The organism is Paraburkholderia phenazinium, from assembly GCF_900141745.1.
Taxonomy (GTDB): domain Bacteria; phylum Pseudomonadota; class Gammaproteobacteria; order Burkholderiales; family Burkholderiaceae; genus Paraburkholderia; species Paraburkholderia phenazinium_B.
This window is the reverse complement of sequence record NZ_FSRM01000002.1, coordinates 3786664-3836529: the sequence shown is the minus strand read 5'-3', so window position 1 is coordinate 3836529 and position 49866 is coordinate 3786664. Positions and strand designations below refer to the sequence as shown.

Annotated in this window: 43 protein-coding genes (1 of these 43 only partly in view); 28 read left to right on the top strand and 15 right to left on the bottom strand. The window is 62.1% G+C overall.

Going from position 1 to position 49866, the window contains the following annotated elements; translation table 11 throughout:
* A partial coding sequence (locus BUS06_RS37075; protein ID WP_074269198.1) for a HAMP domain-containing protein occupies window positions 1-1281 on the bottom strand: 1281 nt, incomplete at its 3' end.
* A 309-nt stretch (window positions 1282-1590) separates the two neighbouring features.
* Here BUS06_RS37075 and BUS06_RS37070 point away from each other — a divergent pair.
* Window positions 1591-2397 carry a winged helix-turn-helix domain-containing protein gene (locus BUS06_RS37070; RefSeq protein ID WP_074269197.1) on the top strand — a complete coding sequence of 269 codons (807 nt, stop codon included), beginning with the start codon at window positions 1591-1593 and terminating at the stop codon, window positions 2395-2397.
* A 66-nt stretch (window positions 2398-2463) separates the two neighbouring features.
* On the opposite strand, the gene BUS06_RS37065 is transcribed toward BUS06_RS37070, so the two are convergent.
* Window positions 2464-3492 (bottom strand): LacI family DNA-binding transcriptional regulator, encoded by a 1029-nt coding sequence (locus BUS06_RS37065; RefSeq protein ID WP_074269196.1) that lies wholly within the window; start codon window positions 3490-3492, stop codon window positions 2464-2466.
* 275 nt (window positions 3493-3767) lie between these two features.
* Between BUS06_RS37065 and BUS06_RS37060 the strand changes: the two genes are divergently transcribed.
* From BUS06_RS37060 to BUS06_RS37035, 6 genes are all read left to right on the top strand, one after another.
* Window positions 3768-4901 (top strand): ABC transporter ATP-binding protein, encoded by a 1134-nt coding sequence (locus BUS06_RS37060; RefSeq protein ID WP_074269195.1) that lies wholly within the window; start codon window positions 3768-3770, stop codon window positions 4899-4901.
* A gap of 29 nt (window positions 4902-4930) precedes the next feature.
* The gene (locus BUS06_RS37055) at window positions 4931-6163 is read left to right on the top strand and encodes an ABC transporter substrate-binding protein (RefSeq protein ID WP_074269194.1); all 1233 of its coding nucleotides are present in this window, start codon (window positions 4931-4933) and stop codon (window positions 6161-6163) included.
* 93 nt (window positions 6164-6256) lie between these two features.
* Window positions 6257-7132, top strand: a complete 876-nt coding sequence (locus BUS06_RS37050; protein WP_074269193.1) for a carbohydrate ABC transporter permease — start codon at window positions 6257-6259, stop codon at window positions 7130-7132.
* A gap of 14 nt (window positions 7133-7146) precedes the next feature.
* Window positions 7147-7998, top strand: a complete 852-nt coding sequence (locus BUS06_RS37045; RefSeq protein WP_074269192.1) for a carbohydrate ABC transporter permease — start codon at window positions 7147-7149, stop codon at window positions 7996-7998.
* 65 nt (window positions 7999-8063) lie between these two features.
* Window positions 8064-10046 carry a beta-galactosidase gene (locus BUS06_RS37040; RefSeq protein WP_074269191.1) on the top strand — a complete coding sequence of 661 codons (1983 nt, stop codon included), beginning with the start codon at window positions 8064-8066 and terminating at the stop codon, window positions 10044-10046.
* Between the two features lie 301 nt (window positions 10047-10347).
* On the top strand, window positions 10348-12153 hold the full coding sequence (locus BUS06_RS37035) for a putative bifunctional diguanylate cyclase/phosphodiesterase (RefSeq protein WP_083611763.1): 1806 nt from the start codon (window positions 10348-10350) through the stop codon (window positions 12151-12153).
* Here the strand turns inward: BUS06_RS37035 and BUS06_RS37030 are convergent.
* Both BUS06_RS37030 and BUS06_RS37025 read right to left on the bottom strand, forming a co-directional pair.
* Window positions 12150-13934 (bottom strand): GGDEF domain-containing protein, encoded by a 1785-nt coding sequence (locus BUS06_RS37030; protein WP_254369065.1) that lies wholly within the window; start codon window positions 13932-13934, stop codon window positions 12150-12152. The two genes, BUS06_RS37035 and BUS06_RS37030, sit on opposite strands and share 4 nt — an antisense overlap.
* Window positions 13935-14081: 147 nt before the next feature.
* Window positions 14082-15374, bottom strand: a complete 1293-nt coding sequence (locus BUS06_RS37025) for an aspartate carbamoyltransferase (RefSeq protein WP_074269189.1) — start codon at window positions 15372-15374, stop codon at window positions 14082-14084.
* 334 nt (window positions 15375-15708) lie between these two features.
* On the opposite strand from BUS06_RS37025, the gene dapA reads away from it, so the two are divergent.
* The 4 genes from dapA to BUS06_RS37005 all read left to right on the top strand — a co-directional run bounded on the left by dapA (window position 15709) and on the right by BUS06_RS37005 (window position 18650).
* A complete protein-coding gene (gene dapA, locus BUS06_RS37020) occupies window positions 15709-16566 on the top strand; it encodes a 4-hydroxy-tetrahydrodipicolinate synthase (RefSeq protein ID WP_074269188.1) in 858 nt (285 codons plus the stop codon).
* A 230-nt stretch (window positions 16567-16796) separates the two neighbouring features.
* Complete coding sequence (locus BUS06_RS37015; RefSeq protein WP_074269187.1) at window positions 16797-17753, top strand: M23 family metallopeptidase; 957 nt, start codon at window positions 16797-16799, stop codon at window positions 17751-17753.
* Window positions 17746-18114 (top strand): hypothetical protein, encoded by a 369-nt coding sequence (locus BUS06_RS37010; protein ID WP_074269186.1) that lies wholly within the window; start codon window positions 17746-17748, stop codon window positions 18112-18114. Before BUS06_RS37015 ends, BUS06_RS37010 begins: the two co-directional genes overlap by 8 nt.
* Before the next feature lie 107 nt (window positions 18115-18221).
* Window positions 18222-18650, top strand: a complete 429-nt coding sequence (locus BUS06_RS37005) for a bactofilin family protein (protein ID WP_074269185.1) — start codon at window positions 18222-18224, stop codon at window positions 18648-18650.
* A gap of 80 nt (window positions 18651-18730) precedes the next feature.
* Here BUS06_RS37005 and BUS06_RS37000 read toward each other — a convergent pair whose 3' ends face one another.
* The 3 genes from BUS06_RS37000 to BUS06_RS36990 form a co-directional block, all read right to left on the bottom strand.
* The gene (locus tag BUS06_RS37000; protein WP_074269184.1) at window positions 18731-19498 is read right to left on the bottom strand and encodes a hypothetical protein; all 768 of its coding nucleotides are present in this window, start codon (window positions 19496-19498) and stop codon (window positions 18731-18733) included.
* Complete coding sequence (locus tag BUS06_RS36995) at window positions 19495-21567, bottom strand: putative bifunctional diguanylate cyclase/phosphodiesterase (RefSeq protein ID WP_074269183.1); 2073 nt, start codon at window positions 21565-21567, stop codon at window positions 19495-19497. The genes BUS06_RS37000 and BUS06_RS36995 overlap by 4 nt, the downstream gene beginning before the upstream one ends.
* A 128-nt stretch (window positions 21568-21695) precedes the next feature.
* The gene (locus BUS06_RS36990; RefSeq protein WP_074269182.1) at window positions 21696-22112 is read right to left on the bottom strand and encodes a rhodanese-like domain-containing protein; all 417 of its coding nucleotides are present in this window, start codon (window positions 22110-22112) and stop codon (window positions 21696-21698) included.
* Window positions 22113-22209: 97 nt separating this feature from the next.
* Between BUS06_RS36990 and ftrA the strand changes: the two genes are divergently transcribed.
* From ftrA to BUS06_RS36975, 3 genes are all read left to right on the top strand, one after another.
* Window positions 22210-23178 carry a transcriptional regulator FtrA gene (ftrA, locus tag BUS06_RS36985; RefSeq protein WP_074269181.1) on the top strand — a complete coding sequence of 323 codons (969 nt, stop codon included), beginning with the start codon at window positions 22210-22212 and terminating at the stop codon, window positions 23176-23178.
* 311 nt (window positions 23179-23489) lie between these two features.
* The gene (locus BUS06_RS36980; RefSeq protein WP_074269180.1) at window positions 23490-24401 is read left to right on the top strand and encodes a hypothetical protein; all 912 of its coding nucleotides are present in this window, start codon (window positions 23490-23492) and stop codon (window positions 24399-24401) included.
* A 33-nt stretch (window positions 24402-24434) separates the two neighbouring features.
* The gene (locus tag BUS06_RS36975; protein WP_074269179.1) at window positions 24435-25202 is read left to right on the top strand and encodes a bestrophin-like domain; all 768 of its coding nucleotides are present in this window, start codon (window positions 24435-24437) and stop codon (window positions 25200-25202) included.
* Window positions 25203-25249: 47 nt separating this feature from the next.
* Here BUS06_RS36975 and BUS06_RS36970 read toward each other — a convergent pair whose 3' ends face one another.
* The 3 genes from BUS06_RS36970 to BUS06_RS36960 all read right to left on the bottom strand — a co-directional run bounded on the left by BUS06_RS36970 (window position 25250) and on the right by BUS06_RS36960 (window position 29962).
* Window positions 25250-27439 carry a DUF6600 domain-containing protein gene (locus BUS06_RS36970; RefSeq protein WP_074269178.1) on the bottom strand — a complete coding sequence of 730 codons (2190 nt, stop codon included), beginning with the start codon at window positions 27437-27439 and terminating at the stop codon, window positions 25250-25252.
* A 438-nt stretch (window positions 27440-27877) separates the two neighbouring features.
* Entirely contained in the window at window positions 27878-28894 is a 1017-nt protein-coding gene (locus BUS06_RS36965; RefSeq protein ID WP_074269177.1) for a sterol desaturase family protein, read from the bottom strand.
* Between the two features lie 54 nt (window positions 28895-28948).
* Window positions 28949-29962, bottom strand: coding sequence for a YVTN family beta-propeller repeat protein (locus BUS06_RS36960; protein ID WP_083611761.1), 1014 nt, complete (start codon window positions 29960-29962; stop codon window positions 28949-28951).
* Between the two features lie 203 nt (window positions 29963-30165).
* Here BUS06_RS36960 and BUS06_RS36955 point away from each other — a divergent pair, with 203 nt between their 5' ends.
* Both BUS06_RS36955 and BUS06_RS36950 read left to right on the top strand, forming a co-directional pair.
* A complete protein-coding gene (locus BUS06_RS36955) occupies window positions 30166-31485 on the top strand; it encodes an Nramp family divalent metal transporter (RefSeq protein ID WP_074269175.1) in 1320 nt (439 codons plus the stop codon).
* Between the two features lie 64 nt (window positions 31486-31549).
* Complete coding sequence (locus BUS06_RS36950) at window positions 31550-32056, top strand: GNAT family N-acetyltransferase (protein WP_217272848.1); 507 nt, start codon at window positions 31550-31552, stop codon at window positions 32054-32056.
* 27 nt (window positions 32057-32083) lie between these two features.
* On the opposite strand, the gene BUS06_RS36945 is transcribed toward BUS06_RS36950, so the two are convergent.
* Both BUS06_RS36945 and BUS06_RS36940 read right to left on the bottom strand, forming a co-directional pair.
* The gene (locus BUS06_RS36945; RefSeq protein WP_143787716.1) at window positions 32084-33445 is read right to left on the bottom strand and encodes a D-amino acid dehydrogenase; all 1362 of its coding nucleotides are present in this window, start codon (window positions 33443-33445) and stop codon (window positions 32084-32086) included.
* Window positions 33446-33465: 20 nt separating this feature from the next.
* Complete coding sequence (locus BUS06_RS36940; protein WP_074269172.1) at window positions 33466-34365, bottom strand: LysR family transcriptional regulator; 900 nt, start codon at window positions 34363-34365, stop codon at window positions 33466-33468.
* Window positions 34366-34581: 216 nt separating this feature from the next.
* Between BUS06_RS36940 and BUS06_RS36935 the strand changes: the two genes are divergently transcribed.
* The 4 genes from BUS06_RS36935 to BUS06_RS36920 all read left to right on the top strand — a co-directional run bounded on the left by BUS06_RS36935 (window position 34582) and on the right by BUS06_RS36920 (window position 39735).
* Window positions 34582-35808 carry an MFS transporter gene (locus tag BUS06_RS36935; RefSeq protein ID WP_074269171.1) on the top strand — a complete coding sequence of 409 codons (1227 nt, stop codon included), beginning with the start codon at window positions 34582-34584 and terminating at the stop codon, window positions 35806-35808.
* A gap of 11 nt (window positions 35809-35819) precedes the next feature.
* On the top strand, window positions 35820-37286 hold the full coding sequence (locus BUS06_RS36930; protein WP_074269170.1) for a M81 family metallopeptidase: 1467 nt from the start codon (window positions 35820-35822) through the stop codon (window positions 37284-37286).
* Between the two features lie 10 nt (window positions 37287-37296).
* Entirely contained in the window at window positions 37297-38757 is a 1461-nt protein-coding gene (locus tag BUS06_RS36925) for an N-acyl-D-amino-acid deacylase family protein (RefSeq protein ID WP_074269169.1), read from the top strand.
* 228 nt (window positions 38758-38985) lie between these two features.
* The gene (locus tag BUS06_RS36920; RefSeq protein WP_074269168.1) at window positions 38986-39735 is read left to right on the top strand and encodes a glycosyltransferase family 2 protein; all 750 of its coding nucleotides are present in this window, start codon (window positions 38986-38988) and stop codon (window positions 39733-39735) included.
* Between the two features lie 44 nt (window positions 39736-39779).
* Here the strand turns inward: BUS06_RS36920 and BUS06_RS36915 are convergent, their stop codons facing one another.
* The 3 genes from BUS06_RS36915 to BUS06_RS36905 form a co-directional block, all read right to left on the bottom strand.
* Window positions 39780-40787 (bottom strand): lysylphosphatidylglycerol synthase transmembrane domain-containing protein, encoded by a 1008-nt coding sequence (locus BUS06_RS36915; protein ID WP_074269167.1) that lies wholly within the window; start codon window positions 40785-40787, stop codon window positions 39780-39782.
* Between the two features lie 70 nt (window positions 40788-40857).
* Complete coding sequence (locus BUS06_RS36910) at window positions 40858-42282, bottom strand: inorganic phosphate transporter (protein WP_074269166.1); 1425 nt, start codon at window positions 42280-42282, stop codon at window positions 40858-40860.
* Window positions 42283-42475: 193 nt separating this feature from the next.
* Window positions 42476-42991, bottom strand: coding sequence for an arsenate reductase ArsC (locus BUS06_RS36905; RefSeq protein ID WP_074269165.1), 516 nt, complete (start codon window positions 42989-42991; stop codon window positions 42476-42478).
* A 146-nt stretch (window positions 42992-43137) separates the two neighbouring features.
* Between BUS06_RS36905 and BUS06_RS36900 the strand changes: the two genes are divergently transcribed.
* From BUS06_RS36900 to BUS06_RS36865, 8 genes are all read left to right on the top strand, one after another.
* Window positions 43138-43338 carry a hypothetical protein gene (locus BUS06_RS36900; protein WP_254369064.1) on the top strand — a complete coding sequence of 67 codons (201 nt, stop codon included), beginning with the start codon at window positions 43138-43140 and terminating at the stop codon, window positions 43336-43338.
* Window positions 43339-43632: 294 nt separating this feature from the next.
* Window positions 43633-46017 (top strand): ATP-binding protein, encoded by a 2385-nt coding sequence (locus tag BUS06_RS36895; RefSeq protein ID WP_074269164.1) that lies wholly within the window; start codon window positions 43633-43635, stop codon window positions 46015-46017.
* Window positions 46018-46066: 49 nt separating this feature from the next.
* On the top strand, window positions 46067-46789 hold the full coding sequence (locus tag BUS06_RS36890; protein WP_074269163.1) for a methyl-accepting chemotaxis protein: 723 nt from the start codon (window positions 46067-46069) through the stop codon (window positions 46787-46789).
* A gap of 11 nt (window positions 46790-46800) precedes the next feature.
* Window positions 46801-47340 (top strand): hypothetical protein, encoded by a 540-nt coding sequence (locus tag BUS06_RS36885; protein WP_074269522.1) that lies wholly within the window; start codon window positions 46801-46803, stop codon window positions 47338-47340.
* A 43-nt stretch (window positions 47341-47383) separates the two neighbouring features.
* A complete protein-coding gene (locus BUS06_RS36880; protein ID WP_074269162.1) occupies window positions 47384-47749 on the top strand; it encodes a response regulator in 366 nt (121 codons plus the stop codon).
* A 279-nt stretch (window positions 47750-48028) separates the two neighbouring features.
* Window positions 48029-48571 (top strand): PaaI family thioesterase, encoded by a 543-nt coding sequence (locus BUS06_RS36875; RefSeq protein WP_083611760.1) that lies wholly within the window; start codon window positions 48029-48031, stop codon window positions 48569-48571.
* A 105-nt stretch (window positions 48572-48676) separates the two neighbouring features.
* Complete coding sequence (locus tag BUS06_RS36870) at window positions 48677-49603, top strand: ABC transporter ATP-binding protein (protein WP_074269161.1); 927 nt, start codon at window positions 48677-48679, stop codon at window positions 49601-49603.
* On the top strand, window positions 49600-49866 hold the start of the coding sequence (locus BUS06_RS36865; protein WP_074269160.1) for an ABC transporter permease. Its footprint extends 495 nt past the window's final position; only the first 267 of its 762 coding nucleotides appear in the window; it begins with the start codon at window positions 49600-49602; its stop codon lies off the right edge, out of view. The genes BUS06_RS36870 and BUS06_RS36865 overlap by 4 nt, the downstream gene beginning before the upstream one ends.

Below are 49866 nucleotides of genomic sequence, written 5' to 3'. Positions count from 1 at the left end.
TGTTTCGAGCGCAAGATTGCGCGTGCTGAGCCGCTCTTCGAACGCGTCGGTAGCGGCCTCGACGATGCCTGCCGCATCCACCGGCACCTTTTCGAACGACAACGCGCCGATGTCGGCGAGCGACAATTCATACAGGTCGTCGATCAACTGGCTCAGCATGGCCACCTCGGTCTGCAGCGACGACAACGACGCGCGGTCGGGATGGCGCACGCCGTCCTCGAGCGCTTCGAGTTCACCCCGCAGCACGGCAAGCGGCGTGCGCAATTCGTGCGAGATATCGGCGATGAAATTGCGGCGCGAGGTCTCCGCCGTTTGCAGCGATACGGCGAGCTGGTTGAAGTCCTTGGCCAGCTGGTTGAATTCGTCGCCGCTGCCTTCTGGAACGCGGGTCGCGTAGTCGCCGCTGGCGAGCCGGTGGGTCGCCTCGACGAGACGCCGGATCGGGGCGAGGAAAATCCTCGCCAGCACCATCGCCACGCCTGCGGCCAGCACCGCTGCCAACGCCACGATGATCCACGTTGCCCTTAGCTGCCGGACCTGGAACTGGCGGTCCGCTGCATAGAAGATGTTTTCGGGCGACTCGATCGAAAGCCAGCCGACCACCTGACCCGAAACCTTCAACGGTTCCAGCGGCGAGCCGGGAGGCGGCAACGGCCCGTTGCTGACAATGCGACGCTTGTTCACGTCGTACAGCGCGCGGGGAGGAAGCGGTCCGGGTCTGCGGGAGGCGGGCTGCGTCGAGCCGGCCGCTGCCGTGGCTTGCGAGGCCGCGGCGGGCCCTTCGGGCCGGTTCGCCACAGCGGCGTTCGGTGCAGGGCTGGCGAACTGAGGTCCCCCCGGCGCGTCCGGGCCGTTGCTGCGGCCTGGCTGGTCGGGCATATCCGGTGGCGGGCCGGGAGGCTCACCTGGCGGGCCCATGTCGTCGCCCGGACCACCCGGGCCGCCTGGGCCACCGGGACCGCCCGGACCTCCAGGGCCACCCGGGCCATCGGGATTTCCCGACCCCCACGGCATCGACCTTGACGTGCCGGCGCTCGAATTCTCGACAAACTTCATCCACGCCGAGCGGTCGTTTACCAGAAAGTCCCAGCTGCCGTGCTGTGCATAGGCGTCTTCGAGAGCCTTCTCCAGCTGGTTGGCGCTGCTGGTGTTGCGCTGACCGACGTAATCGAAAAAGCCGTTTTCAAAGCTCACGCGCATGGCCGCGCCCATCGCGACTGCAATCGCAATGCATGAGGTGGCGATAGCCAGAAACAGCTTGGACGTGATGCCTATTTTCATTTGGATTTCCTGCCGCCACGCCTTTGCGTGGCCGCCTGTCCCGGGTGAGCGCCGGGTTTTGCCGCAGCGCGTATACCCATTGGAAGCGGCGTATGTTGCCCGATTTTCGCATCCGCGGGCACCCGTCAAAGCTCATGTCGGGTGTTCTTCACAGTTTCTCCTTGGTTTCCCCATTTTGGGTGCGCATTTGGTCCCTACTATGGCGTCATGGTTGCTCCGGTAACCGTTCTGACCGCCAGGCCCAGCTGCGAGGCCGAAGCGGAGGTCACCGGATTATTCTTCACAGCAGTCTAGAGGTGTTCGAACGTCATGAACATGCGGCTTCTTGTTGTTGAGCCAGACCAGGCGGTACGCGATGAACTGCGTGCCCATTTTCACCGTGAACAGATCGAAATGTCGGTGCTATACAACGCGACCTTCCTGGTTCGCCGCGTCGAGCAGGAATTGCCGACCGCCATCGTGATGCGCGCCGAACTGCCTGTCTCCGAGGCCCATGCGGCGCTGCGGCGTTTGCGCGCCGCGGGTTACGACATGCCGGTCGTCATGATCAGCAAGTCGGCGGACGTGATCGACAAGATCATCGCATTCGAACTGGGTGCTGACGATTACCTGGTGGAGCCGTTCGATGTTCGTGAGCTGACGGTGCGTCTGCGTACGGTCGTGCGTCGCCGGGCATCGGTGGTGTATGCCGCGCCTGAGATCCGCGAGCGCTACTCGTTCGGCGACTGGCAGATCGACTTCGCAACGCGGCGCCTGATCAAGGACGACGAAGAGGTCGACCTGCGCTCGAGCGAATTCGCCTTGCTCAAGGTCTTCGCCGTGAATCCGCTGAAGATCATGTCGCGCCCGAGCCTGATTGCCCTGCTTGGCATGCGCGACACCGGGCAGACGGAGCGTGGCCTGGATGTACTGGTATTCCGCCTACGTTCGGTTATCGAGCCTGACGTTGGGAGTCCGCAATACATTCAGACCGTGCGCGGCCGCGGCTATATTTTTGTGCCCTGCGGCGATACGGGTAAGGGCAGCGAGGCCCGTGACGCACGTTCGAGCCGCATCAAGACTCCGCGCATACCGGCCAGCACGGAGCATGCGCAAATGCATGAAGCGTGGGCATAAAACGGCTTGGGGCGGGGCTGCGCGCAGTCTGCGCATCTCACGTGCCCCACGGGTTCTGTGGCGTGATCACGGTTGCGTGCCCTGCTTCGCCGGAGCCGTCGACGCACGCCTGATCAGCACAGGATCGGACGTGCGAATCATGTTTGGCACGCCGCGTACGCCCGAGCCGAGCCTGATCAGCAGCTCGACGCCTTGCTCGGCCATCTCGGCCGTCGGAATGGCAACAGTCGTGAGCGCCGGCCGGGACTGACTGGCCATTTCGATGTTGGTGATGCTGACGATCGACACATCCTCAGGCACGCGCAGGCCGAGCGCCGCCACCGCGTTGAGCGCGCCGAGCGCCATCAGGTCGTTCGAGATGAAAAGCGCCGTCAGGTCCGGGCGGGCGCTAAGCAGGTCGGTGGCGGAGTCGAAGCCGCCCTGGTACGTATCCGTCACGAAGCGCGCGTCAGCCTGCACGTGTTTGACTTTCTGCAAGCGCAGCGCGTCGCGGAAACCCTCATACCGACCGCCGTGGATGCCGTTTTTTGCGCTGCCGATCAGCGCGCCGATACGGCGATGCCCAAGTTCCAGCAGGTGTTCGGTGGCGATCGATCCGGCCTTGTGCGAATCGAAAGCGACACAAGGAACACCGGGCGGCTCATCGGGAAACTCCCAGATCGATATCACCACCGGCGTGCCGGTTGCCTGGATGGCCTGCAGTTCTTCGATGCGCAGATCGCCGTTGTTTGCCACGAGGATACCGTCCGACAACGAGCCCGCCACGTCGGCTAGAAATCCCGTGCCGCCATCCGGCTCATAGTCAGTATTGCAAACCAGTAGAAAGCGCCCGTGCCGGCGTGCTGCATTGTTGGCCTGTAAGGTGAATTCCGGATAAAACGGATTGGTGATGCAACCGAGCATGAGAGCAAGCGTCGGCGCGCGACGTTCGACCAGCGCTCGCGCGTTCAGATTGGGCCGGTAGCCTTTGGCTTCCACCGCGTCCAGCACGCGTTGCCGCGTTTCGGTTCCGACGCGTCCGCGGCCACGAAGCACATTCGAGACCGTGGTTGGCGTGACACCCGCCAGTTCGGCTACCTCCTTGATCGTCGCCATCAAGCCTTCCCGCCTCGACATTTTCCCCCCTTAAGCCTTGCCATCCACGCGCCTGTACAGGCGTAAATATCATCGCAGACGCCGATCTTACCAACCCGCACAGGAAGCCGTTAATTTTTCGTGCGCCGAAAAAGCACAGAAAAAAAACTTGCCAAGCGTATCCCGCGCTGCTAACTTTCATCTTCACATAGACGTTGCTCGACCTCCTGAACGGCCGCTGGCCGTATTTTTCGGTTGGTTTGGTTTAACGTTAAACCAAATGGGTTGGAGACACAATGGCAGCCATTTCCCTGCGGGGCGTTTCGAAGCAATTCGACGGCAACGCGCCGGTGCTTCGGGACGTCGATCTCGACATTGCACAAGACGAGTTTTGCGTGTTTCTGGGTCCCTCAGGCTGCGGCAAGTCGACCCTTCTGCGCATCATCGCGGGTCTTGAAGACCCAAGCGGCGGCGAGATTTCGATCGGCGGGCGGGTGGTCAATACGGTGCCGCCCGCGAAGCGCGGCGTCGCCATGGTGTTTCAGAGCTATGCGCTGTTCCCGCACATGACGGTGGCGGAGAACATGAGCTTTGGCCTCAAGCTCGCAAGGCTGCCGGCCGCACAGGTAGACAGCAAGGTCAAGGAGGCCGCGAGGATCCTGCAGCTCGAGTCGTTGCTCGATCGCAAGCCGGCCGCGCTGTCTGGCGGACAACGTCAGCGTGTCGCGATTGGACGCGCGATTGTCCGCGAGCCGGGCGTGTTCCTGTTCGACGAACCGCTGTCGAACCTCGATGCCACGCTGCGCGGGCAGACGAGAGTGGAAATTGCGCGCATTCATCGCCGCTTCAGCGCGGCAAGCACGGTCTACGTCACGCACGACCAGGTTGAGGCGATGACGTTGGCCGACAAGATCGTGCTCCTCAACGTCAGCCGCGACTCAGCCGGCACGGGCAGCATCGCGCAGATCGGCAAACCGATGGACCTGTATTTGCGGCCCAATAGCCGTTTTGTGGCCGGTTTCATCGGCTCGCCGCAGATGAATTTTCTTCCGGCCCGCGTTAGCCAGCTGGATGGCGCGAACGCCATCGTCGCTCTCAACAGTACCGGGGAAACCGTCCGCGTGGGCAATGTCACGCGCCGGCTGGAACCGGGGCAGGCCGTGACGCTCGGTGTGCGGCCCGAACACGTTTCGGCTTCCCAGACCGGGCCGGCCGGCATCGATAGCGGCCGTGCGGCGACGCTGACGCGCGCGGTGTCGCTGATCGAGCGGCTTGGCGAGCAGAGCTATCTGCATTGCAACGACCCTGACGGCTCGACGCTTCTCGTCAAGGTCCAGGGCAATACACCGGTCCGCCCGGGCGAGACGGTTCGCCTCGCCATCGACCCCATGTCATGCCATCTGTTCGACGAGCACGGCGTGGCCGTTTGAGCTGCATAACAAATACCCAGGAGACGAAAATGAAACATGGCTTCCGCCTGTCGCTACTCGGCGCGGCGCTGGTTTTTGCCGCACAGGTCCACGCGGGCACACTGACGGTCAATATTGCGTTCAAGGGCGCGAATCAACGCGCCTTCTGGGACACGGCGATTGCCGAGTTCCAGAAGGCCAATCCCGACGTCACCGTGAAGGCCGCGTATATCGAGGAGGAGGCCTACAAGGTCCAGCTTCCCGGCTGGCTGATTTCGGAGGCACCCGATATCGTCAAGTGGCATGAGGGTGAACGGATGCGTTACTACGCCAAACGTGGCTTGCTGGACGACATGTCGGGCGACTGGCAGAAGAATGGCTGGAACACGACTCTGGCCTCGCTGAAAGAACCTTCGTCGTACGAAGGCAAGCAGTACGCGTTGCCGACCGACTACTTCTCGTGGGGCGTGTTCTACCGCAAGGATCTGTTCGACAAGGTGGGCATCAAAGGCGAGCCCAAGACGTGGGACGAATTCCTCGACGACTGCAAGAAGCTCAAGGCAGCGGGGATTGCGCCGATCGTAGTGGGCGGCCGCGATGCATGGCCGCTCGCCGCGTGGTTCGATTACATCGATCTGCGTCTGAACGGCTACGCGTTCCACATGCAGCTAATGGACGGCAAGATTCCCTACACCGATGCGCGCGTCAAGAAAGTCTATGAAACGTGGAAGATGCTGATCGACAACAAGTACTTCGTCGACAATCCGCTCTCCTACACGCTCGACTCGTCCCAGCCACTGCTGATACAGGGCCAGGCTGCGATGATGCTGATGGGCAGCTTCATTGCCGGCGGGTTGCCCGATGCCATCAAACCCAAGGTCGGCTACTTCCAGTTCCCCGTGATGGATCCCAGGATCACGGTGGCGGAAGACGGTTCGGCAGATTGCCTGAACATTCCGTCCAAGGCGAAGAACAAGGTCGATGCGCGCCGCTTCCTTGCCTTTATGTCGACACCCGCCATGGACACCCGCTGGGCCAAGGCGTTCGGGTCGCTGCCGGCGAATAACCAGGCGAGCGTTGCCGACGATCCGTTCACGAAGACGGGCTTTGCCATTCTGTCCAACACCAAGGGCGGCATTGCGCAGTTCTACGATCGGGACATGACCAAGGAAATGGCCGACGAGGGGATGAAGGGCATGCAGCGCTTCGTCAGCGATCCGTCGACGCTCGATCAGGTGCTCGCACATCTCGAGGAAACGCGTCAGCGCATCTACAAGCAATGAGTTTGCGCAGCGCAGGCGGCCTGAACCTGCGCTGCGGCGAAACGCTTTCAACGAATGCAATGCGCGCCTGAGCGCGCTTTAGCGAGCCGAATCATGTCTGTATCCAACGTTGCGTCGCCGCTCGCGCGGCGACGTCGCCGTGCTGCGCTGTTGTTTCTGACACCAGCGTGCCTGATGTTCACGGCGTACGTCATCTATCCGATCCTGCGCAGCATCATGCTGAGCTTTTATAACTGGGACGGGGTGAGCCCAGCCACGTTCGCCGGATTCGCCAACTACCTCGAGCTGTTTCACTCGGATACCTTCTACACCGCACTCAAAAATAACGTGCTGTGGCTGGTGCTGACGTTGCTCGCACCGCCGGCCGGGCTCGCCTTCGCGCTGTATCTGAATCAGACGGTGCGTGGTATCCGGCTTGCAAAGTCGCTGTTTTTCGCGCCCTTTGTGATCCCCGGCGTGGTGGTGGGGCTGGTGTTCAGCTGGTTCTACGATCCTGCCTTCGGTTTGCTGAAGCTGATCGTGGGGCACGGCATTCCGGTGCTGGGCAACGAACATATGGCGACGTTCGGCATCATCGTCGCGGCGCTGTGGGTGCAGATTCCCTTTTGCATGATTCTCTTCCTCACTGGCCTCACGGGCATCAACCCGGAAGTGATCGAAGCAGGGCGCCTCGAGGGCGCCCGCGGCCTGAGCCTGCTCTGGCACGTGGTGCTGCCGCAATTGCGGCCCGCTACCTTCATGGCGGTCACGCTGACCGTCATCGGCGCGTTGCGCAGCTTCGACCTGATCTCCGTGATGACGGGTGGCGGACCGTTCGATAGCTCAACTGTGCTCGCGTATTTCATGTACGACCAGGCCATCAAGTATTTCCGCTACGGCTATTCGGCGGCGATCGCAGTCGTGCTGTTCCTGATCATGCTGGTTTTCATCGCCTATCAATTGCGCCGCCTGTTGCGTTCGGATCACTGATTCACGGAGCGTCTATGTATCCCTTGCCGATTTCTCACTGGAAGCCCGCCAGTCGCGCGTTTTACAGGTTTTCGCTGCCCGTTGCTCTGGCTGTGTGGCTGTTGCCTCTGCTCGCCGTACTGGTCACGTCCATTCGCTCTTCGGACGAACTGATGCAAGGCAATTATTGGGGCTGGCCGCATCAATTCGCAGCACTGACGAACTATCGAACGGTACTGGTCGACTCGCCGATGCTGCACTATGCGTGGAACAGCTGTCTCATCACGTTCCCGTCGGTCATCGGCGCGATCGTGCTGTCCGCCATGGCGGGTTTCGCGCTGGCGACCTATCCGTTCAAGGGCAATGCGGCTGTGCTTGCCACCTTCGTGGCCGGCAACTTCGTACCGATCCAGGTGTTGATGATTCCAGTTCGCGATCTGACCTTGAAGCTCGGTCTGTTCAATTCGGTTGGCGGCCTGATCCTGTTCCATCTCTCGTTCCAGACCGGTTTCTGTACGCTCTTCCTGCGCAACTTCATCAAGGAATTGCCCTACGAGCTCGTGGAGGCTGCGCGCGTGGAGGGGGCGAACGAATGGCAGCTGTTCTACCGCATCGTGCTGCCGCTGATTCGTCCCGCGCTGGCCGCGCTTGCCGTGCTCGTGTTTACCTTTGTCTGGAATGACTATTTCTGGGCGCTCTGTCTTACCGAGGGCGATCACGCGGCACCGTTGACGGTCGGTGTTGCCGCCTTGCAGGGGCAGTGGACCACCGCATGGAACCTGGTCTCTGCAGGTTCACTACTGGCCGCATTGCCCTCGGTGCTGATCTTCTTCGCAATGCAAAGACATTTTGTAGCAGGCCTGACATTCGGCGCAACGAAGGGCTGAGTCTTGCCGGTTTCGTGCCGGGGCTGCGACACCCGGTGTCCATTCTCTACATTCAGGAAAATTTTATGAAGGTCGGTGTCGACTATTACCCCGAGCATTGGGATTCGGGCGTTTGGGAGGACGATGCTCAGCGTATGCAAGCCGCGGGGATCACGTTGGTGCGGCTCGCGGAATTCGCATGGTCGCGTCTCGAACCGCAGGAAGGCCAGTTCAACTTCGGCTGGCTCGATGAAGCAATCGGGACGCTGGCGCGTCACGGGATTGAAGTGGTGATTGGTACGCCGACGGCAACGCCGCCAAACTGGCTCGTCGCAAAGTGCCCCGACATCTTGCCGTTGAACAGCCAACTGCAGCCCATCTACCCGGGCGTGCGCCTGCATCGCTGCTACAACAGCCCGTCGCTGCGCCGGTACACCGAGATCATCGTCGAAAAGCTGGCACGGCACTACGGCAAGAACCCGCACGTGATTGGCTGGCAGACCGACAACGAGATGATCGGCAACGACAGTCACAGCGACGCGGCGAACAGCGACTTCCGGCTCTGGGTGCAGCGCAAATACGGCGATCTCGACACGCTTAACCGTGAGTGGGGAACGGTGGTCTGGAGCGGCGAATATAGCGAGTGGTCGCAGATTACGACACCTCTGGGCGGCTCGCCGTACCTGAACCCGTCGTACCTGCTCGACTATCGACGCTTCTGCTCGGATTCCGTTGCCGACTTCAACTGCTTCCAAGCGGGCGTGATTCGCGCCCACTGCGGCGGGCAGTTCGTTACGCACAATCTGTGGGGTTATCCGGTCATCAACGACTACTACGATCTGTTCGACAGCATGGATTTCGCGTCGGTGGACTACTATCCGAGCACCGACCTCGCCAATGACAGCAAATCGCGCGTCTATCACGGCGCGCTGACACACGACCTCACGCGCGGCATCAAGCAGAAGAACTTCTGGGTGATGGAGCAGTTGAGCGGGACGCCAGGCTGCTGGCATCCGATGTCGCGCACACCGTATCCCGGCATGATCCGCGCGCACGCCTGGCAAAGCGTTTCGCGCGGCGCGGACGCCGTGGTCCAGTTTCGCTGGCGCACCGCGCGCGTCGGCGCCGAACAGTTCTGGCATGGATTGCATGACCACCACGGCGAGCCGGGGCGGCGGTTTGAAGAGTTCGTCCGCTTCAGCGAGGAAGTCCGGCATGTCGCGCCGTTGCTGGAAGGTACGAACGTCGTCAACGATGTCGCCATGCTGTTTTCGCACGAGCAACTGAATGCGTTGAAGATCCAGCCGCAGGCGGACGGATTCGATTATCTGGACAATTTCAAGCAGATTCACCAGGCCTTCGTGCGGTTGGGAATCGGCACGGATGTCATCAACTGGACTGCTGCGATCAGCCCGTATCGTCTGGTCGTCGCGCCATTTCTGTTCCTTGAAAATGACGCCGTGGTGGAGAAGTTGCGCGAATACGTCGCGCAGGGTGGAACCGTGCTGCTCACCACGCGTAGCGGCGTGAAGAACATGAACAATGTATGCCTCGCGGCGCGCCTGCCCGGGGGATTGAGCGAGATTGCCGGCACCATCGTCGATGAGTACGACCCGGTAGGAAACGATCAGCAAGGCATCCTGTTGCGCGGCAAATCGCAAGCATCCTGTTCGCAGTGGTGCGACATACTCTCGCCGACCACCGCCGAGACGATCGCAACCTATACGACGGAGTTCTTCGCGCAGCGCGCGGCCATTACACGAAATCACTTCGGGCAAGGCGTGGCGTATTACGTCGGCTGCATTCCCGACGACGACGGGTACCGGATCCTGATCGGCGATATTGTGGCGGAACTGGGACTTAACGCTGTCGACGATCTGCCCTCGGGGGTGGAGTTGTCGATTCGCTCGGGCGACGGTCGGCGGCTGTTGTTCGTGCTCAACCTGTCGAAGGAGGCGGCGCAGGTCGAGCTTGCCGTGCCGGTTGTTCGAAGCGCGTTGACGGATCAGCCTGTGTCCCAGCCACTTGTTCTGGAGCCGATGGGTGTAGAAGTCCTGCTTCTTAAGTAAGGCCTCCGATGGGCGTGGGCGGAGCACACCCACGCCCACGTTCATGTCTGCCGGTGGTCCCTGACGACACCAGCGCATGGATCCCAGGCGTTTCGACACGCGATTTTTTGCCCACCACCTGAGCATTATTTCCTGTCCAGGTTTGCTAAGGATTGCCTGACATAATAATCAGCAAAACTTGACGTCAGATCGTCTCCCCTACCTATTCAGGCGCGCCCGCGTTCCACCGTATACATAGTCATGGCAGGCCACACACGCTGCACGGGCAGCACGCCCGTGCCCTTAAGGGACCACACACACCATGGCGACGAACGCAGGCTCACGGATGGGCGCGCTTCTCGTCCAGCTTGCCGACTTCAGGACTCGCTGCGACGCCCGTGTGCAGAAGTGGCTCGGACGGCCGCGCAGACCTTCAGGCGCGCGCTGGCGGACCGGGCATGAGCACGAACAACTCTTCAGAACGCTGATCGAACACTCGCCCGATTTCATCGCCCGCTACAACCGGCGGCGTGAGGTCGTCTACGCGAACCCAGCGATGCAGCAGATTCCTGGTGGCGGTGGCTTTCGCCTGGCGCCGGCAGCGGAGGTCGGCACGCCGGCCGGACAACTCGACTACGAAGATTGCATTCGCGTGACGCTTCGGGCCGCGTCTGCCCGCGAAGCGGAGTTCCAGTATGACGGGCCCAACGGTGATGTCAGATGGGTGGCAGTCAGGTTCGTCCCCGAACCCGGAGAGCGAGGACAGCCGGAAACCGTGCTGGCAGTGGGACGCGATATCACCGATATCGTCCACTACCGGGAAAAGGTCCGGCAACTGGCATTCTTCGATCCGCTGACGGATCTGCCTAATCGCGCCTGGTTGAAAGATCGTCTGCCGGCGGCACTGGCGTACGCCGACGCCGGCAGACGTCAGATCGGTCTGCTGGTGCTGGACCTCGACAGCTTCAAGGAGGTCAACGACGTACTCGGACACGCATGTGGCGACCAGTTGCTGCGCGCGGTGTCGATGCGTCTCCTGCAAGGCAAGCGCGGCGACGACGCGGTCGTGCGGCTGGGCGGCGACGAGTTCGCGATCCTTGCGCCGGTGCACGATGACGATCTGGATCTGGCCATCATCGCGAGCCGGATCTTGATGGCCCTGGCGGAGCCGGTGGTGATCGACGGCAACGAGGTCTTCATGACGGGCAGCATCGGCATCAGCCGCTATCCGCGTGACGGCAGCGATGCCGCGACGCTGCTTCGCTACGCCGATTCCGCCATGTATGCCGCCAAGCGGATTGGCGGCAACCAGTTCTGTTTTCACGATCCTGCCACGACGCGAGCGGCCGTCGAGCGTATGGAGCTGGGCATGGCGCTGCACGGCGCGGCCCACGCGGGCGAGCTGGTGCTGCTGTACCAGCCTATCGTCGGTCTGGGCGACGCGGGCCTCGTCGGCGCGGAAGCGCTGCTGCGCTGGAATCATCCCGGGCGAGGCCTGTTGACCCCGGACATCTTTATCAAGGTAGCGGAAGATAACGGCACGATTGTCGAGATCGGCGACTGGGTGCTCGCCGCGGCCTGTGAAGCCGTGGTCCGCTGGAACGCCGGACGTGCCGTGCCGATGCGCATCTCCGTCAACGTCTCGGGGCGGCAGTTCGTCATGAACGACCTTGCTCGCAGTGTGCAGGCGGCGCTGGCGGCGAGCGGCTGTGCGCCGCAGTGGCTGACGCTGGAAATCACCGAAAGCCTGTTGCTGGAAAACGATCAGAACGTAGGTCGCACGCTCGACGAGCTGAACGAAATGGGCGTGGCGATCGCGATCGACGATTTCGGCACCGGCTACTCGGCCATCAGTTATCTCGGACACTTCCCGATCAGCACGCTCAAAATCGACCGCTCGTTTGTGCGCGACATCGACGCTCGCGGCAAGAATCTCGCGTTAGTCAAAGCGATGATTTCGATGGCGGAGTCGCTTGGGCTGGATGTCGTCGCTGAAGGCGTGGAAACTCAGCAGCAGGCCGATGTGCTTGCCTCGCTGGAGTGCCACAGGGCGCAGGGTTATCTGTTCGGCAGACCGATGCCCGAAGTGCAATTCGTCGCCTACGCGCAGTCCGGGAAGGTGGTTTAGGACGCGCTGGGCGCTTCGTCCATGGCGTCGCCGGTGTCGATCATCACGCAGTTGCGGCCCGACAGCTTCGCCGCATACAGCATCTGGTCCGCGCGCTTGAGCAGTGCCGTCACACCTGATTCGTCCGGGTCCGCAGAAACGGCAATGCCGAAGCTGGCGGTAATCGAGCAGCTGGTATCTGTCCCAGTGGGCACCCGCGTCTCTGCGATCCGCTTGCGCAGACGTTGTGCGAGATCGAGTACATGCGCGGCATTGTCGACGCGCACCAGCACGGCGAATTCCTCGCCGCCGATGCGCGCGACAATATCGGAGTCCTGCCAATGCTCGCGGCAGAGGCTAGCGATTATCCGCAACGCGTCATCTCCGACGGTATGGCCATACGTGTCGTTGATTCGCTTGAAATGATCGACGTCGAACATGACGAGTGCGACCTGCTGCCTGGAACTCCTGACTTCCTCGAACAATGCGCGAGCATGGTTTTCGAAAGCACGGCGGTTGAGGAGATGTGTCAACGGATCGGTTTGTGCGAGGTTGGCCAGCTCCGCAATCAGATACATGCGTTCCTGCTCGAGGCGGATACGTTCGGCGCTGCTTTTCTTGAGAACGCGCATGGCATCGAACATGCCGCGGATTTCCCGGCGGCCGGACACCCGCGGGATGTCCGCGGTCAGATCGTCGCGCGCCAACGCATCAATGATGCGGGTCGCCTTGACGAACGGGCCGATGACGTGACGCCTGAAACCCACGGCAATCGTAATCAGCAACGCGAGCAGCAGAACCTCGGCGAAACCGGTGCCGATGAGTACCAGCAATGCATCGCTGCGGTTGTGGCTCAGTTCGTCGTGGGCCAGCGCGATCACATTGTCGCGAAAGCCGGTAATCGCCTGCATGGTGGGGACGTACTGCTGCGCAAACTGAGCGGTGGAAATGCCCGCGCCGCCCGGCCGGGCGGCGAGCGCGCGCACACTGGCGACGTAGCCCAGACCGTTGCCGAAGTACTGGTCGGTCATGCGGGCGAGCCCTTGCGGATCTGCGGCAGCCAGACTGGGTGTTCGGGCGTCGAGCAGCGCCCGCAATTGCTCGATGCGTCCCCGCGTGCGTTCGATGCCGAGTTGTTCGTCCCCGGTAAGAGGTCTGCGCAGGGTGAGGGCACTCGTGAAGTGCGAGCCCAGTTGTCCGGCCTGCTCGCGCAGATCCGCGGTCAGGCGCCCGACGAGCATGCAGTTGAGTGCATTCGGGTCGCCCTTGATCGCCGTTGCCGTATTGATCGTCACGATGGGCATGAACTCGGGGATGATCGCGATCATGCTGTTGACGGCGCCTTGCAACGCGTGGTCGTCGCGCTGCGGCCGGGCGAGGCGGGCAAGCCGGTCGACGTTCGATCGCGCGGCGGCCAGGTCGGTCTGCAGGTCGCTCACGATGGTGAGCTCGGCGGCGCAGCGCAAGCAATGTTTGCGGCGCAGCGAATCGGCCAGCAAGGTGACCTGAATGTCGCTGGCGCGGCGTGCCTTCTGTAGCGCGGCCATGCGTGCCGCTGGAATCGGCAGATCCTCGCCTAGCACCCCATTGCTCGGTCCCCGCTCTGCGGAGACCTTCTCCATGGCGAGCAGGGCGAGGCGGTACGACTGGAAGCTGTGCAGCGCCTCGTCGGCCGCCGCGTAGGTGGACCACTCATAGGCGAGCAGCCAGCAGGACAACGCCAGCACCGGAACGAAGACGACAGCCATCTGGATGCCGAAGCGTCGGTCTATCGACATCGAAGGGAGAGCGGTACGTATCATCGTAGGTTCGGCGAATTGGGCCGGGGCCGTGACCCACTAGCTTGCACGTACCGCTTACGCAGGTAATGCCGGTTACGCAGGGCCCCTCCTGCGTAGTTAACGGCAACCGGGGCCCTTCACTTTACCGATGATTGTGCCTAGGCAGCATCAATCGATGCCGTGAAACACCGCATCGTCCGGGCCGAGATACACCGGCGGACGCCATGCGGCGTCGCGCATCGAGTGCTGCACGAGCTTTTCAACGCCCAGCAGCACCGCGAAAATCGCCATCCGGACCGGAATGCCGTTGTCGGTCTGGCGGAAAATCGCCAGACGCGAATCGTGGTTCAGATCGGTGCTCAGGTCGTTCGCGCCAGGGCGGCTGTCGCGCGGCAGCGGGTGCATGATCAGCGTATCGAGCCCGCACACGCTGTCCACCAGCGCCTGATTGATCTGGAAGTCCGGCGTGTAGCCTTCGAACGATTCGTCGGCGAAACGCTCTTTCTGGATGCGCGTGGCGTACACGACGTCGGCGCCGCGCAGGCCCGCGTTCAGATCGTGGGTCTGCTCGATCACGTGATCGTTGCGCGAGATCTGTTCGACGATATAGCTCGGCATTTCCAGCGACGGCGGCGAGATCAGCGTGAACTTGATGCCGCGGTACAGCGCCAGCAGCTTGACGAGCGAGTGCACCGTGCGCCCGTATTTGAGGTCGCCGACGAGCGCGATGTGCGAGCCGTCGACAATCTTGCCCAGGCGCGAGAACTCGCGCTGGATCGTGTACAGGTCGAGCAGCGCCTGGCTCGGGTGCTCGCCGGGGCCGTCGCCGCCGTTGATCACCGGCACATTGGTGGCGCGCGCGAATTCGGCCACGGAGCCTTGCTCCGGATGGCGGATCACCAGCGCGTCGACGTAGCCGCTCATCACGCGGCTCGTGTCGTAGATCGACTCGCCCTTGGCCATCGACGAGAACGTAAAACCCGTGGTGTCACAGACGGAACCGCCGAGCCGGCAGAACGCCGCGCCGAAACTCACGCGCGTGCGGGTGCTGGCTTCGAAGAACAGATTGCCGAGCACCGCGCCTTCCAGCACGCGGGAGATTTCGCGGCGCCGGGCGATGGGCTGCATGATGTCCGCGACCCGGAAGAGGGCCTCGACCGAGTCGCGCGAGAACTGATCGACCGATAGCAGTTGCGGCTTGCCTTCGAACAGCATCTGGCTGGCGAGCGATTGGGAGTCTACGCTTTGCGTATAGCTTTCACCCGGTTCGCCGTGCACGACGATTTCCGACACGAAACGCTCGACGATCTCGGGCATGGCCCGCGATTCCTGCGAATCGTCCGGCAGCAGCCACGTGTCCAAAGCCCGGCGAGACACGCCGATGCGGCTCGCGAAGGTGTCGCGGGTCATGTTCATGCGGCGCATGGCGTCGCGGAGGAAGGCTTGTTGCGGGACGCTCATGCCGGTCACCTTTGGGTTGGGTTGATGTACGCGGTGCGTATATTAGAACGACGGCATGAGAAGTCAAGGAATTTTGGTTCCAGTGTTACACTGCGGGGCATGGAAACCGGCCACATGCTCCGCTCAACCGCAACCCGCCTCGCGCTCGCGAGCGTGGCGTCTGCCTGCGCGGCCGCTAGCGCCAAAGCCAAAAAACAGCTGCTCATCTGACCGGAGCCTGCTGTTCCGTCAGATGTGCGACGGAACAGTCACCAGGGCCCGCGTTTTATTTCCCCGCTTTTGACCCCCTCGCCACGCTGAACGGAATCGATACGGTCGCGTTCGAGGTTAAGTCATGTCTATCTTTTCGGGTATCTGGGTTCCTGTCATTACGCCGTTCGCCGACGGCGCTGTCGATCACGGCGCGCTGCGGCGCCTGGTGCGTTTCTATGCAGAGGCAGGCGTAGCAGGGCTGGTTGCGCTCGGTACCACCGGCGAGCCGGCAGCGCTCGAAACCGCCGAGCAGGATGCGGTGCTGGCGACCATCCTTGCGGAAGCCCGCGCGCTGCCGGTGCTGGCCGGCGTGGCCGGCAATCACACCGCGAGTCTGCGCGCGCGCATCGCACAGTTGAACGATCTGCCGGTCGCGGGCGTGCTGATCTCGGCGCCGTACTACATCCGGCCTTCGCAGGCCGGGTTGATCGAACATTTCACCGGTCTGGCCGATCTCAGCGTCAAGCCGGTGGTCCTCTATGACATTCCGTATCGCACTGGCGTGCGTCTCGAACTTGCGACGCTGTTGACGCTGGCCGCGCATCCGCGGATTCGGGCGGTGAAGGACTGCGCCGGTTCGCTCGACACGACGCTCGCGCTGATTCTCGACGGCCGCCTGCAGGTGCTCGCCGGTGACGACATGAATCTGTTCAATACGCTTTGCCTTGGTGGCAGCGGCGCGATTGCCGCTTCGGCGCATGTGCATCCCGAGCGTTTTGTGGCGTTGTACCGTGCGCTAACGGAGGGCCGTCTCGAAGATGGCCGGGCGATTTTCCACACGCTCGCACCGTTGATCGGGGCACTGTGTTCGGAGCCCAATCCTGGTCCGGTGAAGGCAGCGCTGGCGGCCCAGGGACTGATCCGCGACGAACTGCGCGCGCCGATGACACGGGCCTCGGAAGCACTGCGCGAGCGATTGCGGCAACTGGTCGATGCGTGAGCGCAAGCTTGCGTGATTGCTGAGGCATCCGAATTTGAGATGATGCTCGACGATGAGAGGGGATAATTTGCGCCCTTGTCTTTCATCCCACGTCGGTCGTCGTCCGACTCATGCTGCATGCCGGTTAGCCTCTTCGCTGTCATTGTTGTCTCCGTCCTGTCTGCGCGCCGCGCTTGTCAGCGCTCTTGCGAGTCCGCGTGGCAATGCGCGCCGCCGGCGGAGAGCCGTTGATGTCCTCCATTCTCGGTGCCGGTAGCCGGCTGAGTAGCGGGGAGGTCCGCTTCGTTACGCGGCGCGCGGCGCTTGGCATTGCGATTGTGGCGGTCGCAGGCGCTTCGGTTCTGTCGCTCGCCGCAGGGGTGGCGATCGGCATCCATTTACCCTCTCACGATGCAACGGGCCAGGGCGCGCCGGCGACAAGCCGCGTCGAACACGACTATGCGATCGATCAACTCGGCAAGCTCAATGCCTCGATGGCGCAGCTCGAGCCGCGGCTCGAGCGCCTGACGACGCAGGTCGGCGCGCTGCGCGATTTCGAGTCCCGCCTGAACACACCGAAAGCGCCGCCGCGCGCGCCGGCTAATCCAGCGGATCAGGACACCTCGGATGCGGATGGCGAAGGCGGCCCGTCGCTGCCGCCGCGGCGCTGCGTCGAAATCGCTACGCGGCCTTCGCGTGGCGATGCGGCTTCGACCCAGCAGCAGCTCGATTGCATGCGTGCGACGCTTTCCGCGCTCGAGCATGAGACGGATGTGCACGAGGTCGCCTTCAGCGCGTTTCCTGGCCGCATGCCGGCCGATGGCGCGCGCTTCGGTTCGCCGTTCGGCAACCGCATCGATCCGTTTACGCATAAGCTCAGTTTTCATCCTGGCGTCGATCTGGTCGCACCGAGCGGTACGCCGATTCTTGCCGCGGCCGGTGGCCGCGTGGTCTATGCCGGTCCGAAGGGCGGCTACGGCAATGCGGTGGAGATCGATCACGGCAACGGTCTCATCACGCGCTACGGTCACGCGTCGCGCATCCTCGTCCACGAAGGCGATCTGGTGCTGCCGCGCCAGCACGTCGCGGACATCGGTACCACTGGCCGCTCCACCGGGCCGCATCTGCACTTCGAAGTACTGGTGAACGGCGCCCCGGTTGATCCGACCGCCTACCTTGCGCTGTTCGGCGCCACGTCCCATGGTTGATCTTCGTTCGGCCCGCGCCGCGGGCAGTCTCACGCAGCGTGCCTATACGCTGCAGCCGGTGCGCTCGCGCGTCGCTCGCGTGGCGATCTGGGCCGGCGTGCTTGCGTGCGGTGTTGCTATGGGCGCTACGGCAATGCGGTGGCGTGACTCGCAGCACGCCGCGGTGCCGGCAGGGTGTGCAAGCGTGCCGGTTTCGCCGGACGCAGTGCAGGCAGAACTGGAGCGCACGCGCCTCGCGCTCGCACAGGAGTCCACGGCTCGCGCCAACGTGCAAAAGACCGCTGACGCGTCAGCTGCCGAAGCCAGCCGCCTGAATACCGAATTGCTGTTTCTGCGCGGCCAGGGGCAGAAGCGCCGCTGAGCGGCCGGCGGCGACGTGCCCACCAATCAGGCCATTGGCCAATCAAGCCGGCCGTCGCCCGGCCACGCAGCGCGACGAACGTTTCCATTCCCCGTTAGAGATGACCTATGTTCAGCAAGAAGAAACCCACGAGCATTCAGCACACCAAGCTCGCCACCCTGATCGCTCACGACGTGTGCATTACCGGCGACCTCGAATTTAGTGAAGGACTGCGTATGGACGGCCACGTGCGTGGCAATGTCAACGGTAAGGCGGGCACGCAGACGTTGCTCGTGCTGAGCGATCGCGGGTCGATCGAGGGCAACGTGCATGGTTACGACGTGGTGGTGAACGGCAAGATTGTCGGCGACGTAATCGCCGATCACTTTGTCGAGCTGCAACCTAATGCGCACGTCACGGGCAACATTCATTACCAGCAGTTGCGCATGGATTGCGGCGCTTCCGTCGATGGCAAGCTGACGCGGCGCGACCCGGCGCTGGTGCCTCCTACGGTGCTCGGCCGCGAGACGAACGAAACGGAGCCTCACCTCATCTGAGCCGCGGGGCGCAGTGCATCGGCCTATGGGAAATCAGCTCAGATCAAATCAGGCCTCAGGACCTGAAGCAAGGGCCAGGCCTAATCCGGCAGCGCAGCCGACCCGGACAAATTCGGCCCCTCGGGGCGCAGCGCCGGATTAAGCAGACCGGGCCGCTGTGCGGCACCCTTGTCGAGATTGGCGAGCATGCGCTGTTCGGCAAGCACCTGCTGCAAGGCCAGCATGATCAGGCCGATGACCAGCAGCAGATCGCCGGCGAACACGACCGCGTACACCGCCGACGTAGATTGCGGATTGCCCAGTATCAGCGACGCATTGGCCCGGTTCAGCAGTACCAGGGTGAGCGGCACGACCGCGTTGAGGCACGCGATCACGCTCGCGATCGCCACCATCATGCGTGCCGGTCCGAGGTCCGGACGGCGTCTGCGGCAGACCTCATAGAGTGTCAGCGCGCGGCACGGCAAGAAGAACAACGTCAGCAGCGAAGCGCGAACGACGATCGGCGCGTGCAGCAGATGGGCGAGAGAAAACAGCACGCAGAACACCGCAGTCACCGCTAAAGCAACGCGAAGCGACGTGGTGGCGCCGAACAGGGCGCGTGTGCCCACCCATATAAGGATCCGCGACTGCAGGCTAAAGGTGGCCGTTGCGACCAGCAGCGCACTGGTATTCCAGATCAGATGCAGTCCGAAACATGCAGCCGCCGCACTCATCAGGAAAAATGCGGCCGACCAGAAGCGGAATGCCGCAACACGTTCGAAGATGCGCGAGAGCGCAATTGAAACGATGCCGCTGCACAAGAACGTCATCAGGCAAATCGAATTGAACGTTGCTACGTCGAATTTCATGAAAGCTCCGCCATCCGCTCCTTGAGCAGGTCGCTGAAGGCGTCCGCCGCCAGCGGCCTGCCGAGCAGAAAGCCCTGCATCTCGTCGCACATCATGGCTTTGAGCTTGCCGAGTTGCGACGACGTTTCGACGCCTTCGGCGACCACATCCATATCGAGCGAGTGGGCGAGCGCGATGATCGCGGAGACGATCGCCGCGCCTTCCGGACCTTGATCGTCGAGACCGTTGGTGAAGAAGCGATCGATCTTCAGTTGCTTGACGCGAAAGCGCTGCAGATAGGCGAGGCTCGAGTAGCCGGTGCCAAAATCGTCGATGGCGATTTCGAAGCCGCATTCCTGAAACTCGCGGATCATCTCGATTGTTTTGGGGGCGTCCTGCATGGCCACGGTTTCGGTGATCTCGAACATGATCTGGTCGCAGGCCACGTGCTCGCTCTTGACGATGTCCAGCACGGTGCTGACCAGATTCGGCTGCGAGAGCTGACGCGGCGACAGGTTGATCGCCACCTTCATCGACGGCAGGCCTTCGTCGATCCAGCGGCGGATTTGCCGGCAGGTTTCACGCACCACCCAGTAGCCGATCTGCACGATCTGGCCGGAGCGTTCGGCAATCGGAATGAATTCCAGCGGCGGCAGCGTGCCGAGCACCGGATGGTTGAGGCGGATCAGCGCTTCGGCGCCTGCCAGCTCGTTGCTGTCGCCACGGAATTTAGGCTGGAAATTCAGCGTGAAAAGGCCGGTGCTGAGTGCTTCGTGCAATGCGTTCTGGATTTGCAGCGTACGCGTCACCGCTTCGTTCATGCTCGTTTCGAAGAAGCGCCACGTGCTGCGGCCCGCGCGCTTGGCCTCGTACATGGCCGCGTCCGCGTGCTTGAGCAGGGTCTCGACGGTGTCGCCGTCCTGCGGGAACAGCGCGATCCCGATACTCGGCATGACCTGCAGCGGCTCGTTGTCGTTCCACACGCCTTCGCGCATGCGTTCGAGGACGCTCTCTGCGATCAGGCGGGCGTCCTGGCGCGCCACCAGATTTTCCGCGAGCACCACGAATTCGTCGCCGCCCAGCCGCGCCACGGTGTCGGTGGCGCGCACGCAGGCTTGCAGGCGCTGCGCAAAGGCGGCCAGCACCTGGTCGCCGACGGAATGGCCGAGCGAGTCGTTGATGGTCTTGAAGCCGTCCAGATCCATGAACAGGACTGCGAAGACATTGTGGCGGCGGCCTGCCAGTTCGATGGCCGACTGGATCCGTTCTGTGAGCGTGGTGCGGTTCGGCAGTCCGGTCAGCGTGTCGAGCGTGGCGAGGCGCACGATCTGTCCGTTCAGGTTGGTTACGGCGCTGGCGAGGAAGGTGGTGCGGGCGTCGAAGCGGGACAGCATCAGCGTAACGATCAGGATTGCGAAGGTGAACAGGATCACGGCTGTCGCGAGCCATTCGGTATTCACGCCTTTGGCGGCACCGCAGATGGCACCTACAGGAAAGTGCGCCGCTTCCATGCCGGCATAGTGCATGCCGCTGATGGCGACGGCCATGACCAGCGCCGCGCCGACACGCCAGCGCGTGACGTTGCGCTCGCCGTCGTTGCGCAGCCGGCGCGCGATCAGCAACGCGGCCATCGAGGCGCCGATCCCGATCGCAATCGATGCGCAGAACCAGGCCGGCTGATAGTCGATGCCGGGTTGCATGCGCATTGCCGCCATGCCGGTGTAGTGCATGCCCGCAATGCCGAGACCCAGCAGCACGCTGCCGGTCGCGAGGTGCGTGAGCGTCAGCTGCGCACGCGTCGTGGAGAGCAGCGCCAGATACGACACGCCCACGGCGATGGCGAGCGAGAGTGCGGTCAGCGGGAAATCGTAGCCGAGCGGAATGGGCAGTGACAGCGCCAGCATGGCGATGAAGTGCATCGACCAGATGCCGACGCCCATTGCTCCCGCGCCGCCGGCGAGCCATGCATGCCGCAGGCGTGACGAGGCGAGCAGAGAAATGCGGCCGGTGAGGTCGAGTGCGGTGTAGGACGCGAGGGTCGCTACGACGAACGAGGCGCCTACCAGCCAGAAGTTGTATGTGCCAGGCATGTTTAGTCCAGCCGAATAGGGGGGAACAGCTCAACTGGTTATCGACCGCTGGCAGGATTTGTTTAATTTATTGTGAGGATTTTTTTAATAGATTTTCAGGGTTTGGGAGAGTTTTGAAGAGGTATTTCCTAAGCATTCCCTGACATCAGTTCGAAGCCTTCGTCGAGCCAACCGGTCACACCACCGATCATCACTTTGACCGGCCGCCCCAGCTGGGCGAGACGGATGGCGCCGCGCGTGGCGCCGTTGCAGTGGGGCCCGGCACAATAGGTGACGAACAGCGTGTCGTCAGGGTAATCCACGAGCTTCGAGGCGACGATTTTTCCGTGCGGAAGATTGATCGCACCGGCGATATGTGCCTGTAAATATAACGCTGGACTGCGCACGTCGAGCAGCACGAAAGCGGGTTTCCCTGTGGCGCACGCGGCAAACACATCCGAGCAGTCGGTTTCGAAGCGAAGCGATGCCTGGAAATGGGCGAGGGCGGCAGCGCTGTCGGCTGCGGCGATGGCGGTTACTGGGTCGAGGCTGTCAGCGGGCGACATGAAGGAACTCCTGTTAGCGGTGGATGAGCCTTCATTGTTGCGGATGGCGAGTCACCGGAGAAGTGGCGTGATCGTCAATCTACGGTAACATCACGCCATGCAAGATCATCTCGTCGCCGCGCTGGTTTACGACCGGCTCTGTACCTTCGAATTCGGCTGCGTTACCGAACTGTTCGCACTCGAGCGTCCGGAGCTCGAGCGGGAGTGGTATCGCTTCGCAGTATGCGCAGTCGAGCCGGGACCGCTGCGCGCGGCAGGCGGCATTACTGTTACGGCGCCGTACTCGCTGCGGCTGCTCGATCGCGCCGCGACGATTGTTGTGCCGGGCTGGCGCGATGCCGACGAATTGCCGCCCGCGCCCCTGCTGGCCAAAATTCGTGCAGCCTACCGGCGAGGCGCACGGCTTTGCTCGATCTGCTCCGGGGTTTTCGTTCTTGCGGCAGCGGGGGTGCTCGACGGCAAAACCGTCACCACTCACTGGCGCTACGCGGACAAGCTGCAGCAACGTTATCCGCAATTGCGTGTACAGACAGACGCGCTGTACGTCGACGAAGGGCAGGTGATGACTTCGGCCGGATCGGCCGCGGGGCTCGACATGCTGCTGCATCTGGTGCGGCGCGACCACGGTAGCGCGATCGCGAACCGGGTGGCGCAGCGGCTCGTCGTGCCGCCGCATCGTGAGGGCGGCCAGGCGCAGTTCGTCCCGCGACCGATGCCTCAGGACGAGGGCGGTCGTGTCGCCAGATTGATGGACTGGATCAGGGCGAACCCGGCATTGCCGCATACATTGAGCTCGCTTGCCGGGCAAGCGGCGATGAGTCCGCGAACGTTGCAGCGTCAGTTTCATGATGCCACCGGGATGGCCCCCTACGAGTGGCTGGTGCGTGAACGCGTGGCGATCGCGCGCGAACTGCTGGAGGCGCAAACCCCATTGCCGATGGCCCGCGTTGCACAGATGGCCGGTTTTGGCTCGGAGGAATCGATGCGCCGGCATTTCCGGCGCATCGCTTTGACGAGTCCTGGAGCGTATCGGAAGAAGTTTGGCGCGGATGCGGGTGATGGGTGAGAGTGGGCGCGCGAACAGGGCCTGTCTAGCGCGGCGATCAGCGCGCATCTCGCCCAGCACAATTGCATCGGTATCCGCCAGGCCGATGATGGCTATGGCGTATGGAAGCTAACGAGCCGGGTGCCGATACCGATGCGGCCTGTTCACCCCGTCAACAACTTTCGGCGCGAGTTCGCACATTCGTCGATTTTCTGTCAGCATCACTGGTAGCACCTGAACCTGTGAAAGCACATTCGCGTAGCGGGCGCGTTCATGCAAAAGTTCATGCAGGACGCTCCTTATCGAGTACGTAATTGCCCTCACTTCCACTCATGCTCGGAAAACCTCTCGTCTTTGCTGCTATCGCTGTGCTAGTGCCGTCGTTCGCTGCCGCCCAGGCGTTCGATACCGGCTCGCGTGCCGAGGCGTACCGTCGCTACGTGCTCGCCGGCAAGGACGTGCAGTGCCGCACCAACGCCTCATGCGCGGCGCTCGGTGTTGCAGCGCTAGATGCGGGACGCATCAAGGATGCGCAGACGCTGGTCGACATGGAATCGATGCTGGCCGATGCGGCCACCTTGCAGGCCGAAGAAGAGAACTCGCCGAAGGCCCTCAATTCGGCGCATGCACGCGCCACGATGGCCTTGATCCACGAGGGCGATGTGCAGGCGGGGCTGGGCGCGTTTTCGAATGCCCGTGCGTACTATCGCACTGCCGCAAGCCGCGGCAAGGATGCGCCCGACGATCCGATGCTAAGCCGCGTCGTCGAGGTGGCGCAGCAACGTCTGTCCGGTATCGCAGACAAGCAGGTGGTGCAGGGTCTGCCCGCGTCCGGGGTGAGCTTCGCACGTTATCTGAGCCTGGGCGCATGGAGCACCGTCACACTCGCCCCGGTGAAAGGGCGTCACGGCGTGTATCGGCTCGAGGCACGGTTCGTCTATCCAGGCGTCAGCAACGAAGGTCAGCCGGTGGTCAACACTGGAACCGTCGTGGCAAACGTGCGGTTTTTCGGCGCCATTGCGCGAGTGGTCGTCTCGGAAGAGCCGGTCGGCGCCACGATCGAGGCCACTGCGAAAGCGGGCAATCTTGGCGCGTATGACGGCCACGGGGATAAATGCCTGCTCGAGTTCAGGCTGACCGCGCCTGAGACGCTCGACATCGCGACGCACGGTGCAGTGGCCGCATGCGGCTTCGGTCCGAATGTTGCAGCCGATGGCCGATATTATCTGAAGACAGGCTCTTAAGCCTCGTTCGAGATTCGCAATCCGGGGGAGCGTATGCGTAATGCAATGGACTATCCGGCGGTGGTGTTTGTGTCGACGCTGGTGGCGATGTCCTTGTCGGCGTTGATTGGGGCGAGTCTGCTCAGGCGTGTGAAGGCCCTCACTGCAGAGTCGCGCGAAGACTTCAACGTCGTTCAGGCCGCGACGCTCACGCTGCTTGCGCTCATGATCGGCTTTAGTTTTTCCATGGCAGTGGGGCGATACGATCAGCGCAAGAACTATGAGGAAGAAGAAGCCAACGCAATCGGCACGGAATTCGTGCGTGCGGATTTGCTGCCCGCTGCGGATGCGCAGCAGGTGAGAACGCTATTGGGTCACTACCTCGAACAACGCGTGCTGTTTTACACGACACGCGATGTGCAGGAGCTCGAACAGATCAACACGGCCACTGCGCAACTGCAGTCGGGTTTGTGGGCCGCAGTGCGCGACGCTGCTGGGGCGCAGCCGACGCCCGTCACTGCGCTGGCTGTCGCCGGCATGAACGATGTGCTGAACTCGCAGGGGTACACGCAGGCCGCGTGGTGGAATCGCATTCCAATCGCCGCGTGGGGGCTCATGGTGGCGATCGCGGTGTGCTGCAACCTGCTGGTCGGTTATGGCGCACGCTCGGCCAAAGTGGGCCTGACGCTGCTGCTGGTATTGCCGCTGGTGGTCGCGACATCGTTCGCGCTGATCGCGGACATCGACAGCCCGCGTGGCGGGATCATTCGTGTGAGTCCGATCAATCTGGTGGCCACGGCGCGATCGCTGCGTCCGGGGTGATGACGCCTTGACGGCGGCTGCCCGCACAACGGGCAGCCGCAACGAGCTTAGTGCGGATGCTCGTCTTTATGCTCACCTTCCGGCTTGTGCTGCTCTGGAGCCGGATGCGGCTGTGCATGTTGCTCCGGGTGCGGTTCCGGATGCGGCGCTGCCGGGTGCGGATTGGCATGAGGCTCGGCCGGATGCGGGTTCGCGTGTGGCGCCTGGGCCGGTTGCGCTTCATGCGGCCTGGGTGCGGCTTCCTGAGCATGCTGTGGCTGCTGGCCGGCGGCGGCTTCGGCAGGACGCTGTGGCTCGGGCTGCGCATGCTGGGCTTCCGGCTGGGCATGCCCGGCTTCCGGTGCATGCGGTGCCGCGGCGCCGGCTTCGGCAGGGCGCGCGTTACGTTCTTCCGGCTGTGCGTGCGGAGCTTCGCCTTGCGGACGTGGTACGCCGTTCTCCTGAGCTGCGTTCGGATGCAACTGCTCCCCGGCTTGCGGCTTCGGAGCGGCGGCATTCGGTGCTGCTGCACCCGGAGCCGCTGCATTCGGCGCATGACCCGCTTGCGCCTCATTGCCGTGCCCAGGAGCGCCTTGCGGACCGACTGGATGAACCTGTGCCCGGTTGATCACCTGGAAGCCTCCACGAGGCGCTGCTGTACCCGGCGCGCCCGGGTGTGCCACGGCAGTGAAGGCAGCAGGCGCCGCAGTGCGTACCACCGGTGCGCCGGCCCCCGCCACCTTGCCGCCGCCCGCGGCAAAGCGTTGGGCTAACGTGTCGTGGTAAGCGGCCGGCACGACCGGTGCGCGGGTCGCAACCACCTGACGCTGCGCGAGCGCTGCCGGTGCACCCACGTGAGCCGGGCGCAGCGCGCCGGCAAAGCTCTGCTGAACCGGCGCGATAGCCGGCGCGCCGGCACCGATCTGCGCATGGGCCAGATTCTGCGCATTGAACGGACGCGCTGCCTGCGCAACCGCCTCGCCGCGTACGAACGCATTTGCCGGTACCGCCGTAATGGCGCCCGGTGCGTTCTGGTTGATGTACGTGTTGTGGATGTTGTTGATGATCGTCGTGTTGTGAACATTGGTGATGTTCACGTTGTTGATGCGGTTGTAGTACGTCGGGCTGTAGTGATACGCCGGATGCCACGGCTCTCCCGGCCCGAGTGCAAACCACGCCACGCCGGCGCCTACTGCTCCGCCAATCGCCAGGTCGACACCCCAATGCGCGCCGCCGCCACCACCACCGCCGCCGACGAAGGCCACCAGCGCCGGTGCATACACCGGCGGCTGGCTCACGACCACGGGACCCGGCACCCATGCCCACGCGCGGCCGACATAGGCCCAGCGTCCATAATGGAAAGGCGCGAAGCCCCACGGCGCGTCGTCCACCCACGTCCAGCCCCACGGCGCGATCCACGCCCAGTGGCCTTCGTGATACGGCGCCCATCCAGCCGAGACAGCTACCGTCGGCACCCACACTTCGCCGTAGGTCGGGTCGCTACGCCACGTACCGTTGGCGTCGAGGTCTTCATAACCGGGGATTTCGCGTGAGACGTAGCGTGCGGAGACCGAGTTGTCTTCCGCGCGATCGCGGCTTGCGACCCACTGGTCGAACGCATCGGGTGCCGGTGCACCGCCGTCCGCCTGCTGTTGCAGGTTGGTGCCGACAAACTGGATCTGCTGGCCCGCGTTCACCTGGAATGAGCCTCCATCACCGTACACCGTGGCGGTGCCTGCACGCACCGTGATGGTGGTCGAACTGCCGTCGGCTGCAACGTCGACGCGGAACAGGCCTGGCGCGGTGGCGACAAGCGCCACGTTCGGCGTGTCGATCTCGAAGTTCTGACCGCCCGGCAATGCGCGCACGTGAGCGGACAGCGTGCCTTGCGTAACCTTCAACTGCGTGATCGTGTCATTCAGGTTGACGATGTCGAGCGCGGTCTGCTGATCGAGCCGCAGCGCCGTCGAACCGGCATGCAGTTCCGCGCGCGCGTTGGCATCGGCCCACAACTGGTCGCCGGTCGTCAGCGGCCGGTTCAGTACGGCATAGGACCAGTCGGTCAGGCCGGCAGGTTCCAGCGTCACGGTGCCGGCGAAGTAATTCAAACGTGCGACGCGGTCAGGCGGGTCACCGGCAGCCGAAGCAGCGGGCGCTGTGGGCGAGGGCACCTGAGCGTGGCCCGCGAACGGAATCATGGCAAGAACGGCGGAGACCGTGAGCGCGGTCGCGCGCAGGCGGTGGAAGGTTGTTGTCATTATCGGCTGCTCCGAAGGTTTCATTTTGTCAGGCCCGAAGTCGAAAGCGGCCCTTATGTGTACGTCCAACTGGCTAACGTCGCGAACGGGGGAGCGGATGACATTCGCGTTGTAACCGGGACGCGAGTTTGCAACGAAATGTGAGCGCTGCATAGAGCCCGTTGGACGATCGTAAGAGCGCGCTTTGCGGCGGCAGATTCGATCCCTTGGAGACCTATCGAAAAGCAGGCCGATTTGTAAGGACATGCAACCATTGCGTAATCGGCTTGCTGGTGAGAGCTTGCGATGCAGTGCGACGCAAGGATACGCGAAGGTTCGAACAGTGGAGGACGTACTGCGTGGCGGGGTACGACAGCGGCGCGTCTGGCGTGACCGTGAATAGATTAATTTACAGCGAGCGTGATAGCGCAGGGCGGCAGGCCGCCCTGCGTCGACGGGTCAGTTTGCTGCGTCGGTTGTGCCCGGCGCGTACGCGCGCCGGCCGGTCAGACGTGCGGCGATGCGGCCGAACGCCAACCATTGCTGGGCGAGCAGGCCCTGGCCGTAGGGGCGGTTATCGCCGAGCGGTGCCGGCAACTGATCGCGAATACCGGTGGGCTCGACCGTGCGATTCCATGACGCCGTGCGGAACATCATGTCCCACCACGGAAACAGCACACCGAAGTTGCAGCCGTAAGCGGTGCCTTCATGACCATAACCGACCGCGTGATGGCGGCGATGAAAGATCGGGCTGACGACAATGCGCTCGAGTAGCCACCCATACGGCAAGCGCGCATTGACGTGCTGAATGCTCTGCATGAAGTTACTGACTGCAATCAGCACGACAAACTGGTTCGGCTGCACGCCGATAAACAGCGAGATCGCTGCAAAGAATGCGGCCTGGATGATGTCGTCGAGGAAGTGATTGCGGTCGTCGTTCCACAACGACATCTGCTGCTGGCTGTGATGCACCGCGTGCAGTTCCCACCACACGCCGAAGCGGTGTTGCCAGCGGTGATACCAGTAGCCGGCAAAGTCGAGCACCACCAGATAGATCAGGAACGAGACGATCGGCTGATCCGTCACGCCTGGCCAGAGGTTGTCGATATCGATGTTCGGAACGTTGTAGATCGAGATCAGGCTCTGCCAGTGATCGAACAGCGGCTGGAGCATGAAAAAGAACGCGATATTGATGATGCCCAGTTTGGCGATCCACGTGTACAGCACATCGGCGCGCAAGGCCTTGCGGTCCTTCCACTCTTCGATGGGGCGCAGCGCTTCGAGCGGACGCAGCGCGAGATACATGACGACGATTTGCAGCGCGCCGATGATCACCCAGTACAGGGCGTCATAGGTGTCTTCGTCGTAACCCATCAGGCCGAAGCGGTAGAAAAACGGCTGCACCACGTCGACATATAGCAGCGTCTGCAGGGCGGACACCATGTTGTCGAGCTGCGTGACGATTTCATGGAACATCAGAATCCTCGTGAATAACTGGTCATGCAATGCATCTTTAAGCAGGCCGTTCGTTTAGTCCGGGTTCGGTGCAATTACCGGTGCGCGATTGTCGAAATAGATGCCGTGCGGCGAGCGGCCCACTGCGATGGTATCGATCAGTTTGCGCGTAGTCAGGTCGATGACGCCGACGTGCTTGGCGAAGCGGAACCCGACCCATAGATAGCGCTTGTCCGGAGTTAGTTCCATGTCGTCCGGTCCGGGCATCAGTCCGGTGATGTCGCCGACGTTGGTGAGCGTGGTGTAGTCGATAATGCTGATCGTGCTTTCGACGCGATTCGAGACCACCACGTGCTTGCCGTCATCGAGGTTGCGGAAGTTGTGCGCGCCGCGGCCCGTGTGGATCTTTTTGACGATCTGCTGCTTGCGCCAGTCGACCACGGCCACGTCGTCTTCGCCGGTCATGCCGACCAGCAGGTACTTGTCGCCAGGCGTCATCCACAGGCCGGCCGGCTCGTTGCCCACGTGCATTTTCCACAGCACGGTTTGCGTGGGCAGGTCGATGGCGGCGAGTTCGCCCGAGTCCTGCAGCGTCATGAACACGGTGCGGCTGTCGGAAGCGAACGTCATGTGGCTCGGCGTCTTCGCAAGCGGGATGTGCTTGACGAGCGTCATGTTGGTGCCGTCATAGTGGTAGATGTCGGCGCGGTCCATGCGCAGCGCAGCCGTGACAAACCACTTGTGATCCGGCGAGAAACCGAGTTGATACGGGTCCTCGATACCGTCGACGGTGCGCTGCACCGCGCCGGTGTGCGGGTCGACGAACATCAGGTTGTTCGAAATCGAATCGGCGACGATCAGCGACTTGCCGTCCGGCGTGATCATCAGGTGATGAGGTTCTTTGCCGGTCGGCTCGGTGCCGACCACTTTGTGGGTAGCTTCGTCGATCAGCGAGAGTTCTGACTCGCCCGAGTCGAGCACGATGACCCGGTCGGCGGCGTAAGCGGTATTCAGGTGGCCGATCAGGGAGAAGGCGGCCGCGGCGGCCAGGGTGGCTCTCGAAAGAAATGTAACCGGCGAGTAAGGCATTCTGTAAAGTATCCGAAGGTGTAAAGCGACACCGAAAAGCTGTGCCTTCATGGAAGTGCGGCAAAGCCGCACTTCATTAACGTCCTGAGCGCGGTTTTCGATGACGCACGCTCGCGGCAAATGTGAGAAATTAGCACGTGTGGGCCGATCAAATGCCTGCGGATCGCATCTTTTGCGATTCGGGGCAATCCGACGAGGCACAGATGGACGAACGTGTGCGCGACAAAACGGCCTCCGGCACGGTCACCGGGCGCACCACCCTGGCGATCCGCGAGGTGCTCGAAGGGCGCCGCCGCGGCGCGGCCATGGTGTTGCCGTTTGCAGGACCGGCGGTGGTCGTCTCGGTGGCCTATATGGACCCCGGCAACTTCGCGACCAACATCCAGGCCGGCGCTCGCTACGGCTACGCCTTGCTGTGGGTGGTTCTGCTCGCCAACATCGTGGCCATGCTGTTTCAGGCGCTCTCGGCCAGACTCGGCATCGTCACGGGGCGCAATCTCGCCGAATTATGCCGGGAAAATTTTCCTGCGCCGCTCGTATTCGCGATGTGGATGGTGAGTGAAATTGCCGCAATGGCGACCGATCTGGCCGAGTTTCTGGGCGGTGCGATCGGTCTCGCGTTGCTGTTTCATATGCCTTTGCTGGCCGGCATGATCGTCACGGCGCTCGTCACGTACTTCCTGCTGTTGTTCGAGAAGGCCGGTTTCCGGCCGCTGGAACTGGCGATCGGCGCGCTGGTCGGCATCATCGGGCTCTCCTATCTGGCCGAACTCTTCATCACGCGGGTGGCGTGGCCAAGCGTATTCGGGCATCTTTTTACGCCGCAATTGCCGGATGCCGGTGCGGTGACGATCGCTGTGGGCATTATCGGCGCCACAGTGATGCCGCATGCGCTGTTTCTGCATTCGGGCCTCACGCAAAACCGCGCCCCCGCGCGCAACGAGGGCGAACGGGTCATGCTGCTGCGATTCTCCAATATCGAAGTGGTAATCGCCCTCACGATTGCGGGACTGATCAATATCGCCATGGTTATCATGGCGTCCGCGGCTTTCCATGCGGGTCATCCGGAGGTCGCCGAAATCGAAACGGCGTATCACACGCTTGCACCGTTGCTCGGCATTGGCGCGGCAGGGATCTTCCTGCTGTCGTTGATTGCGTCGGGAATCTCGAGTTCGGTGGTCGGGACCATGGCAGGGCAGATGATCATGCAGGGCTTCGTCGGCTTTCAGATTCCGCTGTGGTTGCGAAGAGCGATTACGATGGTGCCTTCGTTTATCGTCGTCGCGTTGGGAGTGAATGCGACGCATGCGCTCGTCATCAGCCAGGTGGTGCTGAGCTTTGCGCTGCCCGTGCCGATGGCGGCACTGATCTGGTTCACCTGCCGCGAGCGGGTGATGGGCCAGTATCGAAACGGCGTGCCGATGATGCTCGCGGCCGGGTTCTCGGGGGTCGTGGTGCTTGTGCTGAACGTGGTCCTGCTGTTGCAAACTTTCGGCGTCAGTGTGCCGGGATTGTCGAGTTGAAAGACGCGTATCCTGCACTGAGTGCTTATAAAAACCTCGCTCTGAAAACCGCATCGAAATGGAGTTGAAGCTGGAACTCATCATCCGCCCAGCCACGGTTGCTGATATAGGTGGCGTCACCGATGTTTTTCTCCGGGCGCGCAAGGAATTGATGCCGTTTGCGCCGCTCGCGCATTCCGACCTCGCCGTCTGCCGGTGGATCGCAGACTGGTTAATCCCGACGGGTGGCGTCACCGTGGCGACCGACACGCGAGGGCTGATCGTTGGCATCGCCGCGATCTCCACAGTCGACGGCGTGCTGTGGCTCGATCAACTCTACGTCATGCCGTCGCGAGTCGGCCAGGGTGTCGGCACGAGCCTTCTGGCTGAGGTGAGGGCGAACGCGCGCTTGCCCATTCATCTGCATTGCTTTGCCGAAAACAAACGGGCGCGCGCGTTTTACGAGCGGCATGGATTTGTCGCGATCGCTTTTGGTGACGGCAGCGACAACGAAGAAGGATGTCCCGATGTGGTGTATGCGTTGCAGCCGGACGGGACTCAGTTGGCCAATGGCATGGGACCGTCCGGTTGAGATGCAACTGAGAGCCGCAATGCGGCTTTACATGCTGCGGAGTCCGAAACCATCGAGTGCGATGGCCGGTTCGCGGCGTGCGACCAGATCTCCAATCAGACGTCCTGACGCAAGCGCCAGCGTGAAGCCGAGCGCACCCTGTCCCAGGTTCAGCCAGAGGTTGGCAAAGCGCGTGCCGTCGATGACCGGCATGCTCTTCGGCGTGGCGGGGCGAAGTCCGCACCACACGGCGGCGGTGTCGAAATCGACCGCACCGGGAAAGGTGGCAGCCGATTGCGCACGCAGCGTCGCTACCCGTTTGAGATCGATGTCGGCGAGCCGGCCGGTGATATCGGCCATGCCCGCGATCCGCAGCCGGTTTCCCAATCGTGCATAGACGATCTTGCGCTCGAAGTCAGTGATGCTGATGCGCGGCGCGGCCGCATCTGCCACAACGGGCGCGGTCAGGCTGTAGCCCTTGAGCGGATAAAGCGGCACACGAATCCCTAGGGCGCGAAGCAGCGGTACGCTTGGCGCAGCGTTGGCGAGCACGATGTGATCCGCGTCGAGCCGTTCCTCACCCGCATACGCAGCAACTCTTTGTGCCGAGACCTCGCGCAGTTGCGTGACCGCGGTGCCGAAACGAAAGCCAACCCCGCGCTCGCGCAATAGCTGCATCATGCTCACGCAAAACTGGTAGCAGTCGCCACTGTCTTCACTGGCGGTAAAAATGCCGCCGCACAACTGGCTGCCGAGATGGGCGAGGGCGGGTTCTCTCGCGATGCACGCCTTCGCATCGAGCGCGTCCTGTTCGCAGCCTAGCGAGCGCTGGTAGTCCAGCAGACGGCACGCTGCATCGAAAGCAGCGTCCGTGCGATACACCACTAGCTTGCCCGCGTTCGCGTGTTCGAAGCGTATGTCGGGTTCATGCACGAGCAGTTCATGCATCAGATCGCGGCTGAAAAACGACAAAGACAGCAGCTTGCGGGTACACGCCTCGCTCTGCTCGAGCGTACAGGCACGCACGAACTGCAGCAGCCAGCGCCACTGCTCCGGGTCGGCGCTTGGCCGGAAGCGGACGGGCGAATCGTGGCGCAGCAGCCAGCCAGGCAGTTTGGAGAGGACGCCCGGGCCCGCGAGCGGGGCGACATAGCTATAGGAGAGCTGACCGCCGTTGGCGAAGCTGGTTTCGAGGCCGACGTCCTGGTTGCGTTCGACGACGGTGACCTGATGCCCGTCGGCGCGCAGATACCATGCTGCGGCGAGTCCGATTACGCCGGCTCCGATGACAAGTACATGCATGGCAGTAGGGGGTAATTGGGAGACCCAGGTGAATGAGCAACCATTGTTCCGTAGTGCCGTTGGGGCCGTCCAATACCGATCTGCAGGCGGGTTATAGCTCCGGGTTATAGACAGCCTGTCAGCGGGCCTCAGGTATCGGTCGCTTCGCCGCCTTCGCGCAGGAATTCGATCAGACGCTCCGCGCTGCGCGGCGGCGGATGCTCATGCTGGGTCAGCGCATAGACGTTCAGGCTGGCGTCGATATCGAGGGGCCGCACCTGGATCTCCGCGCCATTGGGCGGATAGTTCGCGGTGAACGAATCGACGAGGGCCACGCCCACACGCGCCTGCACCAGCGACTTCGCGAGCGGGTAGGTCTGAACCGAGATGGCGCTTGCCGGGCTTTGTCCGGCGTCGGCGAGCCAGTTCGACAGAATGGCGCCAAGGTAGTCGTTGGCGTCGATCGTAATGAACGGCTGATTGGCGAGTTCTTTCGCCTGCAGCGGTCGTGTGAGCAGTTTCGCGGACCACCAGCCGGCCGGCGCGATCGCGCACAGGTTGCAGCGGCGCAGCGGCGTGAGCAGCAGGTTCGGATGTGACACCGGACTCATGGTCAGGCCAAGTTCGATTTCGTCGAGCAGCAGGGCCTGCTCGATCTCGCGCGTATGGGAAACAGCAAGTTCACAACGCAATTGCGGAAACGCTTGTGCCCAGCGTGCAACGGCCTGGGGCAACAGATGATGCGCCAGCGCGGGTGTTGCCGCGACGCGCAACGGACGCGCTGCGCCTTGCGAAAGACTCGTGACGAGTCGGCGGATGCGCTTCAATTGCTCGTCGAACGGCGTCAACTCCTGCTGCAGGCGCAATGCCTCCTGGGTCGGCACGAGCTTGCCCTTGCTGCGCAGGAAGAGCGGAAAGCCCACCGTGCGTTCCGCGTGCTGAAGCATCTTGCTGACAGCCGGTTGCGAGATGTGCAGGAGCCGCGCCGCCGCATTGGTGGAACCGGTCAGCATGATGGCACTGAACACTTCGATATGTCGCAAACGCACCCGAGGCTCCTGTGGAGTAACGTGAGGCCCGCATGATGACGCGCCTATAGCCCGAGGTTATATTACAGCGTTTTATTTTCATTGGGCGCAGCACGGCGCGGTTCATATAGTTTGCAGTGAGGTTCGCAATACGGCTCGCAATGAAGCTTGCAATGAACAGAACAACACCGCAGTCCGGGCCACACCGGATCAATCCGTAGTACATAAGGAGGTTGCGTGGAAGCCAGTTTCTCCAGCTCACAGAAGGCGGCGTGCCTGTCGGGGTTGTTCCTTGCCTGGGCGGTGGGGTACGCGGACCGCATCCTCATGAGCACGGCGATCATTCCGATCGGCCACGAACTTTCGCTCGATGCGCGTGAAGCCGGCATGCTGCTCAGCGCGTTCTACATCAGTTACGCGTTGATGCAGCTGGCCGGCGGCTGGCTGTCGGACCGTTTCGGCTCGCGTATTGTCGTGGTGCTGTGCATTGTCATGTGGTCGGTGTTTACGGGCGCTACCAGCATGGCATGGTCGTTCGGCTCGTTGCTCGTCATTCGCTTTCTGTTCGGCGTCGGCGAGGGCAGCTTCTCGCCGGCCAGTTCGGTGACGGTGGCCGAAGTGTTTCCCAAGCCGGAAAGAGCGCGCGCCAAGTCGTTTCTGATTTCCACCGTGTTTCTCGGCAATGCTGCGGGTTCGGGCCTGATCGGGTTGACGGTTGCACGGCTCGGCTGGCGTGGTTCGTTTCATATCCTCGCAGTGGTCGGCATGGGTGTAGCACTGATTCTGTGGTTCGCGCTGCGCAGCGGCATGGCGAGCCAGCGCGAGCGCGCAGCAGACCGTTCACGCGTTTCGTGGAGCGCGTTGCTGCGCACGCCGATGGCATGGAAACTGACGGCAATCTGGTTCTTCACTAGCATGCTGTATGTCGGGGTGCAGTCGTGGATGCCCTCCTATCTGATGAAAGCGTACCGGATCGATCTGCTGCACATCGGTCTCGCCGCGACCGTTCCCAACCTCATTGCGTTCGCCGGGACCAATGCGGTTGGCGTGCTGCTCGACAAGTACGGCAACGGGCGCGAGCGCGTCTTCATGCTGCTTGGCGCGCTGTTTAGCGCGGTATTCTTTGCGCTGATGATCACGACTACCTCGATCGCGCTGCTCGTCATGTACTGGACGCTGTTTCTGCTGGCCTTCAACTTTGTCTATGCCACGGTGTTTTCCGCGCCGTTGCGCCACTTCCCGGAGCATCTGATCGGCAGTGCGACGGGGTTGATGAACTTCGGCGGGCAACTGGGCAATTCGATTGCCCCGGTCGCGATGGGCGCACTGATTGCCGCGAGCGGTGGTTCGTATCTTGCGGCATTCTGGCTGTTGCTGGTTTCCGGGGTGCTGGCGACGCTTGTGTCGGCGACGTGGAACCCGGCCCGCGCCGTTGCGGTTCGTCCGTTGGCGGGTAGTCCGTGAAAGGAGATCCGATGCGTGTGTTTACCGGCAGTCTTGCGACCGAGACCAACACCTTCGCGCCGATGCCGACTGGCCTCGCCGCATTCAAGGAGCGTCGCTATTTTCCAGCGGGTTGCCATCCTGCCGAGATGTCGTCGTTTGGTGGACCGCTGTGGGCTGCACGGCAACGCGCGCAGGCTTATGACTGGACGCTGATCGAAGGCATGGTTGCCTCGGCGCAGCCTGGCGGCACCGTCACGCGCGAGGCTTATGAGTCGCTGCGTGACGAATTGCTGGCCGACCTGCGCGCCGCGTTGCCCGTCGATATCGTGCTGCTCGGCCTGCACGGGGCAATGGTCGCCGACGGCTATGACGATTGCGAAGGCGATCTGCTCGCGCGGGTGCGTGAAATCGTCGGGCCCGGTGTGGTGATCGGCGCGGAACTCGATCCGCATGCTCACCTGAGCGAAGCGATGATCGCGCATAGCGACGTGCTCGTGGCGTACAAGGAGTATCCGCATACCGACATCCTCGAGCGCGCTTACGAACTGGCCGATCTATGCAGGCGTCTCGCACAGCGTGAGATCGCGCCGGTTTCAGCGGTGATCGATTGCGATATGGTCGTGCCGATTCACACGACGCGCGAACCTGGGCGTTCGCTGGTCGCGCGCATCCAGTCGCTCGAAGGCCACAACGGCATTCTGACTGTTTCGATCGTGCAGGGTTTTGCAACCGGCGACGTACCCGACATGGGCACGAAAGTGCTCGTCTATGCCGACGGCGACGCGCAGGCGGCGCAGCAACTTGCGCGTGAACTGGCCGACGATCTGGTGGCGATGCGCGACACGCTGCTGGTGCGCTATCTCGACATCGACACCGCACTCGACCGGGCCACGGTTGCGCCGCGCGGGCCAGTGGTGCTGGCAGACCGCTCCGATAACCCCGGCAGCGGCGCGGCAGGCGATTCCACGTTTATCCTGCGGCGCATGCTCGAACGCGGTATCCGCAATGCGGCGCTCGGTCCGCTATGGGATCCTGTTGCGGTCAGTATTGCGTTCGACGCGGGCGTCGGCTCGCGGCTCGATATGCGCATAGGCGGCAAGATCGGACCGTTGTCGGGCGACCCGGTGGACGGCCGCTGTGTCGTCAAGGCGCTCATGCGCGACCTGAAAATGACCGGCAATGGCGGAACGCCGACGCAAATGGGCGATTGCGCGTTGATCGAGATGGAGGGCATCGAGATCGTCCTCAACACGTTGCGCGGCCAGGCCATGAATGTGGATCTGTTCACGCAACTTCAGTGTGACCTGTCCAGCAAGCGGATTGTGGTGGTCAAGTCGGCACAGCACTTTCATGCGTCGTTTGCGACGATCGCTGAGGATATCCTGTACGTCGGCGCCCCGGGTTCTGCTAGTCCGGACTGGAATGCGCTGACTTATGGAAAGATCAGGTATCCGAAGTGGCCGATTGAGCAACCTGAATCAGGTTCATTGAACTGAGACCCCTACTATGAGCGAGCACACTCCGCGTCCTTTCGACCTGGTGATTCGCGGCGGCACGGTCGTCGATGGCACGCGCCGTCCGCGCTTCGATGCGGATGTCGGCATTCGCGACGGCATGATCGTTGCCATCGGCGATCTGTCCGGGCAAGCCGCGCGTGCTGACCTGGATGCCGGTGGCAACATTGTAGCGCCGGGTTTTATCGACTCGCACACTCACGATGACGAGTCCGTGCTGTCCGACCCCGAGATGATCTGCAAGATCTCGCAGGGCGTGACCACCGTGGTCACTGGCAATTGCGGCGTTAGCCTCGCACCACTCAAAGCGAACATGGCGCTGCCTTTACCGCTTAGTCTGCTGCAGCAACGCGACCCGTCGACGGCATCCGCTTTTGGGCGGTTTGCCGATTACCTCGATGCGCTACGCGCGGCCCCTGCTTCGGTGAACGTCGCCGCCATGGTGGGACACACCACGTTGCGCGTGATGACAATGGACTCGCTCGATCGCGCGGCCACTGATGAAGAGATCGCGGCGATGCGCGACCTGCTGAGCGAAGCGTTAGACGCGGGAGCAATCGGTGTATCGACGGGTACCTACTATCCGCCCGCAGCGCTAGCACCTGCTTCGGAAGTCATCGAGGTGTGCCGTCCGCTGACGGGCACCGGCGCCGTGTACGCGACGCACATGCGCAACGAGGCGGAAGGCTGTGTGGATTCTCTGCATGAAACCTTTGCCATTGGCCGGGCGCTGGATGTACGTGTCGTCATTTCGCACCACAAACTGATGCGGGAAGCGAACTTCGGCAAGTCGGTTGTAACCTTGCCGCTGATCCGTGCCGCAATGCAGTGCCAATGCGTCGCGCTCGATTGCTATCCGTACACCGCCAGTTCGACGATGCTGCATACGGTCGAGGAAAAACTACAGGGGCGTGTCGTGATCGCGACCAGCGAGCCTTACCCGGAATACTCGGGACGCGAGCTTGCCGAGATTGCCGACGAATGGAAAGTAAGCCGTGTGGAAGCCGCACAGCGTCTGCAGCCGGCAAGCGCGGTCTATTTCAGCATGGACGAGGGCGACGTCAGGAACATCATGGCCTTCGAGGACACGATGATCGGCTCCGACGGCCTCGCTGGCGGCAGCAAGCCTCACCCGCGTTTGTGGGGAACGTTCCCGCGAGTGCTAGGCCACTATAGTCGTGACGTGCGTCTATTTCCGCTTGAAACGGCGGTCTGGAAGATGAGCGGACTGACCGCCAAAAACTTCGGCCTCAAGGATCGCGGGACTATCGAAGTGGGCAAGCATGCGGATGTCGTCGTGTTCGATGCGGCCACGGTACGCGATCGCGCGACCTATGACGACCCTATCCAGACCGCCGAAGGCATCGAAGCGGTGATCGTCAACGGCATGCTGACCTGGCGGCATGGCGCGCCCCGCGGCGCACGCAACGGTCGGGTGCTTACGCGAATGTAAAGCGGGGGGAGCGGGTGTGCACGATGCGGCGTAATGGAGGCACGGGCTCTTCATGATTCACGCATTTTTCGTTCGCTTGTCACGCTAACGACTTTTTCATGTGGTTCTCTGCTCGGCAATCGTGAAGCAGATGAAACGGTCATAAAACGCGGTCAAAATCGGACGTCTGCCGTTCGCCAGGTCCGCTTGACCGGGCTGTCCCCTCCCGCAATACGACGACTATTTTCTATGCCATCTAGAGGTCACCGGGTTTCATGCATCATTTGCGCCTATAACGAAGCACCGCGTATCGCTGCGGTGCTGGCGGTGGCGTCGGTCCATCCGCTGCTAGCCGAAGTCATCGTCGTCGACGATGGCTCGACTGACGGCACGGCCGACATCGTCAGGCGCTTTCCTTCGGTCAGACTGATCCAATGCGCGCAGAACCGCGGCAAGAGCGCGGCGATGGCTGTGGGTATAGCAGCCGCGGAGCACGAGTGGCTTATGCTGCTCGATGCCGATCTGAAGGGCCTGGCACTCGACCACATCAGCGCGTTGGCCGCCCCCGTCCTGAGTGGATGCGCCGACGTCAGCATGAGCCTGCGGCAGAACAGCCTGCTGCTGTTTCGCTTTATCGGCCTTGATTTCGTCTCCGGGGAGCGCGTCGTCAGAAAGCAGTTGCTCGACGAAGCGCTCAAGGAAATCCATGGCTTGCCGCGCTTCGGCATTGAAATGTTCATGAACCGGCGCATCATCTCGCGCCGGCTTTCGATTGCGGTCACGCATTGGCCGCACGTCACGCAGGCGCGCAAGACCGAAAAGCTCGGCTACTGGAAGGGCGTGCGCGCCGAGTGGCGCATGATCTCCGATCTGCTGAAGGTGACCTACCCACTTGCGTTGATTACCCAGACGCTGCAGCTATTTGTCCTGCGGGTCGATCATCCGGGCCGCGCTCGGCTTTCGGTAAGAATCAGAAAGCCGCGCGATACGGCCGCGTAAGGGTCTTTGAGAAAGCGCCTGGCTTTGACGTGGTGCCCGGCACTCTATTGTGCGAGCGGTACGGCACCGCGGCGGCGCCACGCCAGCGCGATAAAGCCTGCAGCGCCTAGCAGTAACGGGCAATAGAGCGTCGCAAAGCGCCACAGCACGAGCGCGGTCGCCATGGCCGCGCGCGGCACCCATGGCGCGAATGCGGCGGCCAGCGCCAGATCGCCGCTGCCGCCTCCGGCAGGCACGCCTGTCCACAGCGCCGCGTGCAATACGACGGCCTGCACCGCCAGCACGAAGCCAAGTGGCAAGCGATAGCCGAGTTCATGCAGGATGAACCACAGCGCGCTGTAACGAAGCAGCCATTGCAAGGTGGTCAACACCAGCAGCGCTGCAAGACGCCAGCGCGGCCCCGTCAGCAGCAGCACCCATTGCCGCCCTACGCTCTGGCGAAAGCGGGTCCAGCGCGCGCGCCGCGCCCGCAGCCATACGATGCGTCGCCCCGCTGCGTCGAGCGCGGCGACGGCGGGGCGGCGGCAGAGCCACAGCACAGCCACGACGATCGCGAGCGCCGCCAGTACGGTGAGGACGGTGGATAACGGGAAGTTCGGCGTCACCTGACTGAGCGGTCCGAGCGCGAGCAGCAACGAGAGCGGCACGGCGGCCGCGAAGAACGTCAGGTCTAACGCCTGGTCCGCGCCGACCACCGTGGTGGCGAGTGCCCACGAGGCTCCCGAACGCTGCAGCAGGCCCATATTCACGCCGTAGCCCGCTGCGCCCAACGGCGAGACGAGAAATGCGAAATCGGTGACGACGGTAATCGTTAGCGTGCGCAGGAAGCGTAGCCGCAGGCCAAGCGCGCCTTGCATCAGATGCAGTTTTCCCGCCTTGGCAGCAGCGCTTAGCGCGGCGCTTGCCGCCAGCACCGCAAAGATCTGCAGGGAGACGCTGCGTAAGCCGGTCAGCACGTCATGCGCGCCGAGGATAAACGGCGCACCCATTGCGAGTCCGACGCCGAGTACGGCCAATGTGGTTGCCGCATGACGTATGTGCAGTCGCGTCATGAGTTTCGCCCAGGTCCCCGCCGGGGGCTCGGAGCGTTGCGCGGAACCGGCACCGCGCGCGTGTTGGTCGTCAGAAGTTGGGGTTCGCAAGGAAGTAGAATAAACATGCGGAAAGCAGGATCGTGACAGGCAAGGTAACCAGCCAGGTGAGTGCGATACGCCATAGCATACCGCCTTGCACACCCTGGCCACCCGCTACCATCGTGCCGGCAATTCCCGACGTAATGATGTGAGTTGTACTGACCGGTAGTCCAGTAAATCCAGCCGTGCCGATCAGCACCGAGCCGACCAGTTCCGCGCTGGCCCCTTGGCCCGGCGTCATATGTTGCCTGCCGAGCCGTTCGCCCAACGTACGTACCACGCGTTTGTAGCCAATCATCGTGCCGATACCCAGGCATAGCGCGCTTAGCACACGAACCCACCATGGCGCATATTGCACCGGCGGGCCCATTTTCTTCAGCAGATCCGTTGCCTGCGCCTTCTCGTCCTTGCTGGCACCGTTCTGCTCGCCGACGTGCTTGAGTTCCGAGAGCACATCGTACACGGCTCCGCGCAGTTGTGCCCGCACCGCCACCGTTTGCGGTGAATTCGCAGAATCGTCGTGGGTCTTGAGTTCGTGCGCCTCGCTGGCCAGTTGCGGGCCGGCGTTTTGCAGCAAGGTCGCGGACTTCAGCGCCTGATCCTTGACGTCGTCGCCATAGCGCTGAATCAGTGGAATTGCGGCTGCCGCGTTCTGGCTGAGTTCGGTCATCTGACCGGTGGCCTGTGGATTGAGCGCGTATGCAGCCGGCAGCAGACCGATGATCGTCAACATGATGAGGCCAATGCTTTTCTGACCGTCATTGGTGCCGTGCGAAAAGCTGACCGTGGTACACGTGAGAACCAGCAGCCCTCTTAGCCACCAGACCGGTGGCTGGCCTTCCTTCGGTGTTTCGAACAGATGACCGCGCCGCACCACGAGCCGCATGATGCCGTACAGTCCGCCAGCCAGCAGCAGGCCCAGTATCGGCGAAATGGCAAGCCCCTTCAGTACGATCACGATCTGCTTCCAGTCCACTCCTTGCGTCATGCTGCGCGCCTTGATCAGCGCGTCGGCTGCCGCGACGCCGATCAGCGCGCCGATGATGCAATGTGAACTGCTATTGGGTATCGCAAACGCCCACGTCAGGATGTTCCAGAACAGGGCCGCCGCGAAAATCGACACCAGCATCGGGACGGCGGGCGAACCGTCCGGTGGCGTCAACACATCGGGCGGCAGTATTTCGACGAGCGCATAGGCGACAGAAATTCCCCCCACCATCACCCCGATAAAATTCATCAGACCGGACCAGATCACGGCCTGGCCAGGTTTGAGCGACTGCGTGTAGATGACGGTGGCGACCGCGTTGGAGGAATCATGGAAACCGTTGGTCGCCTCGAATGCCAGCACCATCACGAGACAGACGACCAGCATGGCGACGACGATGCCGGATGACGGCATGAAGTGAACGAGCATTTGCACTCCCGGAAGCGGTGGGGGGCAAAGTCGCGGATGTCGGCTGGCTGCTCCGTGAGTGCGAACGTTTCATCCTAGGTTGCCCCGATGAACCTTTTAAGTCAGCGACGGTGCGCTGCTTTTGCACCGTGCGACGACTGCGGCAGCACGCGGCATGCCTGCGAAGGGTTCATTTCCGCTCGTGGTGCGGTGCTTACTCGACTGCAATCGAGGGCGGCGCGTGTTCGTCCATCGAATTGACCGCGAGCCGCTGTTCGGATGCTTGCATCGAGTGCAGCGGAAGCGCAACAAACACGCTGATGCGACGCAGAATCTGCCGGAACACCTGTTCGAAGACACGCTTTTGCTCGGCGTCGTCGCTGCCTGCTGCGAGCGGGTCCGCAAAATTCCACTCGCAGAAGATCGGCTTGCCGGGAAACGCGGGCGCATGCGCTTCGCCGGCTTCTTCACACATTGCGATCACCACGTCCATCACGGGTGCATCTGCTTTCGTATAGACGTTCCAGCTTTTTGGCCGCACTCTGCCGAGATCGCCTATCGTGGGGCGTAGTTGTGCAAGCGTGAGGGGGTGCACGTCGTCAGCTGGTTCAATGCCGGCGCTAAACGCTTCAAAACGCTCGCCGCCGAGCTCGCGAAGCAGCGCTTCGGCCATGACGCTGCGCGCGGAATTCGCGCGGCACAGGAACAACACATTGCATTTCCGGCTCATCTGAACTACCCCCGTAATATTCTGGTGACAATCTTTGTTGAGAATTGTGCTGATGGAGTTTTGCGTACCTATGACAACTAACGCTTGAGGGCCGTTTGAATCACTTTGCCAAATCGATGTCGGTGCATTCACAGATGCATCGAAGCGTGGAAGAACTGTCTTTTGCATTTGTCGTTCTGTTGAACCAGCCGCTTGCGAGACTGGAGGCGGCGAATCGCTTCGAGCGATTGTGGAATGAGACCAACGAAGCCGCGAGCGCGAGCCTCGGTACCGAGCGCGCCGTGAGCTACATCGCTCTGCTGAAAGACATGGATACGCGGTGGCGCCGCCTGAGGGTGCTGAGCTAGATCGTGACGTCGTACGCGACGCATGGAAAGCAAAGGGCGAAGTATTAACGGCATCAAGCGAAAAAACTTTAGGGAAATCCTAAATAAATTGCGCATATTCAAGATTCGCAATAATTACGTTTTATTCTGCTTTAATTTCTTAGGCGTTTAAATCAGGGCGCTATCTTTAGTCATCGATCTGTCACATGCGGTCTACGATAATCGTGGCGCCCGACAATTCCGACCAACACAACAAGGTCGGGCGGCTCTCATGAAGAGCAAAAATCACACGCTAGACCTCGGGGATTTGCATAAATGACTATCCGTCATCGCATCACGCTATTGGTAATTCTGATGTTCGTCGCACTGTCCGCCATCGGCGGCTATGCGGTCTATCAGACCCGGCACAGCGCCGCCGAGGTCAAGCAGGTCACAGAAGGGGTAGTGCCTAGCGCGCTCGCCTCGGCCGATCTGGTCTCTCAGGTTAAGGACGTGCAGCTCGCCATCATGACGCTCGTGTATGCGCCGGACGGCAACGTCGTCGCGCAGGCTCAGGACGAACTCACGAAGAAGAAAGCGACCTTGCAGCAGGCGCTTGCCTTGCAGGCGCACGACGCCGCCAGCCAGGCGCAGAAGGGTCTCGTATCCCAGGCGGCCGACAGCCTCGAGAACTATTTCTCGGCAATCGACGACACCGCCAAGATGAAGGCCGCCGGCAAGAACGAGCTGGCGCAAGCGTATCTGTTCGCGAATGTGGCCCAGTATCGCGACGAGCTCGAAGGCATCGTCGAGACGCTGCGCATCGAGAAGAACCGCGAGAAAGACGAGGCCATCACCACGCTGAACGGTACGCTGGCGACGACCACGACCGCCATTGCAATCGTCACGGGTATTGCGATCATCCTGCTGACATCGATCGGGTCGCTGCTGTATCGCCAGATCACGCGCCCGCTGACCCGCATGCAGGAGATGATGAGCGAGATCGCATCGAGCCAGGACTTCACTCGTCGCGTGCCGGTGGGCCGCATGGACGAAATCGGTCACTCGATCGTGGCGTTCAACGGCATGATCGAGAAGATTCAGGAAAGCTCGCTGCAACTCAAGCAGAAGACCGCGGACATTCAGGCGATGTTGCAGAACATGCAGCAGGGCATTCTGACCGTGGTGGAAGGGGCGGTGGTCCACTCCGAGTATTCCGCCTATCTGGAAGCGATCTTCGAGACCAACGACATTGCGGGCCGCAGTCTGATGGACCTGGTGTTCGCGGATACCGATCTCGGCGCGGACGTGTTGTCGCAAGTCGATGCCGCGAGCTTCGCGTGTCTCGGCGAAGATGCAATCAACTTTGCGTTCAACGAACACCTGCTGGTCACCGAAATCTCGAAGCGCATGCCCGATGGCCGCGTGAAGATTCTCGATCTGAACTGGTCGGCCATCACCGACGACAGCGACACGATCGTGCGTCTGATGCTGTGCATTCGCGACGTCACCGAGTTGCGCAAGCTCGCGGCAGAGGCCGGCGAGCAGAGGCGCCAGCTGGAGATGATCGGCGAAATTCTGGCGGTGAGCGAAGAGAAGTTCCATCACTTCATCGAGAGCTCCGCGGGCTTTATCAACGAGAACGAGCGCATCATTCGCCAGCATTCGCAGGCGGACCGCGAAGCGATCTCGGAGCTGTTCCGCAACATGCACACCATCAAGGGCAACGCGCGGACCTACAACCTGCAGCATCTGACCAACATCGTGCACGAGACTGAGCAGCGTTATCACGAACTGCGTCATTCGGAAGAGGTGCACGAGGCGTGGGATCAGGACAGTCTGATGCAGGAACTGGCCCGTGTGCGCGCCGCTGTCGAGAGCTACGCGACGATCAACGAAGTCAGCCTTGGCCGCAAGGGTGCGAGCCACCGCGAAAGCGCGGAGCGTTTCCTGATGGTCGACATCGCGCATATTCAGGAGAGCCTGCGTTTGCTTGAAGCCGCGAAGGCCGACGATCTGCACGCTCTCCAGTCGATGCGCCACAACGTGCGTCAGGCTTTGCGCATTCTCGGTACGGAAAGCGTGGGCGAGGCGCTGTCGGGCGTGCTCGAATCGCTGCCGTCGCTGGCGCAGGAACTAGGCAAGGCAACGCCGCAAGTGCAGATTGACGACAACGGCTACCGCTTGCGGCGTGAGGCGGGTGGTGCGCTGAAGAACGTGTTTATGCACCTGCTGCGCAATTCCGTCGACCATGGTCTCGAAACCGCCGACGTGCGCACTGCGCAAGGCAAGCCCGCCGCGGGCGCGATCAATATCGAAGTGGGCATGCACGGGGAAACGGTGCAGATCACGCTCAGCGACGACGGCCGCGGCCTCGCGCTGCAGCGGATTCGCGGCATGGCGCTCGAGAAGGGCTGGATTGCAGCCGATCAGGAGCTGAGCGACGAGGAAATCGCCGAGATGATCTTCCGTCCGGGCTTCTCGACGGCCGATAAGGTTACCGAAGTATCGGGCCGCGGTGTCGGTATGGACGCTGTGCGCGACTTCCTCAGGCGTGAGCACGGCAGCATCGCCCTGCGCTTCACCGACGACCACAAGGGCGCCGGTTTCCGCCAGTTCCAGACCATCGTGAGTCTGCCGGCGAGCCTCGCGGTCGATACCGCGGGCATCCCGACACGCGGCGATGCGGACCAGCTGGAACTCGATACGCTGGCCGATTGAGCGGCTGACTCTTGCCGCTCACTGTAATTGACATTCGGAAGGATTGGCTGTGATTCAACAGGTTCTAGTAGCAGCGCTGGCCGGCAGCGCCGTCACCGCTCTCGTGGCACTGGCCGCGTACCGCCTGGCGAGCGCCAGGGCGGTGCACCGCTTGCGCGCGGAAGCAGATCGTCAGACGGCAACGCTATCGCAGGCGAGCGCCGCGCAACGCGAGTTGATCGGCGTGCACGAGCAACACATGCAGGAACTCGAAGCCACGCTCGCCCAGTTGCGCGACGAGCTGAAGACGCAGTCGGACAGCGCGGACGCAGTGCGCACGGAGCTGAAGGCCGCGCTCGACAGCAAGGACCAGTTGGGGCACAAGGCCGCTCAGCTTGCGGCGGAAGCCGCGCGCCTCAAAGGTCTGGCGGGCACGTTCGAACGCTGGCATGAACAGATGATCTCGCTGATGACGCAGAACCAGGACATGCACACGAAAAACCACGAGCTGTCTTCGATTGTTCGTCACGTGGTGATCGTTTCGTTGAATGCGTCGATCGAGGCGGCCCGTGCGGGCACGGCAGGCCGTGGTTTCGCGGTGGTAGCGAGTGAAGTGCGGGCACTCGCTGCGCGCTCGGAAGAGCTGTCGAAGAGTTACCGCGACAGTCTGCATAGAAACGACCTGACGACCACGGCGACCTTCCAGGACATCCAGGCAGGCGGCAAGATGATTGCCGCGTCGCTCTCGAGTGTCGAGTCGCTGGCCAACCAGTTTCAGGCAACGCTTCACTAGTGGGTATCGACGTGATCAGTGCTCATGCAAAGGAAAGCGTTGAACACATCTTCTTCAGGGCGATCAGATCGCGCCTGACGATGGAGGCGAGCGACGTCTGCGAGATCGTCCCGGCGGATGCGCATGGCGCACACAGCCTGTCCGATGGCAACCTGGTTATCCTGACGATCTCCGGAATTGCGTTCCGTCTGCTGCTGATTCTTCAGTACGATGAAGACGAGCGTACGCAAGGCTACTTCCTAAGAGAAGAGTCGGAGCGTCCCTTCCTGGAAGTGTTTCTTGAGATCTGCAATCTGTGCTGTGGAGCCGTGAATCAGGAGTTGCTCCAGTACTTTCCGGATCTGGGCATGTCGACGCCTTATGTGCTGAGCGCACGTTGCAGGCCCTATCTGGAGGCGCTCAAGCCGGAGTTTCTGGCGTCGTATTCCGTGTCGATCAACGATGCCGTCAGGTTGGGGGCGACGATTTGCATGTGTGCGCATGCGCCGATCGATTTTGTCGCCGAAGCGAGCGCGCTCGAAGATACCAGCGGTGAACTTGAACTGTTTTGAAACCGGCCTCGACTTATTTTGATCGATGCCATAGGAAATAGACATGTCGAAAATTCTTGTTGTGGATGACTCGAGCACGGTGCGTGACGAGGTAGCCGGCTTCCTGAAGAAAAATGGTCTCGACGTCGATACGGCAGTGGACGGCAAGGACGGCCTCACCAAGCTCAAGGGCAATCCGGGCATCAGGCTCGTGATCAGCGACGTCAACATGCCGAACATGGACGGCCTGACGATGGTCGAAAAGATTCGTGGTGAACTCGGCAACAGCACGGTCAACGTCATCATGCTGACCACCGAAAGCAGCCCGGCGATGAAGGAACGCGGCAAGGCAGCGGGCGTGAAGGGCTGGATCGTCAAGCCGTTCAAGGGCGATGCCGTGCTGGAAACGTTCAGGAAGCTGGCAAGCTGATTGACACCGGGTGTGCAGGGGCGCTTAGTCTCCGCACGCCTGGATTGCCGCGGCCGCAATGGCCGCGGATTTGCGTCTCTCATTTCCTGGGAGCGCTTTAACACCCTCGCCGCGATGGCGGGGTTACGCCATGCCGTAAGCGAAATTCCGTGCGCTTCAGTATCATTGACACCGAATGGCCGGCGATGCGCGCCAGTCTGGAGCGAAAGATGGCGCGCGCGGAGGGCGGCCGAGCGGCCCCAGCCCGCGCGAAACATCAATAAAACACGGAGATTTGCAGTGACATCCGAACAAGTGATCGAGACATGGCTCGCCGAGGAGGCGGAGATTGTGAGCCGGCTGGAAGCGGGACCGGGCCCCGGACTGGCAAGCCCCGAACAGGTTGCCGGCAAAACCGGGCTGGAATTCCTGCAGGCCATGCTGCGCGGCGAAGTACCCTACGCAGCGATAGCGAAGACCCTGGACTTCACGATTGTGGAAGTCAGTGACGGCGGCTGCGTGTTTCAGGGTGAACCGCGGGCACAGCATCTGAACCCGCTCGGCACGATTCACGGCGGCTGGGTCGCCACGCTGCTCGATTCGGCACTCGGCTGTTCCGTACACACGAAGATGCCGCCTGGACGAGGCTATACCACGGCCGAACTCAGCGTGAACTACGTGAAGGGGCTGACGCCCCGCGTAAAACGTGTGCGTGCTGAGGGCAAAGTGATTCATTGCGGCCGCCAACTGGCAACCGCTGAAGCGCGCCTGGTCGGGCCCGACGGCACCTTGTATGCGCATGCTACGACGACCTGTCTCGTGTTCGAGATACCCCAGCGATAACGCGCTTCCCTTTACATTGCGAGGATCATCATCGATTCCGAAACATCTCTCCGGGCTGCGGCCCGGCAAACCCAACCGGCAGCTGCGTCCGTACCCTTGTCCTCCATGCAGCCTGTCGTCTCTGTCACGAATCTCTCCAAGACCTACGCTTCCGGTTTCCACGCGCTTAAAAACATCAATCTATCGATTCGCCGTGGCGAGATCTTCGCGTTGCTAGGACCGAACGGTGCCGGCAAAACCACGCTGATCAGTATCATTTGCGGCATCGTGAAGGCGTCGGAAGGCTCCGTGGTGGTGGACGGTCATGATATTGGCACTGCTTACCGGGCGGCGCGTTCGCTGATCGGGCTGGTGCCGCAAGAACTCACTACCGACGCGTTCGAGACGGTCTGGGCCACGGTTTCTTTTAGCCGCGGACTGTTCGGCAAACCGGCGAACCCTGCGTACATCGAGAAGGTGCTCAGGGACCTGTCGCTATGGGAAAAGCGTAACAACAAGATCATCCAGCTTTCGGGCGGCATGAAACGCCGTGTGCTGATCGCCAAGGCGCTTTCGCATGAACCGCGCGTGCTGTTTCTCGACGAGCCCACGGCGGGTGTCGACGTCGAGTTGCGGCGCGACATGTGGCAACTGGTGCGCTCGCTGAGCGCGAGCGGCGTGACCATCATTCTCACCACGCACTATATCGACGAGGCCGAAGAAATGGCCGACCGCATCGGCGTGATCAACGCGGGCGAGATCATGCTGGTCGAAGACAAGGCCGAACTGATGCGCAAGCTCGGCAAGAAGCAACTGACACTGCAACTCGAAAGTCCGCTGGAACAGGTGCCGCCTGCGCTCGCCGACTATCGCCTCACGCTCTCCGCGGATGGCAACGAGTTGATCTACACCTACGACACGGAACGCGAGCAAAACAGCATCATTGCCTTGCTCAAAGCGCTGGAAGACGCAGGCATTCGCTTCAAGGATCTGCAGACGACGCAGAGTTCGCTCGAAGACATCTTTGTCAGTCTGCTGAGAGGTGATCAATGAACATTTACGCAATCCGCGCAATCTACAAGTTCGAAATGGCGCGCACCTGGCGCACGCTGATGCAGAGCATTATTGCGCCGGTGATTTCCACTTCGCTGTATTTCGTCGTGTTCGGCGCGGCAATCGGCTCGCGCATCAAGGAAGTGGACGGCATCACTTACGGCGCGTTCATCGTGCCGGGGCTGATCATGCTGTCGCTGTTGTCGCAAAGCATTTCGAACGCGTCGTTTGGGATCTACTTTCCACGGTTCACAGGAACGATC

Coding starts and splice junctions, on each gene's coding strand:
- BUS06_RS37000 (WP_074269184.1), bottom strand. CDS start 19,498: ATGAAATTCGACGTAGCAACGTTCAATTCGATTTGCCTGATGACGTTC.
- BUS06_RS36975 (WP_074269179.1), top strand. CDS start 24,435: ATGCGTAATGCAATGGACTATCCGGCGGTGGTGTTTGTGTCGACGCTG.
- BUS06_RS37070 (WP_074269197.1), top strand. CDS start 1,591: ATGAACATGCGGCTTCTTGTTGTTGAGCCAGACCAGGCGGTACGCGAT.
- BUS06_RS36980 (WP_074269180.1), top strand. CDS start 23,490: ATGCTCGGAAAACCTCTCGTCTTTGCTGCTATCGCTGTGCTAGTGCCG.
- BUS06_RS36970 (WP_074269178.1), bottom strand. CDS start 27,439: ATGACAACAACCTTCCACCGCCTGCGCGCGACCGCGCTCACGGTCTCC.
- dapA (WP_074269188.1), top strand. CDS start 15,709: ATGTCTATCTTTTCGGGTATCTGGGTTCCTGTCATTACGCCGTTCGCC.
- BUS06_RS36870 (WP_074269161.1), top strand. CDS start 48,677: ATGCAGCCTGTCGTCTCTGTCACGAATCTCTCCAAGACCTACGCTTCC.
- BUS06_RS36955 (WP_074269175.1), top strand. CDS start 30,166: ATGGACGAACGTGTGCGCGACAAAACGGCCTCCGGCACGGTCACCGGG.
- BUS06_RS37030 (WP_254369065.1), bottom strand. CDS start 13,934: ATGATACGTACCGCTCTCCCTTCGATGTCGATAGACCGACGCTTCGGC.
- BUS06_RS36905 (WP_074269165.1), bottom strand. CDS start 42,991: ATGAGCCGGAAATGCAATGTGTTGTTCCTGTGCCGCGCGAATTCCGCG.
- BUS06_RS36880 (WP_074269162.1), top strand. CDS start 47,384: ATGTCGAAAATTCTTGTTGTGGATGACTCGAGCACGGTGCGTGACGAG.
- BUS06_RS37060 (WP_074269195.1), top strand. CDS start 3,768: ATGGCAGCCATTTCCCTGCGGGGCGTTTCGAAGCAATTCGACGGCAAC.
- BUS06_RS37040 (WP_074269191.1), top strand. CDS start 8,064: ATGAAGGTCGGTGTCGACTATTACCCCGAGCATTGGGATTCGGGCGTT.
- BUS06_RS37005 (WP_074269185.1), top strand. CDS start 18,222: ATGTTCAGCAAGAAGAAACCCACGAGCATTCAGCACACCAAGCTCGCC.
- BUS06_RS37065 (WP_074269196.1), bottom strand. CDS start 3,492: ATGGCGACGATCAAGGAGGTAGCCGAACTGGCGGGTGTCACGCCAACC.
- BUS06_RS36915 (WP_074269167.1), bottom strand. CDS start 40,787: ATGACGCGACTGCACATACGTCATGCGGCAACCACATTGGCCGTACTC.
- BUS06_RS36960 (WP_083611761.1), bottom strand. CDS start 29,962: ATGCCTTACTCGCCGGTTACATTTCTTTCGAGAGCCACCCTGGCCGCC.
- BUS06_RS37035 (WP_083611763.1), top strand. CDS start 10,348: ATGGCGACGAACGCAGGCTCACGGATGGGCGCGCTTCTCGTCCAGCTT.
- BUS06_RS37050 (WP_074269193.1), top strand. CDS start 6,257: ATGTCTGTATCCAACGTTGCGTCGCCGCTCGCGCGGCGACGTCGCCGT.
- BUS06_RS36910 (WP_074269166.1), bottom strand. CDS start 42,282: ATGCTCGTTCACTTCATGCCGTCATCCGGCATCGTCGTCGCCATGCTG.
- BUS06_RS36895 (WP_074269164.1), top strand. CDS start 43,633: ATGACTATCCGTCATCGCATCACGCTATTGGTAATTCTGATGTTCGTC.
- BUS06_RS36930 (WP_074269170.1), top strand. CDS start 35,820: ATGCGTGTGTTTACCGGCAGTCTTGCGACCGAGACCAACACCTTCGCG.
- BUS06_RS37045 (WP_074269192.1), top strand. CDS start 7,147: ATGTATCCCTTGCCGATTTCTCACTGGAAGCCCGCCAGTCGCGCGTTT.
- BUS06_RS37055 (WP_074269194.1), top strand. CDS start 4,931: ATGAAACATGGCTTCCGCCTGTCGCTACTCGGCGCGGCGCTGGTTTTT.
- BUS06_RS36990 (WP_074269182.1), bottom strand. CDS start 22,112: ATGTCGCCCGCTGACAGCCTCGACCCAGTAACCGCCATCGCCGCAGCC.
- BUS06_RS36925 (WP_074269169.1), top strand. CDS start 37,297: ATGAGCGAGCACACTCCGCGTCCTTTCGACCTGGTGATTCGCGGCGGC.
- BUS06_RS36920 (WP_074269168.1), top strand. CDS start 38,986: ATGCCATCTAGAGGTCACCGGGTTTCATGCATCATTTGCGCCTATAAC.
- BUS06_RS36965 (WP_074269177.1), bottom strand. CDS start 28,894: ATGTTCCATGAAATCGTCACGCAGCTCGACAACATGGTGTCCGCCCTG.
- BUS06_RS37015 (WP_074269187.1), top strand. CDS start 16,797: ATGTCCTCCATTCTCGGTGCCGGTAGCCGGCTGAGTAGCGGGGAGGTC.
- BUS06_RS37025 (WP_074269189.1), bottom strand. CDS start 15,374: ATGAGCGTCCCGCAACAAGCCTTCCTCCGCGACGCCATGCGCCGCATG.
- ftrA (WP_074269181.1), top strand. CDS start 22,210: ATGCAAGATCATCTCGTCGCCGCGCTGGTTTACGACCGGCTCTGTACC.
- BUS06_RS37010 (WP_074269186.1), top strand. CDS start 17,746: ATGGTTGATCTTCGTTCGGCCCGCGCCGCGGGCAGTCTCACGCAGCGT.
- BUS06_RS36995 (WP_074269183.1), bottom strand. CDS start 21,567: ATGCCTGGCACATACAACTTCTGGCTGGTAGGCGCCTCGTTCGTCGTA.